The sequence below is a fragment of the Aneurinibacillus sp. REN35 genome, assembly GCF_041379945.2.
GTDB lineage: Bacteria > Bacillota > Bacilli > Aneurinibacillales > Aneurinibacillaceae > Aneurinibacillus.
Window position 1 is genome coordinate 57,672 of the sequence record NZ_JBFTXJ020000014.1, and the last position, 57,671, is coordinate 115,342.

A 57,671-nucleotide genomic window follows, 5' to 3' on the forward strand; every position below is an offset into this window, starting at 1 on the left:
TGGCGGTGGTCTTCCGGTAGGTGCATATGGTGGTAAGGAAGAGATTATGCGACAGATCGCACCGGACGGTCCGGTATACCAAGCAGGTACGCTTTCGGGCAACCCATTAGCAATGGCTGCAGGGTATGCTACACTTCAGGAACTGGGTAAGCCGGGAATGTATGAAGAATTAGAGCGCAAAAGCATCCGCCTTGCAGAAGGTATTGCAGCCAATGCGCAAGAGGTCGGTATTCCGCTTCAAATCAACGGTATTGGCTCTATGGTGGGTGTGTTCTTCACAGATCAGCAGGTCATTAACTATGAAACCGCAAAAACGTCTGATCTTGAACGATTTGCCAAGTACTTCCGATTGATGCTTGAAGAAGGGGTATCTCTGCCTCCATCCCAATTTGAAGGAATGTTCGTATCGATGGCTCACACAGATGAAGACATTGAGCGCACTATCGAAGCAAACTATAACGCATTAAAAAAACTATAGATACATGTACAAAGTTGAGGCTCGGGAATAACCTTCCTGGGCTTTTTTTATTCTAGATAAGTTGCCCTTAGCTTCTGTACAAGCTCAAGTCTAGAGTGGAATCTATCATGCCCATGTTATCAATGAACTATTTGTGAATTTTTTCACTTTATTATTTTAAAAAATACCATTATATGCAAAAATATAAAATAAGGAGATAGGCCAGAAGAATTAAATTATTTACATTATATTTACATGTAGTGAACTCTCCCGATGCGCTGTGTTAACAAAAAGAGCGTATAATCCAAAAGAACCACCTTTCTTATAGTAGTACCTCAATTTATATATAAATTATTTAAGGGAGAGTTGCGAATGAAAAAACATGTTGTCTTTTTTGAAGTACAAGGTGGAACCGATAAGGGAGCGGATGGGTATCGACCAGATACGATGCCGATGATCGAGTCGCTTAAGAGTCGCGGATGGAGTGCAGAGGTTATCTTTTATTCCGATGAACAAAAAGACGAGATTTTTGAACAGGTGGTTCGCAATGCTGATGCATACATCAGCCGAATCAATCCTGGCAATTTGAAGAGCGAGGCCACATATTTCTCGATGCTGCGTCAACTATGTGAATTCGGGGTCAAGGGTCTGCCGCATCCCGATGCGATGATTGGTTATGGAGCGAAGGATGCGCTGGTGAAGCTGCGTGAAACACCGCTTGTTCCAGAAGATACATTTGCTTATTATGACATCGCTTCGTTCAAAGACAATTTCCCGCTATCCCTAAAAAACGGTGAACGCGTATTGAAACAGAACCGGGGCTCAACCGGAGAAGGAATCTGGCGCGTGCAACTAGTAAATGAGATGGACGAGACAGATCGAGTTCCGCTTGATGCTCTTGTACGTTGTACAGAGGCAAAAGACAATCATGTAGAAGAACATACACTTGAATCGTTTATGACTTTTTGCGAGCAGTATATCGTAGGAGAAAATGGGATGTTGGTCGATATGCCGTTTCTTCCGCGCATCAAAGAAGGTGAGATTCGTCTATTGATGCTGCACAAAACACCAGTCAATGTCGTCCATAAAAAGCCTGCAGAAGACGCAAACGCTTTCTCGGCTACGTTATTCTCAGGCGCGCAATATCGCTACGATGCCCCAGAAGAATGGGGGGATCTTGTTCATTCATTTATGGCGAGTCTGCCTATTATAACAGAGAAACTCGGTGGGTATGATCTGCCGCTTATCTGGACGGCTGACTTTATACTCGATACGGACGAACAGGGACGTGATTGCTATATTCTTGGTGAAATGAACTGCTCGTGTGTAGGCTTTACTTCACAACTCTCTCTTAGTGAAAATGTAGCGGAAGAAATTATCAAGATTCTTTCAGAAACAGAAATGGTAGAACAATAGCATATCCGTGTATCTTTGGCTGTCTCCCCGCTGTCTATCCGGCGTTGAGACGGTCTTTTTGTCGTTTGTATATCGCCATCGCAATTGTAGCTGAGGTGTTATTATTTTTCATGATTTTCATTGAAAAAAGCATATCCTCTTTTTTCTCTCTATATATTTTAAGGAAGGCTATTCGAGGAGGGAGGATTTCTTCAGCATGCAGGACAATCAAGAAGCGATTTTGGCGTTTCCGGTGCAGCATTCCGTCTTTATTTCCCCTGACCAGAGCGAGATTGAACAAATTGATGAGATAGAATTGACACCGCATATCCAGATCAAAGAAACCGCTGATGAGGTAATCATATCCGGATATTTGAAGCTGGAAGGAAAATATGCGGGCAAGCCCCCGAAATTTCCGGATATTATGCTGGATAGCAAAGAAACGAAAGTGACAGGGTATGTCGATTCGGTTGTCTTTAATCCGTTTGCAATGGATCCGGATGATTTCGAGACGGATAGTGAGCTAACGGTATTCAGGGAGAAGATACCGATTCATATCCGGATTGCCCGCAATAAAATTGAAGATGTAGAGCAGGTCTATGCATCGGTCGTAACGTTTGATTATGAGATTCAATCTGCACGCAAGCTGGCTATAACGGCAGAGCTTGCGCTAAACGGTGTAAAGAGTGAGATCTCTGCACCTCCAAAAGAAGAGCTGGTGTCTGAGACTTCGCTCTCACTAGAGTACGTTGCGCTGCGGAACGTAGAAGAGGAAGATACGGAAGAAGAAGCGGTAGACACAGCAGAAGAAGAAAGTGCGCTAGAGCCTGAGGTAGAACCGATAGCATGGAAAGAAAGCGCGGATATTAAATCGACGGAGCCTGCGCCTGCGGCAGAACAGCAGACGGAGCCTGTGCCTGAATCTGTCACGCTAAAAGAAATAGAGGTTCAAGAGTCGACAGAGGCAGAAGCCGCGCAGCAGACAGAGTCGAAGTCAGAAGTTGAACAGCCGGCACATCCAACAGTAGCTCCAATAATACAAGAAGTGAAAGCAGAAGAAAAAGAGCCATCGATACAGGCAGAGGAAAAGAAGGAAGAGGTAAGGGAAGAGGAGTCACAAGATACGATAGATGAAGCTCCGGTAGGGGAGGAAATATCAGAGGAAGCGAGAGAAGAGGAACAGGAAGAGGAGCAAGAAGAGGTTGAAGAAGAGAAGCAGGATGAGGCCAGAGTATCCATTACATTGAAGGGAACAAAGCGCGATCCTGTAACGGTTACGACATCGTTATTATCTTCTTATGCTGAACGTGAAGAGAGGCAGACGGCTGAGCCTGCGCCAACTGAAGCAGACGAGGTACGCAATCAAAATGGTACAGGAACAGAGGAGGGCGAAGAAGGGCCTGCAGCAGAGAGAAAGGAAGGCGCTCTGTATTTAACTTCTTTTATGAAGCAGGGAGAGGAAGGCTTTACGCGCATGAAAATGTGCATTGCTCAAAAGGATGAAACGCTTGACGGTATTGCTGAAAAGTACAGCGTAAGTCCGGCTGATATTGCACTTGCTAATGGACTGCATACGAACGCCACAGTAGCTAAAGGACAAGTGCTGTATATTCCGGTCAAATCGTAATGGATAAGGGGGAGAAAGATGAGCCTGCAGGAAGAGCGGTTGCGCAGTCATCTAGAAGCATACCCCTTTATCATTCGTGAAGTAGGACAGGGAGAGGATGGCTGGTATGCGCTGACGAATCGGGGCAAGAAACGGATTATTGTCTGTGCTGATGAGTCTGTGCTGCGCTGGTCGCACAGATGGCGAGAGTATCTTGTCCTTCGAGGATTCAGACGTGTCGAGCGCTATTTGGTAACTTCGCACGGTGCACACTGGATAGTGGATGATGCGGACGGTTATGCGCTATCCGATTACTGGACAGCCGATGATCATTGGCCGAGGCGGCCTATGATGCAAGCGGAAGGGTATCGTATGCTCGGCGAGCTGCTGGCCCATATTCATATGTGCTTTGATCAGACGCAAGAAAGCTACCAGGGACCATACCGAAGGAGAGCGATGATAGATGATGCACTCCTTGCGAGTAAACATGAACAATTACGTACGATTAATTCAACGTTAAAAACACATCCGATGGATGCCTGGAATAAATGGCTATCGTACAATCTTTCCCTTGTAGAAGAAAGACTTAGGAAAGCGGAAGTCCTGTATAAAGCGAGCGGGGTAGAAGAAGATCGGACCCCGCTCTCCTTTTCTTATTTTCCCCTCTCTTCATTGGTGCATTGGGAAGATGCGTGGTATCTTACGGGTCTTCACGCGCCGCTTCTTGTTCCCCGGCATGAAGATACGCTTTCTGTGCTTGAGCAGATTTATAGAATGGGAGGAGAAGAAGGCACGCGACATTTTCTCCTTGCATATACCGCTGTACGCCGGCTGTCTGACAGAGAGAAGAACTATTTGCTCTCGCTTTTATCCTATCCGCTTCCGATTCTTATACATCTTGAGAATCCATCTGCTCTGGCTGAGAACCGAAACAATATTAAGGTCGGATTTCGACTTCAGAGCCAGCGCGAACATCTGCTTCGCTGTGTGGCAGAGATCCAGGGAGCAGATGGGGGGGCTGCCGAATGAAGGGAAGAATGGAATGGCAGGCAAAACATTTGCTGTATGAATATGATTTGTTTCTGCGTGGGATAGATTGGATACGCGAGAATGAATGGAAGATTGATACAGATCATGGTCTTTTCTTATTGAAAAAAACAGATGAATCCCCAGCACAACTGTACTTTGTGGCCTCCTGGCTGCACTATCTGCATAGCCAAGGAATCCAAAGTATTATGCCTTACTGTATAACGAAATACGGGGAGGCTTGTATTAGGGAAGTGGAGGGGACGTATGTGCTCCAGCAGTGGGTTACAGGAGCGCAGCCGATTCATGCGATCCCGAATTGGGAGAGTCAGGTGTTGCGGGAAGTAGCACGTATTCATAGAATCAGCGCACAAACAGATAAAGGCTGGGATGGCTATGCGCCCGTATCGCTTGAGAAGATCAAAAGGCGATGGGAAGACGGAATTGTCCATATTAAGAAGCTGGCCAAAGAGACTGAGGGGGAAGGTGTGAGCCCGGGTTTGGAGAGGACAGTCAAAGAGAGTGCAGAACATGTACAGCATTTCGCAGAATGGGCGATACAGGAATTAGAGGAAGCGGCTGAGCAGATTGAAGAATCCGCACTTGTGCGTGTATTGTGCCATGGACGCATTCACCGCCGCAACATGATCCAAGGTATTGATGGCCAGCTATATCTTACGAACTTCGAGCGTGCCAATCTTGATACACCGGTGCGTGATTTGGCTCTATTCTTCCGCAGGTATGCACCGCAGTGCCAGTGGAACATACGCAAAGGACGCGAGTGGCTGGCCGCTTATGAGGAAGAGCGTCCATTGACAGAGGAGGAGCGCCAACTGTTATCGTGTTATCTATTATTTCCAGAACGTCTTGCACAGGTAGCGCGCGCCTATCTACGTGATAGAGGAGAAGAACGTGAACAGAACGGGCGCAAGCTTCTTAAAACATGGCAGAAGCATCTCGGATTCCTGCCGAAGATGCACCAATTTGCTTTTGCCATTACACAGAAATGAGCCGCAGCCAGGCCAGGTTGCGGCTCATTTTTATATCCAATCAAGCAGAATGGCAGCATACAGAAGGATAAGCAGAACAAGTAAAATAACATCAATTGAAGTTGGGAAGATAAGTGTGCGAATAAACTGAAAAATAATAAACGGAACAATAAGCTGAAGGGTGCCGAAGCGGCATTTTACATAGAAGGGATGGTAGCGCCAGCGTCCTTTCATAGCAGAAGCTCCTTTCTTACAAGGCTTTCTGCTGACAGTATACGCAGGCGTTCGCGGATGGGTACTATTTTCACTTGAAAATTTTGTCACGAAGTCGACAAACTTCTCGACAAATGATAATTGACCCTCTTACGCAGGCGATATATCCTAAAAACGTAGCATTAAATAGATGTGAAGGCATACTTTAACAACATTATCGCATTGCTTATTTGAAATGTCAAGTAAGCACTATGCTTATAGTGTTATGTTCCATTATTTTCTCTATATGGATATATAATGCAGAAGCCGAAACATCTTTTAAAGCGAAATATTACTTACACATTAAAGGGGGAGGTTTACAACATGTTAAGTAATGCTCCATTCAGTACCGCGAAGAATTTTTGGTACACTTCAATGTTCTGGCTGATTATATCCATGCTAGCCGGTCTTGTTGTGGCAGTGAAGCAAATCGACCCGAACTTTTTGTATTTCCAAGGGCAGGATGCTTTAAACTTCGCATTAACATACGCCCACATTCGTATTATCCATACGAATGGAGTTCTTTTGGCGTGGTTATCTATGGCAATGGTTGGTGCTATGTTCTACATGATTCCGAAGCTGACACGTACACCGCTTTGGAGCGAGAGATTGGGCAATCTGACTTGCCTGATTTGGAACCTGGCTATTGCTGCTGCGGTCGTTGTCATTTCTATGGGATATTCTTCTGGGGTGGAATATGCCGAACTGCCGCTGATTCTTGATTTGGGTGTTGTTGTTCTTTGTATTCTTATGTCAATCAATCTGTTTATGACGATTGCAAAGCGCCAAGAAAAGCAATTATACGTTTCTATCTGGTATTTTGTTGGCTCTTTAATCTGGCTTCCACTTGTTTATACCGTCGGTAACATCCCGTCTTCGATCGTGAGTGGTGCCGCGCAAGCAAACATGAACTGGTTCTATGGGCATAACGTGCTTGGTTTGTGGTTTACGACCGTAGGGATTGGACAAATCTATTATTTGCTTCCGAAGCTTACCGGCAAGCCGCTGTACAGCCATAAGCTGTCGCTGATCGGCTTCTGGACCATCGCTACGATTTATGTATGGAACGGCCCGCACCATCTGGTTAATGGCCCGATTCCGGTATGGCTGATGAAAGCCGGCATCATTCCTTCTGTGCTGCTCATCATTCCTGTATGGACTGTACTTGCTAACGTATTTGGCACGATGCGCGGTGTATGGCACAAAGTATCTGAGGATGTAAATATGAAATTCCTCGTTACGGCTGCAATTTTCTACTTAATGGCATGTCTGCAAGGACCGTTCCAGGCACTTATGCAGGTAAGTGCGGTTGTTAAATATACGCACTGGGTTGTTGGTCACGCGCATATGGCGCCGTTTGCAGCGTTCTCATTTGTATGTTTTGTAACCATTTACTATGCGATTCCTCGTCTGACAGGCCGTAATATTTATAGTAAAGCATTGATGAATTGGCACTATTATTTCTCTGTCATCGGCTTCTTAATGTTTGCCTTTACCCTCTGGATTGCAGGGGTTATCCAAGGATTTGCCTGGATGGAAGGAACGCCGTTTATTGAGACCATTAACACCGTTCGTACGCTGATCGTATGGCGTGCCGTTGGCGGTACGATGATGATTGTCGGTCAATTCTTCTTCGCCTTCAATATTTGGAAAACCGTAAAATCCGGCACGAAGTTCGTGTCTGACGAAGAGAGCGTTGTCGCTTAATTGATCTAGAGGAGGGGACAGCTTTGGAAAGAAACGCGTTAGCTATTTACCTTGCTGCTATTGCGCTCTTTATGATGGGAACGTTTGCCACAATCATCCTTCCGTTCTTTGATAAAGAGATGATGACGCCAACGGCAACGGCAGAAGCGAGGAAGTATGATCCAGATTCACCGGAAGCTAAAGGTCGTCAAGTATATGTTGAGAATGGATGCAATACCTGCCATACGCAGGTTGTGCGTCCGGTTAAAGCCGATCTGGCCATGAACATCGGCCCTGTATCCGTACCAGGCGATTATGTAAATGACCGTCCACACCTGTTCGGTTCAAACCGTACAGGTCCGGATTTAATGTGGGTAGGTGCACGTACGAGTAAAGAATGGAACCTTGAGCACTTAAAAGATCCGCAAAAAATTGTTCCAGGCTCCATCATGCCGAAGTATGACTACTTAAGCGATGAAGATCTGAATAATCTTGTTGCGTATTTGATGAGTCTGAAGCCGGCTCCGGCAAAATAATCGGGAAAAGGAGGCGACAGTATGTCTGATAAGCATCATGAAGAGCATTTTGACGAAGTAATGGGGATGAAGCAAGGCCACGGAAAAGTCCCTCGTTTCCTGGTTGTAGTGTATGCCGTGCTCGCCATCTGGGCTGTTGGCTATGCATTGACTGTAAAGGGAATCGATGAACGTCCGGCAGGCGGAGAAGCCGCGCAGGGCGTAAGTGCAGAAGTAGGTAAAGGACTCTCCGGACAGTGTATTGCCTGCCATGGTGCCGACTTCAAAGGCGGTATGGGCGGTGCGGCTCCTACACTGGTTGGCGTAGTGGATAAGCTGAAACCGGAAGGCGTAAAAGAAGTGATGGTAAAAGGACGCGGCGGTATGCCACCGCTTGGCGCTGCCTGGACGCCGGATCAGCAGGATTCCATGGTAGAGTTCCTAAAAACGTTGAAATAAAAAAGCAAGACCAGATGGCACGCTTCATCTGGTCTTTTTGCTTTGTTTCCTGCCGGTGGTATAATAAGGGAAATTCAAGAAAAGAGTGGTGGACAGCATGCTGAGCGGCGTACAGATTGTGTATTATATTCTCTGGTTTACGGTCATTAGTGCGCTTTTTTATATGATGATCAAAATTCTAACGTCGCGGGATTGACACAACCGCTTCGGTAATTCTTATTAGCACTTTGCTATAATGGAAAAAGATACCGAAGGACGATAGAGGAGTAGACAGAGATGAAGAAGCTTTCTACAGTAGCTTGGCGTAATCTGAAACGGAAAATGTCCCGCACGGTTTTGCTTGCTGGGAGCGCCGCGATTACCGCCTTTATTTTGTTTACGAGCTACTTTTTTGTATTTTCGATGGAAAGAAGCATTGCTGCAAGCGCAAGCCGTCTTGGTGCCAGTCTGATGGTTGTGCCGAAGGGATTTGGCGGACAGGCGGGTGACATGATCATTTCGGGTACCCCGACGACATTTTATATGCCGGCGGAAATTACAGATAAGATTCGTACCATTAAAGAAGTGGAGGCCGCGTCTCCGCAACTGTATTTAGAGACGATTTCCACGGTATGCTGTCAGGTGTCCGGGGATTTTCCTGTCGTTGCATACGACCCGAAAACAGACTTTACATTAAAGAACTGGACAGCCGCTGATAAACAGATCGGAACATATGATTTGATCGCGGGTGCGGAAGCGGGCGGAAAAAATTATATTTATCATCTGGATAACGAATACATGCAGGAATGGGTAACATTATTCGGTAAAGATTTTATGCTGAAAAACATGATTTTTCCGACCGGCATGGGAACCGATAAAACGCTCTTCATTACGCTGGATGCGGCTCGGGAGCTGAATCATAAGCAGAATAAGCTGGACTTCCCGGAGAATTCTATCTCTATTGTGCTGGTGAAAACGCAGCCGGAGATGGAAGAGTTCGTCAAGCGACAGATTGAGCGCATGAATTTGAATGTAGATGTAGTAAAAGGAAGTGGATTGCAGGAAACGGTCAATAAGCAGGTGTTTCCTGTGAAAATGATGAGCTATATGATGATCGGTCTTGTGCTTGTGATGAGTGCTTTGCAGGTAATGACCATGTTTACCGCGCTGATTAGTGAGCGCCAGAAAGAGATTGGCATGCTGCGAGCGATGGGGGCGTCTCGTATGGTTACGTTTCGTCTACTGCTGATGGAAGCGGGATTTGCTTCCGTTATTGGTGCCGCGATTGGATCGCTAGCAGCAGGAGCCGCTCTATATGATAACCGGATTCTTATTCTGCAAGTGCTGCAGCTGCCGATGCTATTTCCTAATTGGTCAACGGGTCTTTTAATCGGCTTGGGTACGACAATCCTCACGACACTTATTGCCATTGTAGCGGCTTTCTTCCCGGTTCGCTCTGCATTGAAGCTGCAACCGTATGAAGCGATTCGGGAGGGTGAATATTGATGATTGTGCTTGAGAATATTTATAAAACCTACCGTATTGGCCGTGAACGCAAGGTTCATGCATTGAATGGGGTAAGTGAGCAAATAGCTGCCGGAGAATTTGTTGCTGTTGTCGGTCCCTCAGGCAGCGGTAAATCTACATTCCTTGCTATGGCGGGACTATTGGAGCGGCCGACAGAGGGAACGGTTCATTTTGACGGCATGAATGTCACCGGATGTACGGATAAAGAGCGAACCCGTATTCGAGCGGAACGCTGCGGTTTTATCTTTCAATTCCCCAGCCTGATTCCTACATTGAATGCGCTAGAAAATGTCCTGCTCCCTAAAACTGTACACCGGACGTATCGGGATCAGGATGAAGTATGGGGCAAGGAAGTGCTAGCGCGCGTTGGACTCGCGGATAAACTGGAGAATTTGCCGTATCAGTTAAGCGGCGGCGAGCAGCGTAGAGTAGCGCTTGCCCGCGCTCTAGTGAACAAGCCTGAGATCATTCTTGCAGATGAGCCAACCGGTGCGGTGGATGCATATAATGCAAGTATAATTATGGAGCTTTTCAAAGAGTGGAATGCCCGCGGCACGACAGTCATTATGGTTACGCATGATATGAATCTTGCCCGTGAAGCGGGGCGTATCATCGAGCTTGAGGATGGCCGGTCTAAAGAGCAGGCGTAGTAAGCGAATGATATATTGACTATTTCTTCTCTAACTGGGTACAATGATAAGATAATAGAATAGTCTACATCAGCAATGAAGAGGAAGAGTATATCGGGATGCCATACCAGAGAGCGGATCGCAGGTGGAAGGTCTGCATGGATGTACGGATAGAAGGTAGCCTCAGAGCTGTCTGTCTGAATGTGATGAGAAGTAGGACAGATCGGGTTTTCCCGTTATCAATAGCAAGTGAGTCCTGACCGTGCAGGTAGTACACAGGTAGGTTAGGGCTAACAAAGGTGGTACCGCGAACAAGCTCCTTCGTCCTTTGAATAGGATGGAGGAGTTTTATTTTTTTACTTCAATTACTTTTTTGGAGGTCTATCTATGTCCAATCAACAAAATCAAACGGAAATGCCAACCAAATATGAACCAAAACAGACAGAAGCCAAATGGTATCCGTTCTGGCGCGACAACGGCTATTTTAAAGCGGAGCGTAACACAGATAAAACGCCGTTTACGATCGTTATTCCGCCACCGAATGTAACCGGGAATCTGCATATCGGGCATGCGCTTAATAATACGCTGCAGGACATCATGATCCGTTTTAAAAGAATGCAGGGATATGATGCACTGTGGCTCCCTGGTATGGATCATGCTGGGATTGCTACACAGGCACGCGTGGAAGGTAAACTGCGGGAGGAAGGCATTTCGCGTCACGATCTAGGCCGGGAAAAATTCGTTGAGAAGGTATGGGACTGGAAAGAGCATTATGCAAGCATCATTCGTGAACAGTGGACCAAGATGGGCCTCTCGCTTGATTACAGCCGGGAGCGCTTTACGCTCGATGAAGGACTTTCCCGTGCGGTACGTGAAGTATTCATCCGTCTCTATGAGAAAGGGCTCATCTATCGCGGTAAATATATCATTAACTGGGACCCGGCAACCCGTACGGCCCTCTCAGATATCGAAGTAGAATATAAAGACGTACAAGGAGCGCTCTATCATCTGCGCTATCCGCTTAAAGACGGTACAGGTCATATTGAAGTAGCCACGACGCGTCCAGAGACGATGCTTGGCGATACAGCGGTAGCCGTACATCCAGAAGACGATCGTTATAAGGATCTGATTGGCAAGACCGTCATTCTTCCGATTGTCGGCCGTGAAATTCCGATCGTAGCGGATGATTATGTAGATCGTGAATTCGGAAGCGGTGCGGTAAAAATCACACCGGCACATGATCCAAATGACTTCGAACTTGGTCGACGTCACGATCTGCCTCAGGTGCTTGTAATGGACGAAGCGGGCAAAATGAACGAGAATGCTGATGTATATCAAGGGCAGGATCGCTTTGAGTGCCGTAAAAATATTGTTCGTGACTTACAAGAGCAGAATGTTTTGTTCAAAATTGAAGAACATATGCATTCTGTAGGTCACAGTGAGCGCAGCGGCGCTGTTGTAGAGCCGTATCTTTCTACCCAGTGGTTCGTAAAAATGGGTTCGCTTGCTGAGCGCGCTATCGAAGTGCAGAAGTCTGAGGAAGGCGTGCAATTCGTTCCGGACCGCTTTGAAAAAATCTATCTGCACTGGATTGAAAACGTACGCGATTGGTGTATCTCCCGCCAGTTGTGGTGGGGTCATCGCATCCCTGCGTGGTATTGTGAAGACTGCGGAGAAATGACGGTAGCACGTGAGGACATTCATGCATGTCCGAAGTGTGCCAGCAAAAACATACAGCAGGATACCGATGTGCTGGATACATGGTTCAGCTCTGCGCTCTGGCCGTTCTCTACATTGGGCTGGCCGGACGATACAGAAGATATGAAGCACTTCTATCCAACCGATGTGCTAGTAACCGGATATGACATTATTTATTTCTGGGTTGCGCGTATGATCTTCACGGCACTTGAATTTACGGATCAGAAGCCGTTCGAGCATGTATTGATTACCGGCTTGGTACGTGATGCAGAAGGGCGCAAGATGTCCAAATCACTTGGCAACGGTGTTGATCCGATGGAGGTTATCGAGCAGTACGGTGCAGATGCCATGCGCTACATGCTGGCTACAGGATGTACGCCGGGTAACGACCAGCGTTTCCGTTGGGAGCGCGTAGAAGCGGCGCGCAACTTTGCCAATAAAATTTGGAATGCATCGCGCTTTGCGCTCATGAACATGGAAGGCTTCCGGTATGATGAGATTGATATCAGCCGCGAGAAGCTAGGAATCGCTGACAAGTGGATCTTGCATCGCCTCAATGAAACCGTAAAAGATACGACCCGTCTGCTTGATAGCTTTGAGTACGGTGAAGTAGGTCGTGTGCTTTATAACTTTATCTGGGATGAATTGTGTGACTGGTACATTGAAGTAGCAAAGCTGCCGCTGTATGGTGAGGACGAAGAAGCGAAGAAGACAACCCGCTCTGTTTTGGCCTATGTGCTTGATCAGACGATGCGTCTTTTGCATCCATTTATGCCATTTATTACAGAAGAAATCTGGCAGCACCTGCCGCATGAAGGCGAAAGTCTGATTGCTGCTTCCTGGCCGGAAGTGAAGCCGGAGCTTGAGGATGCGCCTTCTGTTCAACAAATGGAGCTATTGATGAGCGTAATCCGCAGCGTGCGCAACATCCGCGCGGAAGTAAACGTGCCGATGAGCAAGAAAATCGAGCTGTTAATTAAGGCAAATGATGAGGAAATGCTATCATACCTTGAGAGCGGAAAAGCATACATTGAACGCTTCTGCAATCCAGAAGTGCTGCATATAGGTACAGACATTGCTGCGCCAGAGAAGGCTATGTCCGCTATCGTTAGCGGTGCGGAGCTGTATCTGCCGCTTGCGGGTCTTATTGACATCGAGCAAGAAATCGCCCGTCTTACGAAAGAATTGAAATCGCTCGATGCTGAAGTAGAACGTGTACAGAAAAAGCTTGCGAATCAGGGCTTCGTAGCGAAAGCACCGGCTCAGGTGATCGAACAGGAAAGAGCCAAAGAAGCGGATTATCTAGACAAACAAGCAAAAGTGAAAGCACGAATTGAAGAGCTTAAAGGGTGAGTGAAACGTGAGTGCACAATCGTTAGAACAGGCGCTTTCCTGGCTTGCCGGACTGGAGCGTTTCTCCATCCGGCCGGGCCTTGAAAGAATGGAATATATGATGGAGAGGCTTGGACATCCTGAACGTCGCTTAAAGTTCATTCATATCGCCGGTACGAATGGTAAAGGCTCTACGGCTTCCTTTTTGCATTCGATTTTGCGAAAAGCCGGGCAGGATGTCGGATTGTTCGTATCGCCGTACATTACTTCTTTTCACGAGCGAATTCAATACAATGGACACTACATCGCAACGGAAGATCTTGTGGCACTGATCGCAAAATTAAAACCGATCGTCGAAGAGATGAGCGCAGGTGAGTTGGGAACACCGACAGAATTTGAAGTGGTAACCGCGCTTGCCCTTCTGTATTTTGCTACTGTGACATATCCTGATCTCGTAATCTGGGAGACAGGGTTAGGCGGGCGGTTGGACTCAACGAATATTGTTCATCCGCTGGCCAGCATTATCACCAATGTCGGTTTTGATCATATGAATATACTGGGAGGGGATTTACCCGCTATTGCCCGGGAAAAGGCCGGGATTATTAAAAGCGGGACCCCGATCATTACCGGACGAATGCCGGGTCAAGCGCTTGCGATTATCGAAGAGACTGCAAGCAAGCGTCAGGCAGCCATATACCGTGCAGATCAAGAATATCAGGCGGTACGGACACGAATGAACGGACATGAAGTAATGGATTTTACCGGATTGTTCGGAAGTGTGGCTGGCTGTGAACTGGGCCTTATGGGAGCGCATCAGGTTGATAATGCGGCTGCGGCATTAATGACGCTTCAGGTGCTAAATAAATACTTTGCCTTATATATTGAAGAAGAGCACATTCGTGAAGGACTCAGTGAAGCTAGATGGCCGGGGCGTTTTGAGAAAATAAGCAAGGCTCCCGATATTATTTTGGACGGTGCACATAATGCGGATGGCATACGGGCGCTGGTTCAGACCGTACGGGACTATTATCCGGGGCGTAAAGTTTCTCTTGTTTTTTCAGCGCTAGAAGATAAAAATTATGCAGAGATGGTGGAGATGCTTGCCCCGTTATGTGAGAGTGTGTGGGTAACGAAGACAAACCATCCGCGGGCGGCCCGCGCAAATGCGCTTGCTACCGCTTTTAAGAACGCCGCACCCGATCTGCCCGTGCATGTGGAAGAAGAGTGGAAAGATGCGTGGCATCAGGCGTTACATACGGTCACCTCGCAGGAGGTGCTGCTTGTGGCCGGATCACTATACTTCATATCAGATATACGAAATGAGTGGAAAGAAAACAGGAAAGCTGGTGATGAATAAGATGGACACTCAGGTGGAAAAACAGCACGAACACAAGCGAGAACATGTTCATTTTATTGGCATTGGCGGGTATGGGATGAGCGCCATTGCCCGTGTCATGCTGGATATGGGCTACCATGTCACGGGGTCCGATATGGCTCGCAAAGAACTGACGGATAAGCTGCAGAAAAAAGGCGCACAAGTATTCATCGGCCATCAGGCAGATCACATTAAAGGTGCTGATCTGGTCGTATACTCAACCGACATTCCAAAAGAGAATGTAGAACTAGTCGCTGCACAAGAACAGACCATTCCACTCATTCACCGTTCGAAGATGCTTGCGCGTCTGTTGAATGAAAAGAAAGGCATCGCTGTTGCGGGTGCACACGGAAAAACAACCACTTCATCCATGATTGCGCTGGTTATGGAGAAGACCGGAACGGACCCGACCTACATTATCGGCGGCGAAATTATGGACATCGGCAGCAATGCCAAAGCGGGTACGGGTGACTTTGTCGTCGCGGAAGCGGATGAAAGCGATGGCACCTTCCTAGAGTACTTCCCGCACATTGCGGTTATCACAAACATTGAACCGGATCATCTTGAGAACTATGACGGTGATTTCGAAAACTTGAAGAAAGCGTATCGTCAATTCCTGTCACAAGTAAAAGAAAACGGTACCGCCATCGTCTGCATCGACGATGAATATGTGGAGGATATGCTGGCGGAGCGAAAAGCCAACGTATCGCTCATCACGTATGCGATCGACAAACAGGCCGACTACATGGCCAGCAACATTGCGCCGGGTGATCGGACCATCTCTTTTGACGTCCTGCATAAAGGCCAACTGCTGGGTCGGATGAAGCTATCTGTACCGGGCATGCATAACGTATACAATGCGCTTGGAACAACAGCCGTATGTATCGAGGCCGGACTGACATTTGACGAGATCGCAAAAGCAATCCAAGCATTCCGTGGTGCGAAGCGGCGTTTTCAAGTGATTGGTGAGGTGAAGGATGTGCTCGTAGTAGACGACTATGCACATCATCCTACCGAGATTGAAGCTACACTAGAAGCGGCGCGCTCGACAAACCGCCGTACGGTGGCGATCTTCCAGCCGCAGCGGTATACGCGCACATTCTTCCTTTTGGATGCGTTCAGTAAGGCATTCAGTGAAGCTGATGAAGTGATTATCGTCGACATTTATTCTCCAGCGAATGATAAGCAGATCGAAGGTGTAAGCGCGGAGAAGCTGGTGGAGCTGATTAAAGCGAACAGTAATCCGAACGCAAAGTATATTGCTACAAAGGAAGATGTCGTGGAGTATTTGCGGGAAGATGTGAAGCCGGGTGATCTTGTGCTGACAATGGGCGCGGGAGATATCTGGAAGGCTGCGGTGCAGCTGGTCGAGGATTTGGAGAAGAAGTAAAAAAGGTTATGTGAACAACATACAAGAAGAGCCCTCTTTTGCCGATAAAGGTGAGAGAGGGCTTTTTTATATAAATTAAAATTGCATCTGATTATTCATGTTTTAACCATTCTATTTTTGACAGTTATGATTTAAGATATAGGTATAATGACCTTGTGTCTTTATGTTTTAAAAAAGGGGGGAGTGTCATGAAAAATAGAAGGCTTAAAAGTGCGCTTTCAGTTGTACTAATTTTTGCTTTGTTGCTAGGCAGCATTGTAGCGGGCATCGGATATATATACGCAAGTGAGACAATTAAAATAAGAGTGTTGGAAATTACGGATAAGAAGCAGGGAGATAATGAGCAGGAGAGAATTGAATCGGAACTTACAGATTTAGTCGGGGACAATAAATACAGTATAGAAACGATCAGCATGAAGAAATTCGTAGCTCTTCGCGAAGAGTTGGATGGAAAGTATGATGTAATTTATATAGGTAGCGGTACGTATTCGCCTGCTCCAGTGGGAGTGTATACAGGTAAGACTAAAGCTGAAAAAGAACGTGCGCATAATACGAAAGACAAAATGAATGATATTACTAACCTCAAAGCTATGGAGATCAAAAAGGACTTTATTGCAAAAGGGCAACTTGTTATCCTGCATACAGATATTCTCAAGCAAAATAATAGTAAGCTCCAAAACAACTTCAAGGAATATAGAGGGACTGCAAGTGTTGATAATGTTAAATTTGTAACGAGTAAAGAGCAGGCGATAAGTGCTATTCGTTCAGCAGAAGTTAAAAGACCGCGTATTAAAATAACCAACCAACCGAGTAATTATGATTCTGCGTCTTCGCAAATTTATAAACCGGGCGATACAGTTGCCTTTGATTTTAATATTACTAACTATGCACAACTGTCGTCTAAGAACTTGGTTGCAAATTTATATATCGATACCGATTTTAATAGGCGATATGATGCGGTTGAGATGATGGGAACAGCGGAGCTTAGAGGATCTTCTGGTAAACTTACATACCCTCTTGCAAGAGGGTACTCAGGCATGCGTTATTGGAAATTAGAAATTGTTGATAAAGATAGTGGGCTTAAAGATTACGCTACAGGAGTATTTCAATTCCGAGATAAAAAAGTGGAAGTAAAAGTGCTTCAAGTAACACAAGGTACAGCAACGACGAGCAGCTTACTTAAAGAAGAGAATATGAAGCAATCGTATCTGGAAACGCAAGATTATAAAATAAGTATTCATGTTATCAGTATGCAGAAATTTAATAGTGATGAGTATAAAGTGTTAAACGGGAAATACAACATGCTTATTTTTGGTTTTGCAGATTCATATAATAATGCTGCTATTGATGCTAAAGCAGCATTAGAGGTTAAAGATTTTATTAATACAGGGCAAGGGGTAATGTTTACCCACGATACGATCTTCGAAACGAACAATGAATGGGTTAAGAATTTTATGGACATAACAGGGCAACAGGTACCTAGAACCGATCTGGGGCATGGGGCGCCAAGCCCATCAACAAAAACTAAAAAAGTAAATGAAGGAATGATGAATCAGTTCCCGTTTCTTTTGGATAATAATGTGACGATTGCGACTACACATAACCAATATTATACATTGGATTTAGAAGATGAGAATGTCGTCCCTTGGTATAATATTATTGGTGGCAATCGAGATACAGATGACAGTTGGAATCATTACTACACATATTCGAAAGGGACGGTAACGTATTCCGGAACGGGGCATACAAATACCGGTTTCCCAGATTCAGAACAGCGGCTATTTGTTAATACGATGTATCGTGCGTTTATCGGCGCGAACCATGCTCCGGAGGTTACGGTATATACTCCTAAGGAACAAGATCGGATACGTACCATTGATCCCATAGACATCGTATACAAAATAGAAGATCTGGATTTAAAAGATGTAGATGTATATACAAAGGTATCCATCAAAGAAGTACCGCTAAAAGATAAGGGAAAGGAGCAATCCATCCCTTTTAGAAGCATCTATCCAGCACAGAGTAATGGGGGAGAAAAGGAAGGCTGGCAGAAATTAAGAAACGGTTCTCTAGTTACGATTCCTTCCTATACAATGTCAGATGATATGAAAGACGGGGGAACCGTATTTGTTGAAGTAGAGGCACAAGATAAGCAAGGGGCTCAGACGAAGAAAACCATTGAAGTCGAAGTGAAACGGGTTATCGCCAAACTAAAATTTGATAGACCTGAGAGTATAGTGGCTGAAAAAGATAAGGAGATAGCTATTCCGTATCGTGTAATTCCAGAGAAGCTGCCTATGGATTTAGGTACAAAATATCCTCATATGACCGTGAAAGATATAAAATTCAAAGAAGTCTTTCCTCCGGGATTAGAAGTTCAAATCCCAGATAAAGCTGGCTGGACACGAACCGGATCACTGGAAACGGGATATACGGTGACAGGCATATTAGGAGAAATTAAATACGAACGCGTGCAGGAAGGCAGTGCGTTCGTGTATGTTGTTCAGAACCCGCCAAATGCATTTGATATTAAGGTCATACCAAAAAGCAATCAAAAATATGTTCTAGGAAATTCAGAAATTGAGTATCTTGACCTGGATAACCAGGTAGTGGCCGGAAAGTTCAAACCTTTAATTTTGGATGCAGAAACCATTATTTCTAGTCTTACATTACGTGATATAGAGCTTGAAGTAGGCGAAGAGGCGACATTGTTTCCAAAGTCAGATCCGCAAAATGCTGATTTGCGAGGAATTCAGTGGGAGTGGACAGAAAATGTAAACTATGCCAGCAAGACAGAGAAGAATGATGGCAGTGTACTTATTAAGGGGTTAGCACCAGGCACAGCTACGATTAAAGCTAAGATCATGTCTGGTGGAAAAGAAGTCTCAACAACAAGTAGGGTTACGGTGCTAAATCCACTTAAAAAATTAACACTAACCCGCTCTTTGGATAAAAACAATGTAAGACCAAATGAAGTAGCAACGATCACGTACAATCTGGAAACAAAAGGTGTGACAGAGTATAAAGGAATTTTTCCACTTGCTTTGCCGCAGGAGAATGGTTATATAGTTAAGAATGTGTATGATTTGACCGGGTTTAAACTATATGGAAATTTTGGGGTTTTAGAGCTTCCGGAGGGAACCTTGCAGCAACAAATGCAGCAGGGATACCAGAATTCTGTTGCAGTGGGAACATGGCTGAATATGCATAATGGAAAAGATGAGTTAAATAAAATTGTTGCTCCTTTTCTTGAAAGTTCGTCAAATGTTGGAAAGGTGATTACGATACCTTTATTTGCAGAGACGAAAGATCAAGGGGTAAACTTTCAGGTTAAGGTAAATAAATTTGCCACCTTTAAGTTAGTAGGAGAAGGAGAGGGAGAATTTCTAGGTTACGGTGTTTCCGTTCCGGATCTTTCCTTTGTGGAAACATTCCCTGCTGCGCCTAATTTTGAGATCATATCTGTTCCCGCAGGTTGGTCAAAAGACGGGAACGTTGTACGCGGAAAGCCTACTTTTACGCTAAATGGTGATAAATATACGGCCACTTTTGAAATTAAAGTATCGGGTACGAAGCGTGGTACGTATGCTTTAAACCAGAGCATAGTAAGTTACACAGGTGCACAAAGCAATACATTGACAGAGCGGTTCCCGAATCTAACATTGACTGTTGAAGTTGATCCAGTTAACCCTGAATTTACCTGGCAGGCGGTCATCGTTGGAGACACAGCAATTGTAACGATTGTACCGATGGATGAAACGATTTTTGATGAGACAGAATGGCGAACAAAAAATTCCAATGGCATGTGGAATGATGGGGTGTTTACTACAGGGAAATTTAATACAAAGACCATGGCTATTGACCTTCTGAAGGATGAAAAGGGAAAACCTATTACCACACCTTTTGGAATTTGGGCGAAAACACCAGGTATAGGGGAGAAAAAAGTGGATATCCCATTAGAACCTCTAGGAACGGCGTCTCCACCTGGAGGCGAGGGTGGGCAGCATCCTTATATTGATCTTGATATAACAGCAACTACACAACCAGGTAAAGATGAAAACCGAGCGGCGCAAGTCAATATGATATATAAGCTTAAGCCGGGTGTGTCTATTCCAGAATGGTTGACAATAAGTATACCAAAGGCTGGATATACAATTGAAGAAGAGGGTCGAGAAGTTGTTAGGTTTACGGAATTTGATACAAGCGACAAAAATATTATGGATGCTCCTATTCAGAATATCCGCCTGATTAAAACAGCAGATGGAAAAACGCATACGTATACTGTTAAAGTAAAAGTATATCCCACATATACAATTCAACTGCCTGGGCTCTCACCTATCGTGAAGCGCTCTGATGACAGTGAGGCAGATATGCTTCCAAAAGTTGAGAAAGTTACTGTTACAGTAAAAGCCAAAGCAAACCTAAATTAAATGAAAAAGGACCGGAATTCCCCCGGTCCTTTTTCGTGTGCTTATAAAATTACAGCGAATTTGTTAAGGTGCAAATTGTACGGTGGAAGGCATGCTGCCTTTCGGGTTGTATTCAATATCATACGCATCCAAAAAGAATGTATCGCCAGCCGGCAGGCCGTAGGTATTCGCCTCAAATATCTTTCGGTTGAACTGGATGGTAAACCTAGAGGCAAGGTAATTCGGGTTACTATCCTTGTAGATTTCCTGAGTGAGTTCGCGTTTCGTATTAAACTCTAGATAGCCTTGTTCTCCCGTTGCAACGCCACCATAAATTCGATTAAAGGAGTTGATAGAATAGATGTGCAAGGCTGATTCAGAATAAAGAAAGGCGGACAGTGGTTTAAATGAACTTGTTCCTTCCCCTTTCCATTTAGCTAGATAAGCATTCATGCTTTCACTATCCTGTTTTATATTGCGTGCAGTTAAGTTAATTTTTCCTGAAGCGATAATAGCAAGATTCTTATTGTTGATATTTTCAATCTCACGAATGACGACATCGCCGTCTACATATATTGTCCCTGTGATATCTATATTTCCGACAATATCAAGGTTTCCTTTAATATAAATGGTTCCTTCAAACGTAAATGGCTTACCGGAGGCACCATCTTTAAAAGCCGCTAAATGCCCCATCTCCACTGTTGCTTTCCCGTCCGGCATGGTATCGGAAGGGCCAATATACAACTGTCGAACATCATTTATCAATTTTTGCCCTGATAGACGAACAGTAAGAGGCACAGGTGCGTTAGGGTCTGTGATAGACAACGGTTCTGAGCGAATCACAAGCTTTTTATCTGAAAGCGGGGGAATGTTCTCTATTATATCAAAACCGTCATCTTCTCCCTGTTCAAAAGAGATAGGCTGATCAGGTGAAACTTCAAAACCGGATGTGGTAGAACCTGCATGATGCGATTGATTGTCATTAACCATCTTCTCTTTTATAAAATCGTGTACCGTTTCTTTTGCGGCTGCTGGTGCACTAGAGCTTCCAGGGTCAAATGTTAGCTTGGTTGTCGCCACTTTTTGCTCGGCTACTCGCTCAACAATAGGAGGCTCATAACCTGGAACATAAGGCATTTCTTTTGGTGCAGACAGTTCGGTTTTCGTACTGCCTACAGGAAGCTCCTTAGGCGTGAAGATATCAACAGATTTTAATGTTGTTCTATTTAGAGACGTAATGTCTCTAATATTTAAGAAATTTTCACTATGTGGATCGGGTTCAGGCTTTGTGACAGCATCAACCACACTCAGTTCTCCGGCATCAGAAAGAAAAAGTGTCCCATCTATATAAGGTTGATTACGGTTCGACTGTTTAGGCCCTCCAAGATCATTCGGATCATCGGTTCCTGTCTTTCCTTCGTTTTCTATGAGGTAACGGTAGTCTTTTGATACAAGAACATTGCCTGCCGCCGCGTTGCCAATAATATTTGTACCGCCGAACAATCGAAGCCCCTTCGGACTGCTTACTGCGTAGTGAAAGGGAGCAGGTACAGTATTAATATATATGGTTGACGTCAACAGTATCCGTTTTGCCTTTCCTGTTTCATTAATGGCACGGGGAGGCAGGCCAAGAGCATACAGGGTGATCTTTTTTACATAGGGCTGGCTGGGCTGCTGTGGATCATTCGTATAAGGCAGCGCCACGGGTTCCAATTTGTATCCGAGTGCAAACCCACCTCGATTTTCTCCGGGAAGCGTGTATTTTTGATAAGGACCGCCGTTATTTGCTAGCGTGATTTTGCTTGCAACTTCATCTAGCTTATTTGAGACAAACGTATCTACGACTGTACTATTTTTATATCCACTTGTTTTAATAGGACTGCTCACATCATTTAATTCTTTCTCCAACTGCTTTTTAAAATAAGCCAGACCCATGTCAGCAAACATCTTTCCTTGAATCTCATCATCGGCAAAGGCTCGCTGCTTTCCGCCCTGGACAAGAAAAGAAGAGATACTGAGCCCTAATACCATGAATAAAATTAAAATGAAAAATACAATAAGCAAAGCGCCGCCGCGTTCGTTGACTATTTTATTCAAATTCCTCACTCCTGAGAAAGACTGTTTACTGAAATTTCGGTTCGCACCATATAAATATAGTTGAAAAGGACATTGCTTTCTATAGAGGAAGTTCCTCCGCTTGATATAGGCTGTATTGTTTCAACTTCCTCCTTGATTTCCTGTAAGTTAGTAAAAGCTGTTTTTTGTCCGTTTTGTATATTTCCATTATTTTGTGCCTTGGGTGCAATAATTAAGTAGACAGCAACCTTCTTGCTATTTGGATTGGTGTTACCTTCCATAATGCGGAAAAGTCCGTAGACCAAATATGACGGGTCATAAGAAAAGGACGAATATATGCCCGTCGATGGAGCAAGCTGAAAGAGCTTCTTATTAAGTATAGAAACAGGCACTTTTTCTGTAGAAGAGCTAGGTAGTGTTTCATAGTTTACCTCTCTCTTATAAGTTGCAATTGCTTTTTTGAAGGATGAACTGTCCGTTTCCGATACAATATGTGCGGATCTCAATATAGCAAATATGTCCTCTTTGCTATTCGTGTTATCTGTTCCATCATCCAAGTCAAAGTAAGAGGCATCTTGCAATGTATTCATGATATCGCCAATAATAAAGTCAGCTTCATTACGTAAGGAGGTCTGTACTTGAGTTTTCCCGTATGTTGTAATTCCGGACAGGTAGACGGAAGAAAGCGGAATGAGAATGACGATAAAAATTGTTAAGCTTGCCAAGAGCTCAACTAATGTAAGTCCTGCTTCGTTCCGTACGTATCGACATATAGATTTTCTCATATGCATTCCCCAGTTCATTCCGTGATTCCTGTGCTTAGGCGTGCCAGCACAGAAGTGGGAGTATTGGCTTCTCTAACAGTAACAGTAATCAGAAGCATTACATTATTTTCAATCTTATTTTCTGGATCATTTTCTCCAGCGTCAGAGATCTCGATGGATTGTATATATGATCGTCCATTTAAAGTTTGCGGCTCTGTGAGATTGATGGTAAGAGGAGTTGAGCTCACCAAGGGGGCAAGGGTCTGATAATTCAATCGAGAATGATCTGCAATAACCGCTCCACCTTGTACTTCCATTTTAGTAGAAGTGAATTCTAAAGTGCCGCTCTTCCATTCTTCTGCGGTCTGCCTAGCAAGGTTCATTGCAATCATACGATTATCCTGTGATTTGGATAACGTATAATTTTGTGTAAAAAAACTGCCGAATAATAAAAGAGAGATAGAAAGAATAACAATTGATGCGACTACTTCAACTAAGGTAAGCCCTTTTTCTTCTTTAAGAATCCCCATTTTTGCACCTCCCGACTTGATTCGATTTTACCATGAAAAGGACCTGTAGAATATCCGTTACATAATTGTTATAGAAATCATAGGTTTTATGAAGGAAATAAGACTTAAAAAACGAATATAGATAGTTCTTCTTGATTTTGTTAATAAAGGTGGTCTCTGAAATGTTATCGGGTATAAGCGGTTATTATGTTATTTACTTTTTATGTACCGGTTTACTGTTTCTTTTGTTCCGGAAGCATATACAGGAAAAACGATCAACGTTGGTTGCTTTTCTTATTGCTGTAGGCACTGGTCTAATGCTTCCATTTCTTTTACTAGGCGTAGGAGAAACAATCACTGGGTTTGTCGCTGCTTTTGTTTTATTGATACTTATTTTTTTTCGTCTGCCTTCCGAGAAAAGCAGCGTGCAGGATGAAGCTGACAGTACACAGGAGAGCGATGATAAAAATCAAGAGGATACCTCCGATGATGAAGCAGCAGTAGCCAGTGACTTGGCTATGCAAGATATAGTGATAGAAGAAGAGATGTCTGCACGGGATACAGTACAGGAGGGAGATGCTCAAGAGGCGATCGATAGGTTGTTAGCGGAAATGTCTCTTCAGCAGAGTTCTCTTGAGCAGCCGCCTACAGTATCGGAGGAAGAAATTCCAGCCTTATCAGAAACTGCAACGGTGCATCCACAAGAATCCGTTCTTTCGATTGATGTTGACTATCTTTTAGAAGATGAAGTATCTGAGCCTGAGAGCGCTGAGCACACAGTCAAATTCGAAGATGAAACAAAAGAGCCGGAAGAGGAAATTATCTACCCTGAGGAAGAAGTAATGGATGAAGAGTTACGTTTTGAAGAGAATGTACCAAACACTGCTCCTCTAGAGCATCGAGAACGATCAGAATCAGATGAAGAGCAGGATGAAGAATACTTTTACCGACTTCAGCAGGTTATGAATGAGGAAACAAAGTAGGCAGTGTTGTTACTAATGCGAAGTAGAGAGAGGGAATCACATGCTAGAACGTATCCGTTTACAACACCCACCAATCATTGTGGCGCTGCTTTTTTTTCAGTTAGTGCTATGTAGTATGCTGGCTTTTTATTTGTCAGGATTATCGGAGGGGGCAGGTGGAGAAAATTCATCCCGAATCTATAAAGATATTACAGTAAGTGGCGTATCACTTGGTGGACTCAATGAAACAGAAGCTATAGAGAAAGTACAAGAACTTGTAGGAAAATTGAATAAAACACCTATCATTCTAACGTATGAAGGAAAAGAATACGTACTAAATAGGCAGAGTCTACATGTTACATATGATGTCTTAGCTACAATAAAGGAAGCAAAACAGATTTCGCAAGAGATGTCTGGGGTTGCGGGGTTATGGAAATGGTGGAACAATACATTGCCCTCACCGGATTTATCCTTACAAACTGCCTTTAATCGTGATAAAGCGGCAGCCTTCATAGGTGAGATTGGCCGCAATATTAATCAGTCATCTACAGAAGTAATTGGTAAAGTAAATGGAGATCATATTACTCTTCAACCAGAACGAGAAAGAGTTCAAGTAGAGGTAGATAGGACATTAGATAGCCTTAAGGAAGAATTGGGAACATTTCAAAACAATTACCATATCGCTGTAGCAGTAAAAAAAGAACCGGCTAAACTTACCAAGCAAGTAGTCGGTCAAATTGATACGTTACTTGCAGATAAGAAGCAGGCTATTACTCTCTCAAAGCAGGACCAAGTTACAAATCTTAGGCAGGCTGTGCAATCACTAAATGGTACATTGCTTCTTCCGGGAGAGAAATTCTCATTTAATACAAAAGTGGGTCCGTTTTCTTTTGATCACGGATATGTACCTGTGACAGTGAACGTTCGAGAGGCCGGTAATCCTGATGGGGTAGCAGGTGGTGCTTCGCAAGCAGCTTCAGCTCTGTATGTTACTCTCATACAAAAAGGTCTTCCGGTTATTGAACGTCATCCTCACTTGTATCAGGTTGATTACGCATCCCCAGGACTTGATGCGTTCGTAGATGGTAAAGAAATAGACCTACGCTTTGTAAATAATGAGAAATATCCGATCTACATCCATGCTGAGATTAAGAATAATGAGCTTCGTGTGGCGCTATTCGGGAGTAAGAACGTAAAAAAAGATGTACTTATAGAAGTTAAAGATCAGAAGCAAATAACAAAAGCAACCGTTGTTCGTTCAGATGCTTCGCTCCCTACTGGTCAGGAAAAAATTATAAATCGTGGTGCAGACGGGTTGCGGGTCAAAGTATATACGTCGAAGAAGGCTGCTGACGGCACGGTCAAAAGAGAACTGTTATCCGATGATTATTATCGTCCGATTTCTAATATTATTGCCTCAGGCCCAGGAAGAGAAGGGAGCAATGAACAATCAGCAACGCCGATACCTTCTCAACAGGATTCGTCTACAGACAGCGGTAAGGCTGCTGATACATCAAAAGAAAATGCGGAGTCTCAATCTGAAAAAATCAAAGTACAGGGCAATATCATCTACTTAAATTAGAATAAAGGTGAGAGTATGGCACGTAAACGACTAGGAGATATATTGGTCGAAAGTGGAATTATTTCGCAGGAACAGCTTGAGAAAGCGCTTCAGGAGCAGAAGAAAACCAAACTGAAATTAGGAGATCATCTACTGCAAACCGGCTATATTACCGAGCAGCAGCTTATCGAAATTCTAGAGTTTCAGTTGGGAATTCCACATGTAACTTTATTTCGCTATAAACTAGATCCTTCTCTCTCAGGAGTTGTACCGGAAGAATTAGCACGTCGCTATTCATTAATTCCGCTAAAAAAGGAAGAGAATAAGCTTACCGTCGCTATGGTTGACCCGATGGATTACTTTGCCATTGATGAATTGCGGATGAGTACCGGATTTATCATTGAACCTGTTATTGCCACGCGGGATGAAATTCACCGTACGATTAACAGGATGTACAGCATGCAGGATTCCGTTAAAGAGTTAATGGAAGACATGAGTCTAGCTGGTGATGTGGAAGAAGCGGAAGTAACAGACGAGGATTCCCCTATTGTTCGTTTGGTGAATCAGATGTTCGAACAAGCTGTGCAACTGCGAGCTAGCGATATTCATATTGATCCTCAAGAAGACGGAATCCGCATTCGCTATCGGATTGACGGGCTGCTGCGGACGGAGCGGGTACTGCCCCGGCATATGGTTGGGGTATTGACAGCGCGTCTTAAGATTATGGCCCGCCTCAATATTGCGGAACGCCGTATACCTCAGGATGGACGTATGCAGATGCATATTGCATTTAAAGAAATTGATGTGCGTGTATCTACACTTCCAACCATCTTTGGGGAAAAAATCGTTATGCGCTTGCTTGATTTAACCAATGCTTTAGTAGGCATTGATCAGCTTGGTCTGACAAAGAGAAACCTGACTATGTTTCAAGAGTTGTTAGGGCGTTCCAATGGCATTTTTCTCGTTACCGGCCCGACGGGGAGCGGGAAGTCCACTACACTGTATTCAGCGCTGAACCAGTTGAATCAAGAAAATATCAATATTATAACGGTAGAAGATCCGGTTGAGTATAATCTTGAAGGCATCAATCAAGTACAGGTAAACCATACGATTGGCATGACGTTTGCTTCATCGCTTCGCTCTATTCTGCGACAGGACCCAGATATTATTATGATCGGGGAAATCAGGGACACAGAAACTGCAGAGATTGCGGTTCGTGCGGCATTAACCGGCCATCTTGTACTGAGCACACTTCATACGAACGATGCGGTAAGCAGCATGACAAGACTGATTGATATGGGTATCCAGCCATTTTTGTTAGCTTCTTCAGTAAATGGTGTATTGGCTCAGCGACTTGTGCGCCGGATTTGTAAAGATTGTAAGGAAGAATATACAGTTGAAGAGTACGAGAAGGAGATATTTGCTCAGCGTGGTCTTAAAGTAGATACGCTGTATCGAGGAAGTGGGTGCAGTAAATGCGGATTAACTGGTTATCGTGGCCGTGTAGCCATTCATGAGATCTTTAGTCTAGATGATATGCTTCGGCAAATGATTACGAGAAGTCACCCCGCATCAGAGTATAAGAAGCAGGCGATGAAAAAAGGCATGATCCTGCTGGTGGACGATGGCTTGATTAAAGTGCGGCAAGGTATTACCACCTTAGAAGAGGTCTTGCGTGTCGCCTCTAATTAGTCATAAAGATTTATTTATTTTTCGTTTATTTTCCTTTATAAGAATGATACGATATACCTATATAGGAGGAGTATAATGAGCTTAGACATCAAGAAACTGTTAAGATATGCCTATGAAAAGGGAGCTTCCGATCTTCACATAACAGTTGGCTCAGCTCCTATTTTTCGCATTGATGGTGAGCTGCGAAGGCTTGATATGGTGCCGTTAACTCCGGGAGATACGGAGGCTATGGCGAAGGAAGTTATTAAAGAGAATCTGTATCCTACTTTTTTAGAGAAAGGAGAGCTTGATTTCTCATACGGTTTACCTGGGGTTTCGCGCTTTCGGGTAAATGCGTATCACCAACGAAGCTGTATTAGCTTGGTAGCGCGGGTAGTGCCTGCGGGAATTCCTTCACTAGAATCATTACAGCTTCCTCCCGTATTACGGAAGTTCTGCCATAAGCCACAAGGTCTGGTACTGGTCACAGGCCCGACAGGAAGCGGGAAGTCTACTACGCTTGCCGCGATGATTGACTATATCAACAAGCATATGCGCAAACATATAATGACGCTTGAAGACCCAATTGAATACCTGCATAAACATCAGCTCTCCGTCGTCAATCAACGTGAAGTAGGATTTGATACGAAAGATTTTGCCAGTGGGCTTCGTGCTTCTCTTCGACAAGACCCTGATGTCATTCTTGTTGGGGAGATGCGTGATTTAGAGACGATTAGTACAGCGATTACGGCTGCTGAGACAGGGCATTTAGTCTTTGCAACCCTGCATACGTCTGACGCACCACAGACGATTGATCGGATCATCGATGTATTTCCCGGCAACCAGCAGCCGCAGATGCGTATACAATTGGCGTCCGTGCTGGTCAGCATTGTCTCACAGCGTCTCTTTGCCAAAATTGGCGGTGGACGCATGGCGGCAACAGAAATTCTTGTTAATACGCCTGCCATAGCTAACTTGATTCGGATGGAGAAGGTGCATCAGATCAAAAGCTTGATGCAGACGGGCAGAGATCAGGGGATGCATACGATGGAGATGTCGATTAAGGAATTATTGTCTCAAAATCTGATCTCTCGCGAGGCAGTAGAGCATCATCTAAGTGAAAGGGTGGCAGAATAGATGCCCACTTTCTCATACGAAGCGATCGCAAGAAGCGGGAAGAAGCAAAAAGGGAAAATCGAGGCTGTTAGCAAGGCTGCTGCTGTGTCGGAATTAAAGCAAGGCGGTGTCTATGTATCCTCCATTATGGAAGAGAAACAAAGCGTCCTGCAAAAGGAAATCTCGATTACTCTCTTTCGTCCTGTAAAAAGTCAGCACTTTGTCGTATTCTTACGCCAGCTTGCTACGCTGATCCGCGCAGGGGTAGGCATTGTCGACAGTATTCATATTTTATCGCAGCAGAGTGAAAGCAAGGAATTGCGCAGAGTATTGAGTGAAGCGGCGGGAGATATTCAGCAAGGCAGTCAGCTATCTGAAGCATGTGCCAAGCACCCGAAGATATTTGAGCCGCTGTTTCTCAGTATGCTTCGGGCAGGAGAAGCATCAGGGAATATGGAGATTGTGCTTGATCGGATGGCTACTTTCTATGAGAAATCCCATTACACCAAAGAGAAGATCAAGTCAGCGATGATGTATCCGATCGTTATGCTTTTTTTAACGGTGATTGTAACGATCTTTCTTCTCACAAACATTGTACCGATGTTTGTTGGCATGTTTTCTAGCTTTCATGCTGAGCTTCCAGCTATTACAAAATTCGTGCTTGCGATAAGTAATAGTCTAATTCACACGTGGTATGTCTACCTTGCTGTTGTTATAGTAAGTATCTTCTTGATTCGGATGGTTCTACGCACACCGCGCGGGCGTTATCTATTCGATTATGGAATTTTGAAGATGCCTATATTTGGTGGTTTATTTCAAAAGGGTTCATTAGCCCGGGTTACCAGGACATTAAGCACGCTATTCACAAGCTCAGTTCCGGTTCTTCAGTCCCTTACAATTGTTGAGAATGTTGCCGATAACTTGGTTGTAGGCCGAGCATTGGCGGCTTCAAAGGATAGTTTACGACAAGGGAGGCCGTTGTCTGAACCATTAAAGAAATCCTGGGTGTTTCCACCATTGGTTACGCATATGATTGCAATCGGGGAAGAGACAGGTTCAATGGACACGATGTTAGAGAAGATTGCAGATTTTTATGAAGCGGAAGTAGAAGCGATGGTAGACCGAGTAAAGGCGTTGATTGAGCCGGTTATGATCGTAGCACTGGCTGTCATCATCGGGGCGATTGTGCTTTCCATTATGGTTCCGATGTTTGAGATATTCAATCAGGTGAAATAAAGAGGAGGAAAAAGAGATGTTAAAGAAGTATGTAAAGAATCAGCGTGGTTTGACGTTGATTGAGCTGTTAGCGGTTATCGTGATTTTAGGTATCATTGCCGCAATTGCGATTCCATCTATTGGGGGAATTATTGAAAATTCGAAGACAAAAGCACACAAAGCCAATGCACTTATGATACTTGATGCAGCTAGATTATATGATGTAGATAAAAATCAAGGTGGCGGTAATTTTACAATTGCTACGGATGCATCTGATAATAATCTCAAACCAGATCAAGCTTTAGTTGCAAATGGGTACTTAGATGCTATTCCAAAAGATCCTACGCAGAGCAGTGCTAACTATGGCTATATTGTTGTACAGAAAAACGCAGGAGTATTTACGGTTACACTGGGATCTAATTCGACTACTCTTTATGTAGATCATAGAACTAAAGAGCAAATAAATAATGATAATTTAAAAACTAATTAAGTTAATTAATTAATATAGAAAGGACTCCTTTAAAAGAGGAGTCTTATTCTTTTCTAGGAAAGTTGTTATTAAGGAGTTGTTGTACCATTTATGTATGTAATTTATTTTCTCTATGGCCTCATCTTCGGCTCCTTCTTCAACGTCGTTGGCCTGCGTATTCCGAAGAAACAATCGATTATCCATCCACCGTCGCATTGTCCGAATTGCAGCAATCGTCTGCGGGCGCGAGACTTACTCCCAGTTCTCTCGTATATATATAATGGCCAGAAATGCCGTTTTTGTAAGCAGCCTATATCACCAATCTATCCGATTATGGAGCTTGCTACAGGCATCCTGTTCGCGATGGCCTATTATTTCTTTGGCTTCACATGGGAGACGATGATGGCGCTGCTTTTCATTTCCTTGCTTGTTGTTATTACAGTGTCTGATCTAGCATATCGGATCATCCCAGACCGTGTTGTATTTCCGTTTCTAGCATTATTTCTTATTCTTCGATTTTTTATTCATCCCAATGAGACCTATCTTACCCATCTACTTGGGATGGTATTGGGATTTGGGATTTTTCTACTCATTGCGATTGTTTCACGCGGTGGTATGGGAGGCGGAGACATTAAGCTGATGGCAGTCATTGGCCTTTTTCTTGGGTATCCGCTGCTTTTTGTCACAATTCTTCTTTCTACCTTTTTTGGCACCTTATATGGTATTCTATTAATGATGATCAAGGGCGCGGGCAGAAAGACCGAAATCCCCTTTGGTCCGTTCATTGCGCTAGCAGGTCTCGTGTCTTTGTTTAGCGGCTATGAGATTATCAATTGGTATATGAATACTTTTGTATATTTGTGATATAAGGAGAAAGATGCGATGAAATGGAAGCTACCAACGCTTCGCTTTCCATCCTTCGGCCCTAAGAATAAGTCGGGGTATGTAGGAATGACAATTACAGATGAGGGGCTTCGCTATGCGGAGGCACGAGCGACCGCTTCACGCATCCAGGTCCGACAAGCAGGGTTCATTGAGTTAGAGGCGGGCATTGTCCGTGGCGGTAAACTAATAGATGAGAAAAAGGCAGTTGAACAGTTGGAAGTTGGGATGAGGAATACCAAGCTAAAGCGAAAAAAGATTGTGTTATCCGTTCCAACTTCTTTGGTTATCATCCGCAAAGTTTCGCTGCCAAAGCTGCCAATGAAGGAGATACGACCACTATTAGAAGTAGAGCTAGAGTCAACGGTTCATCTCCCTTTTTCTAGGCCCTATTTTGACTTCTATAAGCTAGAGGAAGAAGTGAAAGCTGAGCCTGTGGAAGAAGGCGGGGAAGAGGAGTGGATGGATCAGTATCTAGTAATTGCAGCACCAGGAGATTTAATCGATCAATACACATATATTTTCTCTGAGCTGAAGCTTCGACTTGAGGCTGTAGATATTGAGCCGTTAGCCCTGTATCGTGTACTATCCTCGTATCATTTTGAAGAGGAAGAAGGATGTACGATGTATATGCAGGCGAATAATCACACAGTCAATGTGTCCTTTTTTAAAGAAGGTATTCCTGAATTTGTGCGTAACATTCCCCTCGATCTGGCAGTGCATAAACAAAAGCTAGAAGAAGAAGGGATGGCAGAGTCATTCGCTGTAGAATTGTTCCGAGAAGTAGAGCGTGTGATTAATTTCTATCAATTTACGATGAAAAACGATGGTACTCGTGTTGAGAAGCTTTATGTGACCGGTGAATTTCCTTATCAGGAACCGCTCATTCCCTTTATTCGGGAAAGGCTTGTGAACGTAGAGGTTCTTTCGCTCCCGGTAGGACATATAGTCCATCCTTTTGCGGAAGAAACAGAGGTGCAAGCGTATACTGTCCCTATCGGGTTATCAATGAAAGGTTGAGCGCAGTGGGTATTGATATTAATCTGCTTCCGCAGCGAAAAACTAAATTCTCAAAGGATCTTCTTATCTATCTTGTCTTGTTTATGATCTGGCTTTCAGCGGCGTCATACTTTGGCGTAAGCTATTATCTGACCAAGCAGGAAATCGTGCTTCTCAATAAAGAGGTACAGGAGCAAGAGAAGGTGCTCGCTAATGCAGAGCAAAGGGTAACGCAGGGGAATACATCGAACTCACTGCAGAGCTACCTCGATCTATCAAATAAATTACAGCATCTTTTTTATCCGACGACGTTGATGTTGGATGAACTGGCACGTAATCTGCCGAAGAATGGAAAATTAGGTCAGGTTACATACAATTCAGATGGCAAGATTACCCTGCAGGGCAATTTTGAACAATACGATGATGTAGCTGCATATCTTCATAATCTGCAGAAATCTGATCGTGTGGTGAAGGCTTCGGTCAAAACCATTGCAGCCGCTCCTATTGAATGGAAAGGACCTGTCGATGAAGAAGGGAATCCGATGTCTTCTTCCTTACAGATTGTAGGCGGTGAGATATTGCCGCGCTACGAGGCGACATTCGAGGTACTTGCTGTTACGATTGACGCAAAAAGTATTGAAGCGGCGCAGAAGACTACGCCTGGACAGTCAGGTTCGCCCGCAGCTACAACCAAACAGTAGGGCAGGAAGAAATGAAAGTGTAAAGTAGGTGGGCAGCATGGGAGAGAAGGAGCGCCAATATATCTTGATTATGGTTGCGATGCTTTTTGTCCTGCTTGCCGCATATTATTATATGTATTATGTTCCGTTGCAAAAGGAGAAGGAACAGACATTAATGCGGGTAGAGCAGTTAAAAGCACAGACGCAGAGCATACTCAAACGGGTCGAGAAGAAAGAAACGACACCGCCCCAAGAGCAGGTGAAGCGAATCGCAGAACTTATCCCGGTACAGCCGTATACAGATCAATTGATTTTGGACTTGGGCAAGCTGCAGTCGTTAGGTGAGCTTCAGATTGAAAATGCAACCTTTGAAGAAGAGAAAGAGGTTAAAGTACAGGAACTTCCGAACCAGTTCATTCCGCAGGCCGCGAGACAGGGACAGGTTCCGCAGCAGAAAAGCAAGCAGGCGATTAATGTTCAAGCTGCACAGAATGCACTTCCACCTGTAACCATCAAAAGCATTGAGATAACGTTAGCGATTAAAGGCGAGTATAAGAATATCTATAATTTTGTTACTGAAGCGCAGGATTTATCCCGTTATCTGCGTGTGGATATGCTAACATTTACCTCACCGGAAAAAGACGAATTTCAAATTCCAAAAGACAAAAATCTAACGGCTTCACTGAAGCTAACAAGCTATTATGCACCACAGTACGCGTCGCTTCTAGACAAGCTGCCGCCTGTGAATGTAGAGCCGCCATCCGGTAAGTGGGACCCGACACAGTATCCAGTGATCAAAAAAGAAAACATACAAAATCCAACGCCTTCCGCACAGTAATCGCGCAGGGCGTTTTTTCATTCATAAATAAAGAGCGTATCTCATACAGTGGACTAAGGACACTTTCTTTAGGAAGGGAGACGCTTCATGATGAAGAAAAGCCCGGAGTACACAATCCGTATCAAGCCGAAGATAGAGCCGCTCCGATCCGGGACCCGCACACTTGATACACCGCCTCAGCCTATCATCAAGCTCAACACAGCCAAAGTAGAAATCACCCGCACACAACCCGAAGCAGAAGCTGAGAATACGGCAGCAGGTCATCCGGTCATTGAACCTATTATTTCGAGCATCCCCGAACTGAACATAGAAGAAATCAATACCATCCGCTTTACACCGGGACGCAAATCATTGCTTTCGGGAAAAAAGTGGACAGGACATACATTTAGACCTCCTAAGAATCTCTTTCGTCTTTCGGCGGTAGCTGGCGGCGCGGTGATGATCGGACTTCTGCTTGGCTATGTGGTTCTGCAGACCTTCACTTCAGAAGCGCCAAGAGCAGAAGAGGAGAAGGCACCTATTGTTGTGGGACAAGCACAGCAACAGCAGCAAGGAAAGTTGGCCATACAAGAACTCGGGAAGACAGCACCGAAGACAGAACAAGCAGGCCCCGCCGCTTCTGCACCACCTGTAGCTAGTGCTCCAAAAACAAAGCCTTTGACCTTAACGCTTCCGGTTGTTCCGCTGTATATCGTACAGGGCGGAGTATTTAGCACGAAAGATGGGGCGCAGCAGGAACGTACCGCAGTTCAGCAGAAGGGCTGGCCCGCACATATGGAGGAAGAGGCGGGCAAGCATATATTGTTTCTTGGCGTAAGCGCCTCACGCGATGACGCGCTATCGCTTGCCCAGGCGTATCGGGCGTCCAAGCAGGAAGTATACATTAAGGAGAGAAGCCTCCCTGCAGGTACGGTGACGCTCTCCGTTCCAGAAGCGCTATCACAGGGTGAAGTGGAACAGATTCAGAAGCTTGGCGATGCGCAGGCAAGGCTGTTTCAGACCGTATCCCTTGTAATTGGAAGCGGCTTTAAAGAAGGGAAGATCCCACAGGCTGAACTTGATAAAGTGCTTGCGCAGCATAGAGAGGTTCTACAGCGGGGCCGAAGCGCCACAGCCGTATTGCCGGAGAAGCCGAAGGCGCTGCTGCAGAAATCACTGAATGAGATGACGACAGCTATTACGACACTGCAGCAATTCGCCAATCAGCCAAATAAGGCATATTTGTGGCAGTCCGAAGACAATATTCTCCGGTTCATTTCATTTTATAAGCAATGGCAGCAGGCGTTAGCAGGGTAACCTGATTAAACGGGTAGAAAAAACACGAAGGAAGCATATCTTTCGTGTTTTTTCTTTGAAATTGAAATGTAATGTAGATTGGCTGGTTTTCGCTGTTGTACTGCCCGTATGTCTTTGCTAAACTTAGTATGATATATGGCTATAAGGAAGAAGAAGTGTGTATTCGCAGTAAAGTCGCATCAATGAGTAGGAGCAGGTGAATCATATTGTCGAAAGCAAACCAGCCTTCCATTGTCCTGGCGTCGGCATCAGCCAGACGTAAAGAATTGCTGACCGGGCTTGGCCTGACGTTTACCGTACAGCCGAGTGTAGCAAGTGAAGTCGTCGAGGAAAAGGTATCGCCCGATGAGTTCGTAACCATTCTTGCCCGCCGTAAAGCACAGGACGTAGCATTTTCCCTCGCGGATAACGAAGATGAATCGTATCTGGTTATTGGCTCGGATACGGTCGTTGTTGTTGACGGCGAGATTTTGGGTAAGCCGGAGCATGAAGAAGAAGCTTTCCGTATGCTATCAAGACTCTCCGGCCGGACACATACGGTGTACACCGGTTTATGTGTAGTTGATACGGTGACGGGCAGAGAAAAAGTGGGATATCGTGCAACGGATGTAACGATGCGCGAGCTTACACCAGATCGCATCCGCCGCTACATTGCCACAGGTGAACCGATGGATAAAGCCGGCGCCTACGGCATTCAGGGATACGGAGCGACGCTTGTCTCCCACCTCGACGGCGATTATTTTGCAGTCGTCGGTCTTCCGGTTGCATTAACTAGTGACTTTTTGGAAGAATTTGGTATAAAATTACTGTAGGTGCTGCGCGCTCAGCCAGTGCTTATAGGGGAGACACCTTACGCAAGACAGCATGAAAACCCCAGACGTAAACGAAATGGGGAATCCATATGAAACAAATGGACATGCTGTCACAAGAGTATTATCCAACGCTTCGTGAGATACCAGAGTCGGATCGTCCGCGAGAAAGAATGATGCAGGCAGGACCCGGAGCGCTGTCGAACGCTGAATTGCTAGCGATTCTTCTGCGCACCGGGTCGGCTGAGGAATCAGTCATGTCGCTCTCCTGTCGCGTGTTGAACCAGGTCGGAGGACTGCGTGGGCTGAAGTCGGCCTCTTTTGAAGAATTAACGTCCTTAAAAGGGATTGGTCCAGCTAAGGCTCTGCTTCTAATGGCAGTCCTTGAATTAGGCAAGCGTATGGGCAGTGCACATTTCTCCGATAGAATTACGATTCGCTCACCAAAGGATGCAGCAGATGTTATGATGGAAGAGATGCGCTATCATACCCAGGAACATTTCGTCTGCTTATACCTCAATACGAAAAATCATATCATCGGCAGAGAGACGATTTTCATCGGTAGTTTGAACTCATCCATTGTTCATCCCCGCGAAGTCTACAAGGAAGCCATTCGCCGTAGTAGTGCCTCTGTGATATGCCTTCACAATCATCCAAGTGGGGATGCCAGCCCAAGCCGGGAAGACATCGACGTTACACGCCGCCTGCAGGAAGCGGGCCGTATTTTAGGAATTGAACTGCTCGACCATATCATTATTGGGGATGGGCAATTTTATAGTTTAAAGGAAAAAGGACATTTTCAATAAGCTATCATTTTGCTTATTGAAAATATACGTGTTTTCAGTATAATTTTATAGTTGTCGTACGATTACATACGCGCTTAATCATGAAGGGAGAAATTACACCAATGTTTGGTAGCTTTAATAGAGATATGGGTATTGACCTTGGCACGGCCAATACGCTTGTATATGCGAAGTCAAAAGGAATCGTGGTTCGGGAGCCTTCCGTTGTTGCATTGCGCACAGATACGGGTAGTATTGAGGCCGTAGGGAATTCGGCAAAGAGTATGATTGGAAGAACGCCGGGGAATATCGTAGCCGTTCGTCCGATGAAAGACGGTGTTATCGCTGATTTTGAGACGACAGCAACCATGCTGCGCTATTTCATCGACCAGGCACAGAAGAGCCGCGGTCTTTTCTCGCGCAAGCCAAACGTTATGGTCTGTGTACCTTCCGGCATTACTGCTGTAGAGAAGCGTGCGGTAGAAGATGCAACCAAGCTTGCGGGAGCGCGTGAGGCGTTTACAATTGAAGAGCCATTCGCTGCAGCAATCGGTGCGGATCTGCCTGTATGGGAGCCGACAGGAAGCATGGTGGTAGACATTGGTGGCGGTACGACAGAAGTAGCGATTATCTCGCTTGGCGGGATTGTAACAAGCAAATCAATTCGGGTAGCCGGAGATGAGATGGATGAAGCGATCATCCAATATATTAAGAAAAAGTACAATCTTATGATCGGGGAGCGGACTTCGGAAACGTTGAAGATGGAGATTGGTTCTGCCATTCCACCGGAGCAGCCGGAGACGCTCGACATTCGCGGCCGAGATTTGATTTCTGGTCTGCCGAAGACGATTGAGATTACTGCACAAGAGATTGCGGATGCGCTGAGTGAGACAGTGGCAAGCATTGTAGACGCAGTGAAAATTACGCTGGAGAAGAGTCCGCCGGAGCTTGCGGCTGATATTATGGATCGTGGAATTGTATTAACCGGTGGCGGTGCGCTGCTGCGTAATATGGACAAGCTGCTGGCTGATGAGACGGGCATGCCGGTACTCGTAGCGGAGAATGCGCTCGATTGCGTAGCGATCGGTACGGGTCGCGCGCTTGAGAATCTTCACTTGTTTAAGTCTAAGTCCGGCATTACGATGCGTTCCGGACGAAAGTAAGCAGGTGGTAGGGAGTGACCAATTTTTTCGGGAATAAACGATTGATCGCGATATTGATCGGCCTGATTGTGCTGATTGCGGTGATGGGCGCTACGTTAAAAGAGCGCCCTGTTCCCACTTGGCCGGAACGATTTGCTAAGGATTCGGTATCGTTCGTTCAGGGGATTTTATATAAACCGGCAGCGATGGTATCAGGCTTTTTCGATAATATTAAGCATATTTATTATGTGTACGATGAGAACAAAGTGCTGAAATCCCAGCTTGATCAGCATGCGAAGCTTCAGGTGGAAGTGGAGGAACTTCGACGTCAGAATGAGAAGCTGCGTTCAATGATGAACATTTCAGAGAATAAGCTTGGTGGAAACAAGCCGTATGTAGCGGATGTAATTGCGCGTACGCCAGATCGCTGGAATAATATGCTGACAATTGGTAAGGGGAAAAATGACGGCATTGAACCGGATATGGCAGTCGTATCCGCGCAGGGGGCGTTAATCGGACGCATTCAGAGTGTATCAGCCTTCTCTTCCCAAGTAGAGCTGTTAATGGATATTGAAGAGGCGAATCATATCTCTGCCGTTATCCAAGGCAATCAGGCGATTTATGGCGTGATCGAGAGCTATGATCTTAACAATCATGAATTGATTATGCGTAAGATCCCGAAGACGCGTGATCTCAAGGTTACGCCCGGTCAATATGTGACGACATCCGGTATGGGTGGCGTCATGCCAGCGGGGCTTATTATCGGACAGGTCAGCTCCGTTGGAGACGGGGACTACGGCTTGACGCAGACCGCACGCGTTAAACCGCTTGCGAATTTCTATCAGATCGAGCAGGTGTTTGTGGTGAAGCGTAATTTTGTAGCGAAGCCTGAGCAGACACCGCAGGATCAGAAGCAGAATGCCAAGAAGGCCGGTAAGTAGGCACCGGGGGAAGGCAGGATCATATCAAGTGAAGATTGGCGCAATATCGATAGTTATGTTTGTATTGTTTCTCATTGAAGGTACGGTTGCTCAGGTGTTTGCCCCGGAAGCGTGGGGGCTTCCCTGGATCATCGTTCCCCGCTTTGTGCTCGTAGGGGTTATATTTATCGGCTTGTATATTGGCCGAAGACAAGCCCTGTACTTCGGTTTGTTCTTCGGTCTTTTGTATGATGTGGTGTATACGGAAGTGATCGGTGTCAATGCATTTACCACAGCGACGCTTGGGTATTTGGCTGGCCTTACTTCTCGTTACTTCCACCAGAATTGGCTGCTGGTGCTGGTGAACGTACTAGTGGTCGTATTCATAAACGAGTGGCTTGTCTACCAACTGTATCATTTGTTTAACCGTGCCTTCATGGATATGGGCGGATTGTTTATGAAAGAGATTGTGCCGACTGTCATCGTTAATGCACTGTTTACGATGCTAATTTTCCGTCCAATGAGTAAGCTTGCGAAAAAGTCCAGGGTGAATCAAGAGATTGCGTAAGAGCGATACGGAGTCGGCAGGAAATGACGGCTCGCGCAGCGAATACGTTAGAGTATGGGGTGGATCTTTGGCTATGACGAAAACAAAGCAAAAAGTAGTGATCAAAGGAACCAAAGAAGGCCTCGTTTTTCTTTTGGACGATGCCTGCTCATTTGACGAACTTCTAGAAGAGTTGCAGGAGAAGATTGAGAAAAGCCACCAACAGATTTTGGCTGGTCCGATCATCAGCATTCATGTTCGATTAGGGATGCGTTATGTGACCGGGAAGCAGGAGCAGCGCATACGGGAAATACTGAAGCAGCGGGGAAATCTCGTTGTCCGAGCCATCGAGTCTGAAGTCACTACGAAGGAAGAAGCGCTAAGGGATAAGCTTGCTTCACAGGTGCGTGTCTACGCGCGCACGGTACGATCCGGGCAGGTAATCCGCCATGAAGGGGATTTGCTTTTGCTTGGTGATATTAACTCGGGTGCACTGGTCATGTGTACGGGCAGTCTTTTCGTGCTCGGTGCGCTGCGCGGTGCGGCACATGCCGGATGTGAAGGAAATCAGAAGTGCATTATCGCTGCACATCAGATGTTTCCGACACAGGTGCGCATCGCAGGCATCATGAATCCTGCATCGGATGACCGTAATCCGGAAGAGATGACGAATATGGAATTTGCGTACATTGCCGAAGGGCGATTGACGATTGAAAAAATGAATCAATTGCATAAAATCCGACCTGACTTGGGTCGGTTTGTCATATAGGGGGGATCCTCGTGGGTGAAGCCATTGTGGTTACATCGGGCAAGGGCGGGGTCGGCAAGACGACGACCACCGCGAATATAGGAACAGCTCTTGCGCAGTTGGGCAAGAGAGTATGCATGATAGATACGGACATCGGTCTGCGCAATCTGGATTTGGTTATGGGATTGGAAAACCGGATTATTTTTGATCTGGTGGATGTAATTGAAGGTAGCTGTAAATTGCATCAGGCAATGATCAAAGACAAGAGATTCGACGATGCACTCTATCTGCTTCCTGCAGCACAGACGAAGGATAAATCGGCGGTTACACCTGAGCAGGTAGAGGAGCTGGTAAACCGCCTGAAGGCGGACTTCGACTATGTGCTAATCGATTGTCCCGCAGGCATTGAGCAGGGATTTAAAAACGCGGTCGCTGGCGCGGATAAGGCGATTGTCGTCACAACTCCGGAGATTTCATCCATTCGGGATGCGGACCGGGTTATTGGCCTCTTAGAGCGAGAAGAGCTTACAGCGACGTATCTTGTTGTTAATCGTATCCGGCCTCATATGACACGCACAGGTGACATGCTTGATGTTGATGATGTCGTCGCCATGCTCTCGGTAGATCCGATTGGCTATGTGCCGGATGACGAGGAAGTAATTAAACATTTGAATTTAAAAGAGCCGGTTGCAATGAATCACGAAGCGAAAGCAGGGATCGCATACCGCAACATCGCACGCCGCATTCTAGGCGATTCGGTGCCGTTTTTGAATATGGATGAACCGGAAGGGTTTTTCAAAAAAGTGAAGCGGTTATTCGGTATCAAATAAACGCGGTGCGAACACAGCATCGGGGGATAAAGCATGGATTTCGAAAAAAAGTATATACGCAACTTGGATTGGTTATTAATTTTGCTGCTGATGTGTCTCGGGATTTTTAGCTTCATCGGTATCTCCGGTGCGACAGCGACGGCTAACTATGAATGGAAGCAGGTCGCCTGGTATGCGATCGGGTTTACAATATTAGCAGTCATTCTGCTGTTTGATTACCATGTGTTCAATAACTTTGCATATATGCTGTATGGCATTGGATTGGTGCTGATTATCGGCGTATTATTCATGCCTGCCAAAAGCGGTGCGCACAGTTGGTATCAACTTGGCTTCGTGGACTTTCAGCCTTCTGAGTTGATGAAGATCTTTACCATTATAGCGGTCGCCAAGTATATTTCGAATAAGGATGAGAAGGAAGAATCGGTGAATAATATAAAAGCATTATTCCCGATCTTTCTTTTGGTTGGCGTGCCGTTGCTGTTGATTTTAAAGCAGCCTGATCTCGGATCTGCGCTTGTATTTATAGGGATTCTTGTCAGCATGCTAATCGTGGCAGGTATACCGATGCGATACTTCGCTATATTAGGGATGGTCGGTGCGATTGTTATCGGTGCATTAGGCTACACCGTTACATTCCATAGAGCGTTCTTTCTCGAAAATATTATGCACGAATATCAGTGGATGCGGATTGAGTCCTGGCTTAAGCCGGAGGCCTATCCAAAGGAAGGCTACCAATTGATGCAGTCGCTTACGGCGATTGGATCGGGCCAGTTGCTTGGCAAGGGCATCAATCAAGGGACGCAGGCGCGAAATGGATGGGTGCCGGTCGGTGAGAGTGACTTCGTATTCACTGTTATTGCCGAAGAACTTGGCTTTATCGGTTCTAGCATTCTGATTTTTATTTACTTCTTCTTCATCTATCGGATGATTCGCATCGCGATGGAGGCCAAGGATACGTTTGGGATGTATATCATTGCCGGTGTTATAGGGATGTATGTATTCCAGATCTTTGAGAATATTGGCATGACGATTCAATTAATGCCGATTACTGGTCTTCCGCTGCCGTTTATCAGCTATGGGGGCAGCTCGCTTGTGACGAATTTTTTCATCATGGGAATTGTGCTAAATGTTGGTATGCGCAGGAAAAAGCTTATGTTTGAATGAGGTACGACAATAAGGTGCGCTGTCTTATGCTGCTGTAAAGCTGTGTAAGACGGCGCATTTTTGTTTGATTTACCTATTCGGTACTACCCGTCCGTATCGCTTCATACACTTGTACAAACGGACAAGGAAGCAAGGAGTGAGGAAGCGATGGCATACTTTGATACGGACGGAATCAAACGCAGAAGAGAGGAGAGGGTACGCAGGCTTCGCGAGGAAATGGAAGATACGTACTCTTCCTACTTTTTTGATGAAAGGGAAGAGCTGCCTCCCGTATATATGGAACCGGTATATCGGGAACGAGATGAACCTTGGCGCCATGAAGCATACAGGGAACGAGAGCGAAACCGACAGCGCAAGCATACCGCATCCACTCTCTCTTCTTCACACGGTCCGATGAAGCGGGGCGATAAGCTGTTTATTAAAGTGATCGCTTCGTTTTTTCTGTTGAGTCTAGCATATGTTATCAGTCATACGTCTTTTCCAGGAGTGGAGAAATACCGGACGGTGATGAGTGAAGTGATGTCCCGTTCATATAATTTTGCTGGAATGTCGGCATGGTATGAGAAGAACTTCGGTGCGATTCCTACGCTGTTGCCGACGGTAGGAACGATGGGCAATGAGGCGAAGCCTGTGCTGCAGTCGCAGAACAGGCTGCTTGCGGGGCCGGCTTCCGGTAAGGTGGTACAGACATTTGCAGAACAGGGGAGCGGATTGTATTTCATGCCTAAGGAGACAGCAATCCGGGCTGTTGATCAAGGCTGGGTAACGTTTGCCGGACAGAAGGAAGGATTAGGCAATACCGTGATTGTCCAGCATGCCAAAGGAATGGAGACGTGGTATGCGGGACTCGCAGCGATTGATGTGAAGGAGAATGATTGGATAGAGGTTCAGCGATCCATCGGCAAAGCGGGCGTGGAGGGAGAAGCTGTCAAGCCTGTATATTTTGCTGTAAAGAAAAACGAGCAATTCGTCGATCCACAAGGTGTGGTTCGTTTTGAATAGGATGATGCTGCATATTCATCCACTATTCTGGTTCATGATGCTTGGCGCGCTTATGTTGGGGCAGTTTCTCCAGGTTCTCACCTTATTTGTCATTGTACTGCTGCATGAGTTGGGACATGTTGCTGCCGCGTGGTGGTACGGCTGGCGGGTCCGGAAGGTGGAACTTCTGCCATTCGGTGGGGTGGCTGAGATCGATGAGTGGGGGAATACAGATCCGTGGGCGGAGATTGTCGTCGCTCTCTCAGGTCCATTGGTCAATGGATTGTTGATTGTTGTTGCTTGGGGACTTCTCTGGCTTGACATATGGTCGTCTGCTTGGACGGCTTTTTTTGTGTACAGCAATATGACCATCGGCATGTTCAACCTGCTGCCGATCTGGCCGCTTGACGGAGGGCGTGTTCTACAGACAGCGGTGAGTCTGTTTCTTCCGTACCGCCAGGCGATGCTTGCTTCGATCTATATCAGTCTGCTTGGTTCTATGGGTCTTCTTGTATGGAGTCTTTCCTATGAGCCGACACCGCATCTCAATGGACTGGCAATCTCTTTTTATTTATTTTTCAGCTCGATAGTCGCTTATCGGCGGCGTCATTATCAGTTTCTTCGATTTCTGCTTGCGCGGCAGGCGTGTCTTGAGCAGGGAAATCATGCATGGAAGGAGCGGCTGATCCGGGTACCGCCGCTGCTTTCACTTGCGCAGGCAGTCAATCAATTGAAACGAAACAGTTATCATTTATTCATCATAAACGGGAAATCATTGCCTCATGCAGTCTTCTCAGAAGAGGCCCTTCTTGCCTATTACTTCTCCGAGAACCGGCGGCACAGCACCGTAGAGGAGTTGGTGCGTTAAAGGTATAATATAGAGGATTAGGAGAAGGGGGGGCTATTGTATTGTTGCGAAAGATTATCGTCAACGCCACCGGACGCGAAGCACGTGTTGCTGTGCTAGAGGGCGGTCGGCTGGTTGAATTATATATTGAACGTCCAGAAGATCGCCGGATCGTAGGTAATATTTATAAAGGCAAAGTGGAAAATGTGCTGCCTGGTATGCAGGCTGCCTTTATTGATATTGGAATGGATAAGAACGCTTTTTTATATGTAGATGATTGTCTCTTGCATGATGTAGAGCGAACGAAAAAAAGGAAGCCATCCATTAATGAACTCATAACAAAAGGCCAGGAAGTTATGGTTCAGGTCAGCAAAGAGGCGTTTGGTACAAAAGGAGCGCGTGTCACGATGCAGCTCTCTTTGCCTGGTCGCTATATTGTCTATTTGCCAAACGAGCCGTATATCGGCGTATCACGCCGCATTCAGAGCGAAAAGGAGCGGGAGCGTCTTCGTGAGACGGTGAGCGGAATTCTTGGGCCGAAGGAAGGCGTTATATTGCGTACGCTGGCAGAAGGTGTGAGCTGTGCGGAGCTTGCGGCGGATATTTTGTTTTTGCGGGCTCGTTTTGAACAAGCGCAGGCGGAGAAGAAGGAAGCTCGTCCACCCAAGCTGATGTATGAGGATCTTGATCTTGTTTCCCGTGTGGTCCGTGATTTCGTCGGTGAAGATACGGAAGAAGTAATAATTGATAGCCGCCTCCGCCATACAGAGCTTCGTTCTCTGCTTGGACGCTATCAGCCGGAGATTGCCGAGAAGATTACGCTTTATACGGGGCGCGAGGATATATTTGCCCACTACGATTTGGATGGGGAGATAGAGCGTGCGCTGCGGCGCAAGGTCTGGTTGAAGAGCGGTGGATATCTTGTGATTGATCAGACCGAGGCGCTCACCGTATTTGATGTGAATACAGGCAAATTTACGGGCAGCCACGATCTAGAGCAGACAGTAGTGAAGACCAATCTCGAAGCATGCAGAGAAGTCGTGCGGCAGCTTAGGCTGCGCAACATCGGCGGAATCATTATTATCGACTTTATTGATATGGGTGAAGAGAAAAATAGAGACCGTGTGCGAGAATGCATGGAAGTGGAGCTGCGCAAGGATAAGACAAAGACGCATCTGCTTGGGTTTACCCAGCTTGGGCTGCTGGAGATGACGCGTAAAAAAGAGCGGCACAATCTCTCGGATGTGCTTTTACGTACATGCCCGTGCTGCGAAGGAAAAGGACGAATTCTCGCAGAAGAGACACTGCTCGGCATCCTTGAGCGCGAGCTGCTTGGCTACAGCAGAGATGATCGCATAGAGGCTGTGCTTGTGGAGATGCATCCACATATTGTTCAGTATTTTGTCGAGCGCTCTTATGTGGACGAACTTACAGAGCGAACCGGGCTTTCTGTCTATATAAAGGAAAATCCGGCCGTAGATCAGCGTCATTATCAAATTGTATATGCCGGAAGTGATGAAGAGATACGTAAGCGTATCGGGGAGTAGCAGTCTAGAGATAATGATTGCTTTTCAGGGAAGAATGTGATAATCTATCTTCTGTTGACTAGTGTGCTTGACACCTCAAGCATACTGCAACCGCTCGATTAAGGTTAGTAAGCCGGTCTTTGGACCGCACCGGATATCGGCGAGTCTGAGTATATGGAGGAGGTGCAACGAATGTACGCAATTATCGAAACTGGTGGTAAGCAATACAAGGTTGAGAAAGGCACAGAATTGTACATCGAGAAGCTGACAGATGCTGAAGGTGATACAGTGACTTTTGACCGTGTACTGCTCGTATCTGGTGACAACGGTGTGAAAATGGGCGCTCCTGTAGTAGAAGGTGCGACTGTTACTGCAAAAGTAGAACGTCACGGTAAAGGCAAGAAAATTATCGTGTACAAATACAAAGCAAAGAAAAACTACCGTCGTAAGCAAGGTCACCGTCAACCTTACACAAAGGTTGTTATCGACGCCATTAACGCATAATGATTACGGTGCAAGTAAAGCGGCGCTCTGATGAGACGATTGAGAAGGTGACGATTAGTGGACATGCCGAATCAGCCGACTACGGCAGGGATCTGGTATGTGCCGCAGTATCTGCTATCTCTCTTGGAGGCATCAACGCCATTGAATTGTTATTGAACATCGAGCTCCCGGCTGTACAGGGTGAGGGCGGCTTTCTTGACGTGGAGGTACCGGAAGGGTATGAACCGGAACTCGCGGCGAAGATGCAGCTTTTGCTTGAGGGAATGATTGCCTCACTGTATTCGGTAGCCGTAAGTCATGACAAGTATGTTCGGATTGCCGATAAATTGAAATATTGAGGAGGTGGCTCTCATGTTAAGAATGGACCTTCAATTCTTCGCCTCTAAAAAAGGGGTAGGTAGCACGAAGAACGGCCGTGATTCAATCGCCAAGCGCCTTGGTGCAAAGCGTGCGGATGGCCAGTTCGTAAAAGCGGGTAACATCCTGTACCGTCAACGCGGTACGAAGATCTATCCGGGTGCAAACGTAGGCCGCGGCGGCGATGACACGCTGTTTGCGCTGTCTGACGGTATCGTGCGCTTCAAGCGCCTGGGCCGCGACCGCAAACAAGTGGTTGTTGAACCGGTAGCGAGCGAAGCTTAATAGTGAGCGAAACCAAAGACCGTTGACGCCATACGTCAGCGGTCTTTTTTCATGGGCTTTGGCCATGTTTTTATTTTGGCTCAAGCGAAAGAGTAAAAGAACCCCTGCATTGCCACACTAAAGGCAAAAACCAAAGGGGTGTTTGCTTGTGTTTCGCAAAAAAGGAGCCGATGTACTGGTCGATTTACTGATTGAGTGGGGCGTAGATCACGTCTATGGCATGCCGGGAGATTCCATTAACGGAATCATTGAAGCGCTGCGTCAGCGACAGGAAGAAATCCGCTTCATTCAGGTGCGCCACGAAGAAGCGGGGGCATTGGCCGCGGCAGCGTATGCCAAGCTGACAGGAAAGCTTGGTGTTTGTCTTGGGGTAGCAGGCCCTGGTGTTATTCACATGTTGAATGGCTTATACGATGCGAAGCTGGATCATGCGCCGGTATTGGCGATCAGCGGGCAGGTTGATACCGCGGTGATGGGGCTTGATTATTTTCAGGAAGTGAATGTCAACCAGCTCTGTTCTGATGTGGCAGTGTACAATCAGACAATCATCTCTCCTGTGCAGTTGCCTGCCGTGGTGAATCAGGCAATACGCACCGCATATGCCAAGAGAGGTGTAGCGGTTCTGACGATCCCTGGTAATATACCGGATAAGGAAATGGAAAAAGACAGCCGTTATACTTCGCCACGCGTAGCACGTGGAACCATCCAACCGCTTGCGCATGATGTCGATGCGGTCTGTGCCGCACTCAATCAAACAGAGAAAAATATTGTAATCCTGGCCGGAAGAGGTGCGCGAGGTGCGCGGGATGAATTGCTTGCATTGGCTGAGAAGCTTGGCGCTCCCATTGTGCTGACATTGCCCGCCAAAGGTGTGATCCCGGATGAGCATCCGTACTGCCTTGGCGGGCTTGGTCTGCTCGGCACAAAGCCAGCTTATGATGCCATGCAGAAAGCCGACATTTTATTTATGATCGGCACTTCCTATCCGTTTACCGCCTACTTGCCGGAGAATGCGTGTACGATTCAGCTTGATATGGATGCGAGCCAGATTGGAAAGCGCTATGCCGTAGATATCGGTATCGTGGGGGAGACAAAGTATACGCTTGCTCAACTCCACGAACGTATCACATATCATGAGAATCGCGACTTTCTCGCCTGGTGCAAAACAAGCATGGATGCGTGGTGGGAGAAGATGGAGGAATTGGAAGAAGCGGAGCATTCTAAGATTTTACCGGAATATGCAGCCAGAGCGATAGAGAGTATTGCTGAGGATGATGCTGTTCTCTCCTGTGATGTTGGCAATGTCACCATATGGGCGGCTCGTCACTTCCGCTGCATCAATCAGCATTTTCTTCTGTCCAGTTGGTTGGCTACGCTTGGTTGTGGATTGCCCGGTGCTATCGCTGCACAGATTGCCTATCCAGAGCGTCAAGTTTTTGCTCTGTGCGGTGACGGAGGTTTTGCGATGACGATGGCTGACTTTGTTACAGCAGTCAAATATGAGCTGCCGATTATTGTTGTCGTATTTAATAATCAGAAAATCGCTATGATCAAGTTTGAGCAGGAAGTACTGGGAAACCTTGAGTATGGTACGGGGCTTGTGAACCCGGATTTTGCGGCGTATGCCAAAGCGTGTGGTGCCTTGGGTATTCGGGTAGAGAAGAAAGACGATTTGCTTTTGGCGCTTCGCGAGGCACAGGCTGCAAAGCGTGCGTGCATTATTGATGTGTTGGTGGAAGCCGATGAGCTTCCCATGCCGCCGAAGGTGATGGCTACGCAGGCGATTGGTTATGCTAAGCATCTGGCAAAAGAGTTATGGGAGGAAGGCAGAGTCTCTTTGCCTCCGCTGCTTCGTTTTTAGCGGCCACAAGTGTCTTTCTTTGCGCCGCTCATATCCGCCTGTGGTTTGATATGGTAAAATGTAGAGAAAAGCCATAGTAGAGGGAGATTGCTCGTATGAAAGAGTTAATCGAAGTTATTAATCATCAACGACATGACTGGCTTAATCACATTCAAGTCATTCTTGGATACTTGAAACTTGAAAAATACGAGATGTGCGAAGAATACATAGGCAAGATTATTGGGGAAGCCAATCGGGATACGCTTGTATCCAGACTGGAGTATCCGCCGCTAGTCGCTTATTTGCTGTCGTTTCATGCGCTGCATAATAACATGCGCATTGAGGTAGAGATTCCGGTCTCGTTTTCACTTTTTGAGCTAAAGAATGGCCAGCGAATAGGTGACTTGATTCTAGCAATCGTCAAGCTATATCAGCAGTATGCCTTATACAATGACGGGCAAAGCAACACGCTGCTCCTGACATTGCATCAGGAAGAGGGAAGTCTGCAGGTTGCGGCTGACTTTGCAGGTGAATTAGACATTGCAGGCATTACGCCTATATTGAATGAAATAAAAGCGCGTGCGAAAGAGTGGGGCAGCACGGTCACGCTTATGCCTCACACGGTTTCAGAATCGGTGCTTGAGTGCGTATTTCCCCTTGGATAAAGATGCAGATAAGTTATTATGCAAAAAGGTGGTATTCATATGTTTGTAGATAGCGTACGAGTATACGTTAAAGGAGGCGACGGCGGAAACGGCATGGTCGCCTTCCGCAGAGAAAAGTATGTGGCGGCCGGTGGTCCGGCCGGTGGTGACGGAGGCCGCGGGGGCAATGTCGTATTCGTAGTAGATGAAGGATTGCGCACGCTTATCGACTTCCGCTATCAGCGTCACTTCAAGGCGGCACGGGGCGAGAATGGTCGAACCAAAAGCCAGCACGGTGCCGGCGCAGAGGACATGGTGGTTCGGGTTCCGCCGGGTACAACCGTAATTGATGACGACACCCAACAGGTTATTGCCGACTTGGTACTGCATGGACAACGCGCTGTTATTGCCAAAGGCGGCCGCGGCGGACGCGGGAATAACCGATTTGCTACTCCTTCCAACCCCGCACCAGAAATCGCAGAGAATGGCGAGCCGGGTCAGGAACGCTATATTCGCCTTGAATTGAAGGTGCTCGCAGATGTTGGTCTGGTTGGTTTTCCAAGCGTCGGAAAATCTACGCTGTTATCCGTTGTATCGGCGGCCCGTCCAAAGATTGCAGAATATCATTTTACGACGATCACCCCGAACCTCGGGGTTGTGGATATTGATGAAGAGCGCAGCTTTGTGATGGCGGATCTGCCGGGACTGATTGAAGGAGCGCATGAAGGCGTAGGGCTAGGTCATCAATTTCTGCGTCATGTAGAACGGACACGGGTGATTCTGCATGTGGTGGACATGTCCGGTTCAGAAGGGCGCGATCCGTATGATGATTATGTGCAGATCAATGAAGAGTTAAAGCTCTATAATAAGAAGTTAGAAGACCGACCGCAGGTAGTTGCTGCCAATAAGATGGATATTCCGGGTGCGGAAGAGAATCTGGCGGCATTCCGTAAAAAGGTGGGAGAAGACATACCGGTCTTCCCGATCTCGGCTGCGACCAAGGACGGCGTGCGTGAACTTCTCTATAAGGTTGCAGATATGCTAGATGCAATCCCGACAACGGCATTGGTTGAAGATGTGGCTGAGGAAGAGACGACAGTGCTGTATAAGGCGGAGCGGGAAGAGGATGAATTCACCGTACGAAGAGAGAATGAAATGTTCGTAGTGGAGGGCGAGAAGCTTGAGAAGCTGGTTAAAATGACCAACCTCAACAGTCACGATTCCATCCAGCGTTTTGCGCGTATGATGCGCAATATGGGAGTCGATGCTGCGCTGCGTAAAAAGGGTGCCGAGAACGGAGATATTGTCCGTATCGGTAAGTTCGAATTTGAATTCGTAGATTAAAAAGCAGCTTCTTGCTAAAAAACGGTTTATTGTATGTGGCCAAGCGGGTAAAAATACGGAAATACATGGCAAAGGAGGTAGACAGATGCATGCAGATTACCTTCGTGGCCGATTTCCGAATTGGGAAATTCCCCGGCCGCATGATGACCGTCCGTATATGGTGAGAGACTATCAGGATGTTGGCGGTGATGACGTAGCGGTATTCATGACACCAGAAGAAGCCTTTGTCGTACGTTCCAAAGGGGACGGCGGGCACTTCATTACGTATGATGAATACATGGCTGCGTCCGTCTACTATGCTGATCATATGCCGACGCGCAGCATGAAGATTTTCCGGTACGCTCAAGAGACCGGGAAAGTAGAAGCAGATGAAGCAGCAATCGCTCAATTGTTTGATGCGCCGACGATTAACAGCATCGGACATTCGCTGCAGGAGTATCACAATGTAGCGGGCGAATAAAGCAGATGGATTGTGAAGTTGAAGAGCAGAATGGGTTACCCGAAAATAGGGTGACCCATTTTTTTATCGAGTACATATGCGGCCAAAAAATATTGTAAAGAAGTGAAAGATTTTCTGTGCATCATCGGTAGTATAAGATGAATACAAAAACGGGAAAACAAGAAGCTTTGGAGCGCCCGTTTCATAGGAGGGGACAGAATGGAAGAGGAAAGGGAGTGGGTTGCCCGTGTGCTTCGTGGTGAACAAGAAGCATATGCCCATCTGGTGAATCGATATAAGAACAAAGTATATGCACTTCTGCTTGGTATGGGTGCATCTCCACAGGACGCGCAGGATATTACGCAGGAGACTTTTATTAAAGCCTATCGTCATCTGGCAGGCTACCACCCGGAGAAAAAGTTCTCCTCATGGATTTATAAAATCGCAATCAATAGCTGTCATGATACGTGGCGCAAGCGAAAACAGGAGATACTCAGCGAGCAGGAAGAAGAGCATATTGATCATACAAGCCCAGAACACATTTATCTACATAAAGAACAGGCAGATGAACTTATGGGATATATCGCCCGCTTACCAAAGAAGTACGGACTTGTGCTCCTCCTGCGTTATATTGACGAATTGAGCTATAAAGAGATCGCGGACGTTCTTGCACTTCCGCTGCCGACGGTACAGACGCATCTGCACCGGGCAAAGAAGAAGCTGCGTGACATGCTGCTTGATACGGAGACAGGAGGGAATCTACATGAAATGTATGGAGTATGAACAGATGAGCCGCCATATTGAGGGGGAGACAGAAGGCCGGGAGAAAATCATGGTAGATACACATATTCTCAACTGCCGCGTATGCGAGAAGCTCTATGCTCATTGTATGGCAGAAAAAGAAGCGATTACGAAAGCGCTTCGTGCGCCTGTCCTTCCGGATTCGTTTACAGAAGAAGTCATGTCACAGCTTGTCCCCTATCCTGTATCATCGGATGTGCCGGAGATCGAACAACCGCCGCCAGCACCAAAATCGATGAAGAAAAGAAGATGGAGAAGATGGGCATATGCGGCGGCTGGTACCGTACTAGCGATATCGCTTGCCGCTTCCGTTTCTCCATCCTTTGCATCCTATTTATCGAACTCTATTTTTAATCGGGGCAATCAGATGATCGATGGGGGATTACAGCTTGCAGGGGAAAACGGATTTGTGCAGCGTGGTGATTACCATATAAGCGACAAGGGAACTACGCTGCGTGTATTGGAAGTAGTCGCCGATCCTACGCGCATCGCCCTCTCGTACATGCTTGAAAAAGAAGGAGGCGGGCATCTCGATCCTTATTTTGAAGAACGATTTGATAATAGAAATCGCGTATACATTACAGATACTGCTGGCAATAAACTGGCAGATTCATCAAGCTGGAGTCGTAATGATCCGTACGGAATTATGACATTTCAGCCGGAAAAAAGCTTTCCTGAGAAAGTTGTCGTACATTTTGATCTTACCCGTGTAGGCGGTATCGCAGGGATTGGGGGCAAGGAAGGGAAGTGGAATTTGCAGATTCCGGTAGAGATGAAGAAAGGGATGGAGGCTACGCGCACCGTACAGGTGAATCAGCGTCATGAGACACCTCAAGGCGTAAATATTGTACTATCCCAATTGCTTTTTGCACCGACTAAAACGCAGGTGGAGCTTGTAACCAGCCTATCCCCTTCCCTTCGCGCACAGCTAAGCGAGATGATTAAAAAGGGGCAGTCTAAGGGATTGATAGAAGGGGAGACGCATACATTAATTGAGGGAGCATACGGTATCTCCTATCGAATCATTGACGAGTCCGGCCGTGTCGTAGCCGGGAAGTCGGGACCAGTGCATCATTCCCGTGAGCATGAGAGAAATAATATTGAATCGACGGGCATGCATGAATTGTCTGGCCGCACTGTATGGAAAGACGGATTTGTCCCTTTTCAGGATGCCAAACGTTTAACGTTTATATTGGATGCTGTGGATATAGAGGAAGCGGCTGACTTTAGCCTCTCTTTCTCACCGGATGAAGCGCGTAGCAAGGAAGTGGGAGGATCGTATAAAGGCAATGTTATCTCAGTGAAAGACTTTACAATAAACAGCGAATGGGATCTGAAAAAGTCACCGCCGTTTCTTCAAAATGATACGCATGCAATCATTGAGGTCGAAGGGATGCTGACAAAAGATACAGGCACGCTATTCAATTGGAGTGTGGTAGACGAACAGGGAAAAACGTATAAAGTCATGATGTCTGGGGATGAAGAGGATCCGGATGCCTCTGGAAACCGTAAGTTTAAAGGCACACTGCACATGTACGGAATGAAGCATAAGCCAGAAAAGCTAACATTGAAGCTTGAGCGAGTGATGAAGCGTCATACGGATGTGAATTGGAAAACCGAGATTTCCGTCACGGCCAGTAAGTAAATAATTGTCTTAAAGAAACAGGGATTCGTATAGCCGAGTTCCTGTTTCTTGTATGTGGACAATATAATAGAAAAATGTTTGAAAAATAAACAAGTATCTCTTGTATAACAAAAGGAAAACAAGTATAATGTCCACTATACATAAACATTTGTTTGTTTCTGGAGGACGGTATGGGAAAGCAAGAAGAACTGCTCTACTTAATACGGGCCGATATTTTGCCTGAATCGATTAGCAAAACCCTTGAAGCCAAGAAGTTGATTGACTCAGGAGAGGCGGAGACGGTAAATGAAGCGGTCGAACGTGTAGGCCTCAGCCGAAGCGCATACTACAAGTACAAAGACAGTATTTTTCCATTCAATTCCATGATGCGCGAAGTGATTATTACCGTGTCGTTGAATCTTGATCATCAGGCAGGTATTTTGTCTAATGTTCTAAAATTCGTAGCGGAACGAGGTGGTAATATTCTTACCATTAATCAGACCATTCCGCTGCAAGGTATGGCAAATGTAGCAATGTCGATTGATACCGGACATCTGAGTATGTCCACAACAGAATTTCTTGACGAGCTGAATGCGCTCGCGGGTGTGAAGCGAGCGGTTATTGTCGGCAGGGGGTAAGCAAACGGTTAGTATTTTTATTTTATCAATAAATTAAAACAAATACACAGATGACTATCGAGGAGAGATGAGAATGCAGAATAATACAGTCAGAGTAGGTCTTATGGGGCTAGGTACAGTTGGCACAGGCGTTGTACGCATTGTGCAAGGACACCAGGAGGATTTGCAGAAGCAGACAGGGCTTTCGATTGAGATCGCAAAAGTGCTTGTTAAAGATATAGAGAAGACGCGCAGCTTACAGTTAGATCCCGATATTGTTACGACTGATGCGGCAGAGCTCTTTAGTAATCCGGATATTGATGTCATCGTTGAAGTGATTGGCGGAATTCATCCTACAAGGGAGTATATCATTCAAGCGTTGGAGAATGGAAAGCATATCGTGACAGCCAATAAAGATTTGATGGCACTGCACGGTGCTGAAATTCTGTCAACAGCACAAAAAATGGGCTGTGACGTCTTCTATGAGGCCAGCGTAGCGGGCGGGATTCCGATCCTTCGTGCATTGGTAGAAGGGTTCTCATCTGATCGTATTACTAAGATGATGGGGATTGTCAACGGTACGACCAACTACATTATGACGAAGATGAGCAAGGAAGGCGCTGCTTATGAAGAAGTACTGAAAGAGGCGCAGGAGCTCGGCTATGCGGAATCAGATCCGACGGCTGATGTAGAAGGACATGATGCCGCACGGAAGATGGCAATTCTGGGTACGCTGGGCTTCCATGTGGATATGAGCCTTGAAGATGTAGACTGCAAAGGCATTTCCAAAGTCACTGCAGAAGACATTGCGTATGCGAAAAAACTCGGATACGAGATCAAATTGCTTGGCATTGCCCAGCGCGATGATGATGTAATTGAAGTGAGCGTACAGCCTACACTTGTGCATCACACCCATCCGCTTGCATCGGTCAATGGTGTATTCAATGCGGTCTATGTACACGGGGAAGCGGTAGGGGAGACAATGTTCTACGGTCCGGGAGCAGGAGAGCTGCCGACAGCGACCGCAGTTGTATCTGACCTTGTAACGGTCGTGAAGAATATGAAGCTTGGAGTGAACGGACGAGGCAGTGTGGCACCGTATAAGGAGAAGCACCTCAAGACGGATGAACAAATCGTCTCGAAATATTTCCTGCGTCTAATTGTCGATGATCGCCGCGGTGTGCTTGCGCAAATCACTCGCATTCTCGCCAATCATGATGTAAGCTTAGAACAAGTCCTGCAGCAGCCGTATAACGGAGGCAAGCAGTCGGAAATCATTCTGATTACGCATGATGCATCACGCAAAAATATATTCGCTGTGCGCGATCAGTTTGCAGCCCTAGAGAGCATCCATGAAGTAAAAAGCCTGTATCGAGTAGAAGGTGGGGAGGAAAAATAATGGCTGGCATCATTGAACGCTACGCAAAACAATTACCGGTAACAGAGAAAACACCCCGGTTAACATTGCATGAGGGGGATACCCCGTTAATTTTTGCACCAAAATTATCGGAAGAATTGGATTTGGAGATCTATTTCAAATACGAAGGATTGAATCCGACCGGGTCATTCAAAGACCGCGGCATGGTTATGGCAGTAGCCAAGGCTGTGGAAGAAGGAAGTCATACAATCATGTGCGCCTCTACCGGAAATACCTCAGCAGCAGCAGCGGCGTATGCTGCACGGGCAAACCTGCGCTGTATTGTATTGATTCCGAACAATAACATTGCACTTGGTAAATTGGCTCAGGCCATGATTTACGGTGCGGAGATTATTGCGATTGAAGGTAACTTCGATCAGGCGCTTACAATTGTACGGGATATTTGTGAGAAGCACCCGATTACACTGGTGAACTCAGTTAATCCATATCGTCTGGAAGGTCAGAAGACCGCAGCATTCGAAATCTGTGATTCACTAGGTAAGGCTCCGGACATTCTTGCTATTCCGGTAGGCAATGCAGGAAATATTTCTGCATACTGGAAAGGGTTTAAAGAATACTATGAAGCAGGAGTGATTAAGAGCAAGCCGCGCATGTTCGGCTTTGAAGCGGAAGGGGCGGCAGCGCTTGTGAAGGGTGAGCCAATTGAGCAGCCGGAGACGCTGGCGACTGCGATTCGTATCGGTAACCCAGCCAGCTGGGATTTGGCGTTAAACGCCCGGGATGAGTCCGATGGACATATTGATTTTGTTACAGACGATGAGATTGTGGAAGCGTACCGTAAGCTGGCAGCAAGCGAAGGCATCTTCGCTGAACCGGCTTCTGCCGCATCGCTTGCCGGTGTTATGAAAATGCGTAAGCTAGGTCGTATTCCGGCTGGTAAGCAGGTTGTATGCGTACTGACGGGGAACGGATTGAAAGATCCGAACATTGCACTGAAATCGGTCGGTGTAGAACCGGTTGTCGTAGAGAGTACAGAAGAAGCAGTGCTTAACATCATCGCCGAGAGAGCTGGTGTGTAAAATGCGGAACGGAAAGGTAAAAGTAAAAGTACCGGCCAGCACGGCCAACCTTGGGCCTGGGTTTGATACGATCGGCATGGCTTTCCAACTCTATACGACCCTCGTGTTAGAAGTAGCGGATGCCACGGAGATTCGCCTGCATGGCCCAAACCTTTCCGGCATTCCTATGGATAAGAGCAATCTTATCTATCAGCTCGCGGCACGCGTGTTTGAGAAAGCCGGCCTTGCCGTACCTGAACTTACGATGGATGTGACATCGGATATTCCATTGACGAGAGGACTTGGAAGCAGCGCTTCCGCAATCGTCGGTGCGTTAATAGCGGCTAATGAATTGGCCGGAAAGCCATTTACCACAGATGAGCTGTATGAGATTGCAACGGAAGAAGAGGGACACCCAGATAATGTAGGAGCTTCGTTTTTTGGTGGCATCGTTGTAGCGCTGATGGATGCAGGCCGCGTTCCCTATGTGCGCCTGCCGGTCCCTGAACATTTAGAAGCCATTGCTGTAATTCCGGAATTCATGCTGTCAACAGAGAAGGCGCGCGGTGTCCTGCCGTCTATGTACAGCAGGCAGGATGTTGTATATACATCAAGCCATACCGGTGTGCTTGTTGGCGCATTAGCTACAGGCAATCTACGTCTTCTGCACACAGCGATGAAGGATGTATTGCATCAGCCATACCGCGTCTCGCTTGTGCCGG

General features: G+C 46.0%; 53 protein-coding genes and 2 other annotated features (2 of these 55 cut by a window edge). Of the genes, 49 read left to right on the forward strand and 4 right to left on the reverse strand.

Going from position 1 to position 57,671, the window contains the following annotated elements; translation table 11 throughout:
• From hemL to AB3351_RS19810, 5 genes are all read left to right on the forward strand, one after another.
• On the forward strand, positions 1-478 hold the 3' portion of the coding sequence (gene hemL, locus AB3351_RS19790) for a glutamate-1-semialdehyde 2,1-aminomutase (protein ID WP_371148889.1). The gene continues 812 nt to the left of window position 1, outside the view; only the last 478 of its 1,290 coding nucleotides appear in the window; its start codon lies beyond the left edge, outside the window; the stop codon is at positions 476-478.
• A gap of 351 nt (positions 479-829) precedes the next feature.
• Positions 830-1,873 (forward strand): Cj0069 family protein, encoded by a 1,044-nt coding sequence (locus AB3351_RS19795; protein WP_371148890.1) that lies wholly within the window; start codon positions 830-832, stop codon positions 1,871-1,873.
• A gap of 196 nt (positions 1,874-2,069) precedes the next feature.
• Complete coding sequence (locus AB3351_RS19800; RefSeq protein ID WP_371148891.1) at positions 2,070-3,479, forward strand: LysM peptidoglycan-binding domain-containing protein; 1,410 nt, start codon at positions 2,070-2,072, stop codon at positions 3,477-3,479.
• Positions 3,480-3,497: 18 nt separating this feature from the next.
• Positions 3,498-4,487 carry a hypothetical protein gene (locus tag AB3351_RS19805; RefSeq protein ID WP_371148892.1) on the forward strand — a complete coding sequence of 330 codons (990 nt, stop codon included), beginning with the start codon at positions 3,498-3,500 and terminating at the stop codon, positions 4,485-4,487.
• On the forward strand, positions 4,484-5,494 hold the full coding sequence (locus AB3351_RS19810; RefSeq protein WP_371148893.1) for a phosphotransferase: 1,011 nt from the start codon (positions 4,484-4,486) through the stop codon (positions 5,492-5,494). The genes AB3351_RS19805 and AB3351_RS19810 overlap by 4 nt, the downstream gene beginning before the upstream one ends.
• A 30-nt stretch (positions 5,495-5,524) precedes the next feature.
• Here the strand turns inward: AB3351_RS19810 and AB3351_RS19815 are convergent, their stop codons facing one another.
• Positions 5,525-5,707, reverse strand: a complete 183-nt coding sequence (locus tag AB3351_RS19815) for a hypothetical protein (protein ID WP_371148894.1) — start codon at positions 5,705-5,707, stop codon at positions 5,525-5,527.
• A 342-nt stretch (positions 5,708-6,049) separates the two neighbouring features.
• Here AB3351_RS19815 and AB3351_RS19820 point away from each other — a divergent pair, with 342 nt between their 5' ends.
• From AB3351_RS19820 to AB3351_RS19860, 9 genes are all read left to right on the forward strand, one after another.
• Positions 6,050-7,432, forward strand: coding sequence for a cbb3-type cytochrome c oxidase subunit I (locus AB3351_RS19820; protein WP_371148895.1), 1,383 nt, complete (start codon positions 6,050-6,052; stop codon positions 7,430-7,432).
• Positions 7,433-7,455: 23 nt separating this feature from the next.
• Complete coding sequence (locus tag AB3351_RS19825) at positions 7,456-7,947, forward strand: cbb3-type cytochrome c oxidase subunit II (RefSeq protein WP_371148896.1); 492 nt, start codon at positions 7,456-7,458, stop codon at positions 7,945-7,947.
• Between the two features lie 21 nt (positions 7,948-7,968).
• Positions 7,969-8,385 (forward strand): c-type cytochrome, encoded by a 417-nt coding sequence (locus tag AB3351_RS19830; RefSeq protein WP_371148897.1) that lies wholly within the window; start codon positions 7,969-7,971, stop codon positions 8,383-8,385.
• A 276-nt stretch (positions 8,386-8,661) separates the two neighbouring features.
• Positions 8,662-9,870, forward strand: a complete 1,209-nt coding sequence (locus AB3351_RS19835; protein ID WP_371148898.1) for an ABC transporter permease — start codon at positions 8,662-8,664, stop codon at positions 9,868-9,870.
• Positions 9,870-10,541 (forward strand): ABC transporter ATP-binding protein, encoded by a 672-nt coding sequence (locus AB3351_RS19840; RefSeq protein WP_371148944.1) that lies wholly within the window; start codon positions 9,870-9,872, stop codon positions 10,539-10,541. Before AB3351_RS19835 ends, AB3351_RS19840 begins: the two co-directional genes overlap by 1 nt.
• 66 nt (positions 10,542-10,607) lie before the next feature.
• Positions 10,608-10,852: a binding site (T-box leader), on the forward strand.
• 55 nt (positions 10,853-10,907) lie between these two features.
• Complete coding sequence (locus AB3351_RS19845; protein WP_371148899.1) at positions 10,908-13,571, forward strand: valine--tRNA ligase; 2,664 nt, start codon at positions 10,908-10,910, stop codon at positions 13,569-13,571.
• A 7-nt stretch (positions 13,572-13,578) separates the two neighbouring features.
• Positions 13,579-14,907, forward strand: a complete 1,329-nt coding sequence (locus AB3351_RS19850; protein WP_371148900.1) for a bifunctional folylpolyglutamate synthase/dihydrofolate synthase — start codon at positions 13,579-13,581, stop codon at positions 14,905-14,907.
• A 1-nt stretch (position 14,908) separates the two neighbouring features.
• Positions 14,909-16,315, forward strand: coding sequence for a UDP-N-acetylmuramate--L-alanine ligase (gene murC / locus AB3351_RS19855; protein WP_371148945.1), 1,407 nt, complete (start codon positions 14,909-14,911; stop codon positions 16,313-16,315).
• Positions 16,316-16,503: 188 nt separating this feature from the next.
• Positions 16,504-20,745, forward strand: coding sequence for a DUF5057 domain-containing protein (locus AB3351_RS19860; protein ID WP_371148901.1), 4,242 nt, complete (start codon positions 16,504-16,506; stop codon positions 20,743-20,745).
• 63 nt (positions 20,746-20,808) lie between these two features.
• On the opposite strand, the gene AB3351_RS19865 is transcribed toward AB3351_RS19860, so the two are convergent.
• The 3 genes from AB3351_RS19865 to AB3351_RS19875 are packed head-to-tail and all read right to left on the reverse strand — an operon-like array spanning position 20,809 to position 24,094.
• Positions 20,809-22,821, reverse strand: coding sequence for a polymer-forming cytoskeletal protein (locus AB3351_RS19865; RefSeq protein WP_371148902.1), 2,013 nt, complete (start codon positions 22,819-22,821; stop codon positions 20,809-20,811).
• Between the two features lie 5 nt (positions 22,822-22,826).
• Positions 22,827-23,603, reverse strand: a complete 777-nt coding sequence (locus AB3351_RS19870; RefSeq protein WP_371148903.1) for a PilW family protein — start codon at positions 23,601-23,603, stop codon at positions 22,827-22,829.
• Positions 23,600-24,094 carry a type IV pilus modification PilV family protein gene (locus tag AB3351_RS19875; protein WP_371148904.1) on the reverse strand — a complete coding sequence of 165 codons (495 nt, stop codon included), beginning with the start codon at positions 24,092-24,094 and terminating at the stop codon, positions 23,600-23,602. The genes AB3351_RS19870 and AB3351_RS19875 overlap by 4 nt, the downstream gene beginning before the upstream one ends.
• 161 nt (positions 24,095-24,255) lie before the next feature.
• Here AB3351_RS19875 and AB3351_RS19880 point away from each other — a divergent pair, with 161 nt between their 5' ends.
• The 35 genes from AB3351_RS19880 to thrB form a co-directional block, all read left to right on the forward strand.
• Complete coding sequence (locus AB3351_RS19880; RefSeq protein ID WP_371148905.1) at positions 24,256-25,056, forward strand: hypothetical protein; 801 nt, start codon at positions 24,256-24,258, stop codon at positions 25,054-25,056.
• A gap of 40 nt (positions 25,057-25,096) precedes the next feature.
• On the forward strand, positions 25,097-26,617 hold the full coding sequence (locus AB3351_RS19885) for a VanW family protein (protein WP_371148906.1): 1,521 nt from the start codon (positions 25,097-25,099) through the stop codon (positions 26,615-26,617).
• Between the two features lie 15 nt (positions 26,618-26,632).
• A complete protein-coding gene (locus AB3351_RS19890; RefSeq protein WP_371148907.1) occupies positions 26,633-28,288 on the forward strand; it encodes a GspE/PulE family protein in 1,656 nt (551 codons plus the stop codon).
• A 75-nt stretch (positions 28,289-28,363) separates the two neighbouring features.
• Positions 28,364-29,404 (forward strand): type IV pilus twitching motility protein PilT, encoded by a 1,041-nt coding sequence (locus AB3351_RS19895; protein ID WP_371148908.1) that lies wholly within the window; start codon positions 28,364-28,366, stop codon positions 29,402-29,404.
• Positions 29,405-30,619, forward strand: a complete 1,215-nt coding sequence (locus tag AB3351_RS19900; RefSeq protein WP_371148909.1) for a type II secretion system F family protein — start codon at positions 29,405-29,407, stop codon at positions 30,617-30,619. It abuts the gene before it with no gap.
• Between the two features lie 16 nt (positions 30,620-30,635).
• Positions 30,636-31,088 carry a prepilin-type N-terminal cleavage/methylation domain-containing protein gene (locus tag AB3351_RS19905; protein ID WP_371148910.1) on the forward strand — a complete coding sequence of 151 codons (453 nt, stop codon included), beginning with the start codon at positions 30,636-30,638 and terminating at the stop codon, positions 31,086-31,088.
• A gap of 90 nt (positions 31,089-31,178) precedes the next feature.
• Positions 31,179-31,931, forward strand: coding sequence for a prepilin peptidase (locus tag AB3351_RS19910; RefSeq protein ID WP_371148911.1), 753 nt, complete (start codon positions 31,179-31,181; stop codon positions 31,929-31,931).
• An 18-nt stretch (positions 31,932-31,949) separates the two neighbouring features.
• Positions 31,950-32,969: a type IV pilus biogenesis protein PilM gene (pilM, locus tag AB3351_RS19915; protein ID WP_371148912.1), complete on the forward strand. Its 1,020-nt coding sequence runs from the start codon at positions 31,950-31,952 to the stop codon at positions 32,967-32,969.
• A 5-nt stretch (positions 32,970-32,974) separates the two neighbouring features.
• The gene (locus AB3351_RS19920) at positions 32,975-33,649 is read left to right on the forward strand and encodes a PilN domain-containing protein (RefSeq protein WP_371148913.1); all 675 of its coding nucleotides are present in this window, start codon (positions 32,975-32,977) and stop codon (positions 33,647-33,649) included.
• Positions 33,650-33,686: 37 nt separating this feature from the next.
• Complete coding sequence (locus AB3351_RS19925) at positions 33,687-34,466, forward strand: pilus assembly protein PilO (RefSeq protein ID WP_371148914.1); 780 nt, start codon at positions 33,687-33,689, stop codon at positions 34,464-34,466.
• Between the two features lie 87 nt (positions 34,467-34,553).
• Complete coding sequence (locus tag AB3351_RS19930) at positions 34,554-35,762, forward strand: hypothetical protein (RefSeq protein ID WP_371148915.1); 1,209 nt, start codon at positions 34,554-34,556, stop codon at positions 35,760-35,762.
• A gap of 206 nt (positions 35,763-35,968) precedes the next feature.
• Positions 35,969-36,574 (forward strand): Maf family protein, encoded by a 606-nt coding sequence (locus tag AB3351_RS19935; protein ID WP_371148916.1) that lies wholly within the window; start codon positions 35,969-35,971, stop codon positions 36,572-36,574.
• 89 nt (positions 36,575-36,663) lie between these two features.
• Positions 36,664-37,377 carry a RadC family protein gene (gene radC, locus AB3351_RS19940; RefSeq protein WP_371148917.1) on the forward strand — a complete coding sequence of 238 codons (714 nt, stop codon included), beginning with the start codon at positions 36,664-36,666 and terminating at the stop codon, positions 37,375-37,377.
• A 101-nt stretch (positions 37,378-37,478) separates the two neighbouring features.
• Positions 37,479-38,516, forward strand: coding sequence for a rod shape-determining protein (locus AB3351_RS19945; RefSeq protein WP_371148918.1), 1,038 nt, complete (start codon positions 37,479-37,481; stop codon positions 38,514-38,516).
• Positions 38,517-38,530: 14 nt separating this feature from the next.
• Positions 38,531-39,436: a rod shape-determining protein MreC gene (mreC, locus tag AB3351_RS19950; RefSeq protein WP_371148919.1), complete on the forward strand. Its 906-nt coding sequence runs from the start codon at positions 38,531-38,533 to the stop codon at positions 39,434-39,436.
• 28 nt (positions 39,437-39,464) lie between these two features.
• Positions 39,465-39,983 carry a rod shape-determining protein MreD gene (gene mreD, locus AB3351_RS19955; RefSeq protein ID WP_371148920.1) on the forward strand — a complete coding sequence of 173 codons (519 nt, stop codon included), beginning with the start codon at positions 39,465-39,467 and terminating at the stop codon, positions 39,981-39,983.
• Complete coding sequence (gene minC, locus AB3351_RS19960; RefSeq protein WP_371148921.1) at positions 39,976-40,731, forward strand: septum site-determining protein MinC; 756 nt, start codon at positions 39,976-39,978, stop codon at positions 40,729-40,731. Before mreD ends, minC begins: the two co-directional genes overlap by 8 nt.
• Before the next feature lie 11 nt (positions 40,732-40,742).
• Positions 40,743-41,540 (forward strand): septum site-determining protein MinD, encoded by a 798-nt coding sequence (gene minD / locus AB3351_RS19965; protein WP_371148922.1) that lies wholly within the window; start codon positions 40,743-40,745, stop codon positions 41,538-41,540.
• A gap of 33 nt (positions 41,541-41,573) precedes the next feature.
• On the forward strand, positions 41,574-42,704 hold the full coding sequence (gene rodA / locus AB3351_RS19970; protein ID WP_371148923.1) for a rod shape-determining protein RodA: 1,131 nt from the start codon (positions 41,574-41,576) through the stop codon (positions 42,702-42,704).
• A 147-nt stretch (positions 42,705-42,851) separates the two neighbouring features.
• On the forward strand, positions 42,852-43,706 hold the full coding sequence (locus AB3351_RS19975; RefSeq protein WP_371148924.1) for a peptidoglycan DD-metalloendopeptidase family protein: 855 nt from the start codon (positions 42,852-42,854) through the stop codon (positions 43,704-43,706).
• Between the two features lies 1 nt (position 43,707).
• Positions 43,708-44,553, forward strand: coding sequence for a M50 family metallopeptidase (locus tag AB3351_RS19980; protein ID WP_371148946.1), 846 nt, complete (start codon positions 43,708-43,710; stop codon positions 44,551-44,553).
• 41 nt (positions 44,554-44,594) lie between these two features.
• Entirely contained in the window at positions 44,595-46,079 is a 1,485-nt protein-coding gene (locus AB3351_RS19985; RefSeq protein WP_371148925.1) for an Rne/Rng family ribonuclease, read from the forward strand.
• A 78-nt stretch (positions 46,080-46,157) separates the two neighbouring features.
• Positions 46,158-46,236: a sequence feature (ribosomal protein L21 leader region), on the forward strand.
• A gap of 14 nt (positions 46,237-46,250) precedes the next feature.
• Positions 46,251-46,562, forward strand: a complete 312-nt coding sequence (rplU, locus tag AB3351_RS19990; RefSeq protein WP_371148926.1) for a 50S ribosomal protein L21 — start codon at positions 46,251-46,253, stop codon at positions 46,560-46,562.
• Positions 46,562-46,900 carry a ribosomal-processing cysteine protease Prp gene (locus AB3351_RS19995; protein WP_371148927.1) on the forward strand — a complete coding sequence of 113 codons (339 nt, stop codon included), beginning with the start codon at positions 46,562-46,564 and terminating at the stop codon, positions 46,898-46,900. Before rplU ends, AB3351_RS19995 begins: the two co-directional genes overlap by 1 nt.
• Positions 46,901-46,913: 13 nt before the next feature.
• Positions 46,914-47,204: a 50S ribosomal protein L27 gene (gene rpmA, locus AB3351_RS20000; RefSeq protein ID WP_043067342.1), complete on the forward strand. Its 291-nt coding sequence runs from the start codon at positions 46,914-46,916 to the stop codon at positions 47,202-47,204.
• A 148-nt stretch (positions 47,205-47,352) separates the two neighbouring features.
• Positions 47,353-49,065: a pyruvate oxidase gene (locus AB3351_RS20005; protein WP_371148928.1), complete on the forward strand. Its 1,713-nt coding sequence runs from the start codon at positions 47,353-47,355 to the stop codon at positions 49,063-49,065.
• Between the two features lie 95 nt (positions 49,066-49,160).
• The gene (locus tag AB3351_RS20010; RefSeq protein WP_371148929.1) at positions 49,161-49,709 is read left to right on the forward strand and encodes a Spo0B domain-containing protein; all 549 of its coding nucleotides are present in this window, start codon (positions 49,161-49,163) and stop codon (positions 49,707-49,709) included.
• A 39-nt stretch (positions 49,710-49,748) separates the two neighbouring features.
• Complete coding sequence (gene obgE / locus AB3351_RS20015; protein WP_371148930.1) at positions 49,749-51,032, forward strand: GTPase ObgE; 1,284 nt, start codon at positions 49,749-49,751, stop codon at positions 51,030-51,032.
• A gap of 85 nt (positions 51,033-51,117) precedes the next feature.
• Positions 51,118-51,492 (forward strand): hypothetical protein, encoded by a 375-nt coding sequence (locus AB3351_RS20020; protein ID WP_371148931.1) that lies wholly within the window; start codon positions 51,118-51,120, stop codon positions 51,490-51,492.
• A gap of 198 nt (positions 51,493-51,690) precedes the next feature.
• Entirely contained in the window at positions 51,691-52,254 is a 564-nt protein-coding gene (locus AB3351_RS20025) for an RNA polymerase sigma factor (RefSeq protein ID WP_371148932.1), read from the forward strand.
• Complete coding sequence (locus tag AB3351_RS20030; protein ID WP_371148933.1) at positions 52,235-53,917, forward strand: DUF4179 domain-containing protein; 1,683 nt, start codon at positions 52,235-52,237, stop codon at positions 53,915-53,917. Before AB3351_RS20025 ends, AB3351_RS20030 begins: the two co-directional genes overlap by 20 nt.
• A gap of 170 nt (positions 53,918-54,087) precedes the next feature.
• Complete coding sequence (locus AB3351_RS20035) at positions 54,088-54,534, forward strand: ACT domain-containing protein (RefSeq protein ID WP_371148934.1); 447 nt, start codon at positions 54,088-54,090, stop codon at positions 54,532-54,534.
• Between the two features lie 73 nt (positions 54,535-54,607).
• Positions 54,608-55,912: a homoserine dehydrogenase gene (locus AB3351_RS20040; RefSeq protein WP_371148935.1), complete on the forward strand. Its 1,305-nt coding sequence runs from the start codon at positions 54,608-54,610 to the stop codon at positions 55,910-55,912.
• Positions 55,912-56,970, forward strand: coding sequence for a threonine synthase (thrC, locus tag AB3351_RS20045; protein WP_371148936.1), 1,059 nt, complete (start codon positions 55,912-55,914; stop codon positions 56,968-56,970). Before AB3351_RS20040 ends, thrC begins: the two co-directional genes overlap by 1 nt.
• A 1-nt stretch (position 56,971) precedes the next feature.
• A protein-coding gene (gene thrB / locus AB3351_RS20050; protein ID WP_371148937.1) for a homoserine kinase crosses the window boundary here: on the forward strand, positions 56,972-57,671 show its 5' portion. Its footprint extends 242 nt past the window's final position; 700 of the gene's 942 nt are visible here — the first part of the coding sequence; its start codon is at positions 56,972-56,974; its stop codon lies beyond the right edge, outside the window.

What these genes read in the sequence shown, in the direction of transcription:
- AB3351_RS19795 (WP_371148890.1), top strand. Translation starts at nt 830, where the DNA reads ATGAAAAAACATGTTGTCTTTTTTGAAGTACAAGGTGGAACCGATAAG.
- AB3351_RS19800 (WP_371148891.1), top strand. Translation starts at nt 2,070, where the DNA reads ATGCAGGACAATCAAGAAGCGATTTTGGCGTTTCCGGTGCAGCATTCC.
- AB3351_RS19805 (WP_371148892.1), top strand. Translation starts at nt 3,498, where the DNA reads ATGAGCCTGCAGGAAGAGCGGTTGCGCAGTCATCTAGAAGCATACCCC.
- AB3351_RS19810 (WP_371148893.1), top strand. Translation starts at nt 4,484, where the DNA reads ATGAAGGGAAGAATGGAATGGCAGGCAAAACATTTGCTGTATGAATAT.
- AB3351_RS19815 (WP_371148894.1), bottom strand. Translation starts at nt 5,707, where the DNA reads ATGAAAGGACGCTGGCGCTACCATCCCTTCTATGTAAAATGCCGCTTC.
- AB3351_RS19820 (WP_371148895.1), top strand. Translation starts at nt 6,050, where the DNA reads ATGTTAAGTAATGCTCCATTCAGTACCGCGAAGAATTTTTGGTACACT.
- AB3351_RS19830 (WP_371148897.1), top strand. Translation starts at nt 7,969, where the DNA reads ATGTCTGATAAGCATCATGAAGAGCATTTTGACGAAGTAATGGGGATG.
- AB3351_RS19835 (WP_371148898.1), top strand. Translation starts at nt 8,662, where the DNA reads ATGAAGAAGCTTTCTACAGTAGCTTGGCGTAATCTGAAACGGAAAATG.
- AB3351_RS19840 (WP_371148944.1), top strand. Translation starts at nt 9,870, where the DNA reads ATGATTGTGCTTGAGAATATTTATAAAACCTACCGTATTGGCCGTGAA.
- AB3351_RS19845 (WP_371148899.1), top strand. Translation starts at nt 10,908, where the DNA reads ATGTCCAATCAACAAAATCAAACGGAAATGCCAACCAAATATGAACCA.
- murC (WP_371148945.1), top strand. Translation starts at nt 14,909, where the DNA reads ATGGACACTCAGGTGGAAAAACAGCACGAACACAAGCGAGAACATGTT.
- AB3351_RS19860 (WP_371148901.1), top strand. Translation starts at nt 16,504, where the DNA reads ATGAAAAATAGAAGGCTTAAAAGTGCGCTTTCAGTTGTACTAATTTTT.
- AB3351_RS19870 (WP_371148903.1), bottom strand. Translation starts at nt 23,603, where the DNA reads ATGAACTGGGGAATGCATATGAGAAAATCTATATGTCGATACGTACGG.
- AB3351_RS19875 (WP_371148904.1), bottom strand. Translation starts at nt 24,094, where the DNA reads ATGGGGATTCTTAAAGAAGAAAAAGGGCTTACCTTAGTTGAAGTAGTC.
- AB3351_RS19880 (WP_371148905.1), top strand. Translation starts at nt 24,256, where the DNA reads ATGTTATCGGGTATAAGCGGTTATTATGTTATTTACTTTTTATGTACC.
- AB3351_RS19885 (WP_371148906.1), top strand. Translation starts at nt 25,097, where the DNA reads ATGCTAGAACGTATCCGTTTACAACACCCACCAATCATTGTGGCGCTG.
- AB3351_RS19890 (WP_371148907.1), top strand. Translation starts at nt 26,633, where the DNA reads ATGGCACGTAAACGACTAGGAGATATATTGGTCGAAAGTGGAATTATT.
- AB3351_RS19895 (WP_371148908.1), top strand. Translation starts at nt 28,364, where the DNA reads ATGAGCTTAGACATCAAGAAACTGTTAAGATATGCCTATGAAAAGGGA.
- AB3351_RS19900 (WP_371148909.1), top strand. Translation starts at nt 29,405, where the DNA reads ATGCCCACTTTCTCATACGAAGCGATCGCAAGAAGCGGGAAGAAGCAA.
- AB3351_RS19905 (WP_371148910.1), top strand. Translation starts at nt 30,636, where the DNA reads ATGTTAAAGAAGTATGTAAAGAATCAGCGTGGTTTGACGTTGATTGAG.
- AB3351_RS19910 (WP_371148911.1), top strand. Translation starts at nt 31,179, where the DNA reads ATGTATGTAATTTATTTTCTCTATGGCCTCATCTTCGGCTCCTTCTTC.
- pilM (WP_371148912.1), top strand. Translation starts at nt 31,950, where the DNA reads ATGAAATGGAAGCTACCAACGCTTCGCTTTCCATCCTTCGGCCCTAAG.
- AB3351_RS19925 (WP_371148914.1), top strand. Translation starts at nt 33,687, where the DNA reads ATGGGAGAGAAGGAGCGCCAATATATCTTGATTATGGTTGCGATGCTT.
- AB3351_RS19930 (WP_371148915.1), top strand. Translation starts at nt 34,554, where the DNA reads ATGATGAAGAAAAGCCCGGAGTACACAATCCGTATCAAGCCGAAGATA.
- radC (WP_371148917.1), top strand. Translation starts at nt 36,664, where the DNA reads ATGAAACAAATGGACATGCTGTCACAAGAGTATTATCCAACGCTTCGT.
- AB3351_RS19945 (WP_371148918.1), top strand. Translation starts at nt 37,479, where the DNA reads ATGTTTGGTAGCTTTAATAGAGATATGGGTATTGACCTTGGCACGGCC.
- rodA (WP_371148923.1), top strand. Translation starts at nt 41,574, where the DNA reads ATGGATTTCGAAAAAAAGTATATACGCAACTTGGATTGGTTATTAATT.
- AB3351_RS19975 (WP_371148924.1), top strand. Translation starts at nt 42,852, where the DNA reads ATGGCATACTTTGATACGGACGGAATCAAACGCAGAAGAGAGGAGAGG.
- AB3351_RS19980 (WP_371148946.1), top strand. Translation starts at nt 43,708, where the DNA reads ATGATGCTGCATATTCATCCACTATTCTGGTTCATGATGCTTGGCGCG.
- rplU (WP_371148926.1), top strand. Translation starts at nt 46,251, where the DNA reads ATGTACGCAATTATCGAAACTGGTGGTAAGCAATACAAGGTTGAGAAA.
- AB3351_RS19995 (WP_371148927.1), top strand. Translation starts at nt 46,562, where the DNA reads ATGATTACGGTGCAAGTAAAGCGGCGCTCTGATGAGACGATTGAGAAG.
- rpmA (WP_043067342.1), top strand. Translation starts at nt 46,914, where the DNA reads ATGTTAAGAATGGACCTTCAATTCTTCGCCTCTAAAAAAGGGGTAGGT.
- AB3351_RS20010 (WP_371148929.1), top strand. Translation starts at nt 49,161, where the DNA reads ATGAAAGAGTTAATCGAAGTTATTAATCATCAACGACATGACTGGCTT.
- obgE (WP_371148930.1), top strand. Translation starts at nt 49,749, where the DNA reads ATGTTTGTAGATAGCGTACGAGTATACGTTAAAGGAGGCGACGGCGGA.
- AB3351_RS20020 (WP_371148931.1), top strand. Translation starts at nt 51,118, where the DNA reads ATGCATGCAGATTACCTTCGTGGCCGATTTCCGAATTGGGAAATTCCC.
- AB3351_RS20025 (WP_371148932.1), top strand. Translation starts at nt 51,691, where the DNA reads ATGGAAGAGGAAAGGGAGTGGGTTGCCCGTGTGCTTCGTGGTGAACAA.
- AB3351_RS20030 (WP_371148933.1), top strand. Translation starts at nt 52,235, where the DNA reads ATGAAATGTATGGAGTATGAACAGATGAGCCGCCATATTGAGGGGGAG.
- AB3351_RS20035 (WP_371148934.1), top strand. Translation starts at nt 54,088, where the DNA reads ATGGGAAAGCAAGAAGAACTGCTCTACTTAATACGGGCCGATATTTTG.
- AB3351_RS20040 (WP_371148935.1), top strand. Translation starts at nt 54,608, where the DNA reads ATGCAGAATAATACAGTCAGAGTAGGTCTTATGGGGCTAGGTACAGTT.
- thrC (WP_371148936.1), top strand. Translation starts at nt 55,912, where the DNA reads ATGGCTGGCATCATTGAACGCTACGCAAAACAATTACCGGTAACAGAG.